This is a genomic window from Nocardioides sp. NPDC023903, from assembly GCF_040639295.1.
Taxonomy (GTDB): domain Bacteria; phylum Actinomycetota; class Actinomycetes; order Propionibacteriales; family Nocardioidaceae; genus Nocardioides.
In genome coordinates this window covers 1-55,399 of sequence record NZ_JBEZZS010000028.1, presented here as the reverse complement: position 1 = coordinate 55,399, position 55,399 = coordinate 1, and the positions used below count along the sequence as shown (strand labels likewise).

57 protein-coding genes (1 of these 57 cut by a window edge) are annotated in these 55,399 nt (G+C 68.2%); 25 read left to right on the top strand and 32 right to left on the bottom strand.

What is annotated here, in order from left to right; all coding sequences use genetic code 11:
* Positions 1–4,969 carry the 3' portion of a hypothetical protein gene (locus tag AB0F44_RS23225; RefSeq protein WP_357359033.1) on the top strand. Its footprint begins 158 nt before the window's first position, so 4,969 of the gene's 5,127 nt are visible here — the last part of the coding sequence; its start codon lies off the left edge, out of view; it ends in the stop codon at positions 4,967–4,969.
* Between the two features lie 218 nt (positions 4,970–5,187).
* On the opposite strand, the gene AB0F44_RS23220 is transcribed toward AB0F44_RS23225, so the two are convergent.
* The 4 genes from AB0F44_RS23220 to AB0F44_RS23205 form a co-directional block, all read right to left on the bottom strand.
* A complete protein-coding gene (locus AB0F44_RS23220) occupies positions 5,188–5,634 on the bottom strand; it encodes a hypothetical protein (RefSeq protein ID WP_357359032.1) in 447 nt (148 codons plus the stop codon).
* A gap of 211 nt (positions 5,635–5,845) precedes the next feature.
* Entirely contained in the window at positions 5,846–6,736 is an 891-nt protein-coding gene (locus AB0F44_RS23215) for a hypothetical protein (protein WP_357359031.1), read from the bottom strand.
* Positions 6,737–6,749: 13 nt separating this feature from the next.
* A complete protein-coding gene (locus AB0F44_RS23210; RefSeq protein ID WP_357359056.1) occupies positions 6,750–8,165 on the bottom strand; it encodes a DEAD/DEAH box helicase family protein in 1,416 nt (471 codons plus the stop codon).
* 247 nt (positions 8,166–8,412) lie between these two features.
* Positions 8,413–8,991, bottom strand: coding sequence for a hypothetical protein (locus tag AB0F44_RS23205; protein ID WP_357359030.1), 579 nt, complete (start codon positions 8,989–8,991; stop codon positions 8,413–8,415).
* Between the two features lie 115 nt (positions 8,992–9,106).
* Here AB0F44_RS23205 and AB0F44_RS23200 point away from each other — a divergent pair, with 115 nt between their 5' ends.
* Positions 9,107–9,769, top strand: a complete 663-nt coding sequence (locus tag AB0F44_RS23200) for a hypothetical protein (RefSeq protein WP_357359029.1) — start codon at positions 9,107–9,109, stop codon at positions 9,767–9,769.
* Positions 9,770–9,773: 4 nt separating this feature from the next.
* Here the strand turns inward: AB0F44_RS23200 and AB0F44_RS23195 are convergent, their stop codons facing one another.
* The gene (locus AB0F44_RS23195; protein WP_357359028.1) at positions 9,774–9,938 is read right to left on the bottom strand and encodes a hypothetical protein; all 165 of its coding nucleotides are present in this window, start codon (positions 9,936–9,938) and stop codon (positions 9,774–9,776) included.
* On the opposite strand from AB0F44_RS23195, the gene AB0F44_RS23190 reads away from it, so the two are divergent.
* The gene (locus tag AB0F44_RS23190) at positions 9,937–11,454 is read left to right on the top strand and encodes a HEAT repeat domain-containing protein (protein ID WP_357359027.1); all 1,518 of its coding nucleotides are present in this window, start codon (positions 9,937–9,939) and stop codon (positions 11,452–11,454) included. The genes AB0F44_RS23195 and AB0F44_RS23190 overlap by 2 nt on opposite strands.
* Positions 11,455–11,505: 51 nt before the next feature.
* The gene (locus AB0F44_RS23185) at positions 11,506–12,045 is read left to right on the top strand and encodes a hypothetical protein (protein WP_357359026.1); all 540 of its coding nucleotides are present in this window, start codon (positions 11,506–11,508) and stop codon (positions 12,043–12,045) included.
* 427 nt (positions 12,046–12,472) lie between these two features.
* On the opposite strand, the gene AB0F44_RS23180 is transcribed toward AB0F44_RS23185, so the two are convergent.
* Entirely contained in the window at positions 12,473–13,690 is a 1,218-nt protein-coding gene (locus AB0F44_RS23180; RefSeq protein WP_357359025.1) for a tachylectin-related carbohydrate-binding protein, read from the bottom strand.
* 333 nt (positions 13,691–14,023) lie between these two features.
* Here AB0F44_RS23180 and AB0F44_RS23175 point away from each other — a divergent pair, with 333 nt between their 5' ends.
* Complete coding sequence (locus AB0F44_RS23175) at positions 14,024–14,884, top strand: alpha/beta hydrolase (protein ID WP_357359024.1); 861 nt, start codon at positions 14,024–14,026, stop codon at positions 14,882–14,884.
* 48 nt (positions 14,885–14,932) lie between these two features.
* On the opposite strand, the gene AB0F44_RS23170 is transcribed toward AB0F44_RS23175, so the two are convergent.
* The gene (locus AB0F44_RS23170; protein ID WP_357359023.1) at positions 14,933–15,823 is read right to left on the bottom strand and encodes an NAD(P)-binding domain-containing protein; all 891 of its coding nucleotides are present in this window, start codon (positions 15,821–15,823) and stop codon (positions 14,933–14,935) included.
* A gap of 87 nt (positions 15,824–15,910) precedes the next feature.
* On the opposite strand from AB0F44_RS23170, the gene AB0F44_RS23165 reads away from it, so the two are divergent.
* Positions 15,911–16,288 (top strand): helix-turn-helix domain-containing protein, encoded by a 378-nt coding sequence (locus AB0F44_RS23165; RefSeq protein ID WP_357359022.1) that lies wholly within the window; start codon positions 15,911–15,913, stop codon positions 16,286–16,288.
* Positions 16,289–16,293: 5 nt separating this feature from the next.
* Here AB0F44_RS23165 and AB0F44_RS23160 read toward each other — a convergent pair whose 3' ends face one another.
* A complete protein-coding gene (locus tag AB0F44_RS23160) occupies positions 16,294–17,148 on the bottom strand; it encodes a helix-turn-helix transcriptional regulator (RefSeq protein ID WP_357359021.1) in 855 nt (284 codons plus the stop codon).
* A 156-nt stretch (positions 17,149–17,304) separates the two neighbouring features.
* Here AB0F44_RS23160 and AB0F44_RS23155 point away from each other — a divergent pair, with 156 nt between their 5' ends.
* Positions 17,305–18,000, top strand: coding sequence for an SDR family NAD(P)-dependent oxidoreductase (locus AB0F44_RS23155; protein WP_357359020.1), 696 nt, complete (start codon positions 17,305–17,307; stop codon positions 17,998–18,000).
* A 70-nt stretch (positions 18,001–18,070) separates the two neighbouring features.
* Positions 18,071–19,537 carry an oligopeptide:H+ symporter gene (locus AB0F44_RS23150; protein ID WP_357359019.1) on the top strand — a complete coding sequence of 489 codons (1,467 nt, stop codon included), beginning with the start codon at positions 18,071–18,073 and terminating at the stop codon, positions 19,535–19,537.
* A gap of 69 nt (positions 19,538–19,606) precedes the next feature.
* On the opposite strand, the gene AB0F44_RS23145 is transcribed toward AB0F44_RS23150, so the two are convergent.
* Entirely contained in the window at positions 19,607–20,878 is a 1,272-nt protein-coding gene (locus AB0F44_RS23145; protein WP_357359018.1) for an LPXTG cell wall anchor domain-containing protein, read from the bottom strand.
* Between the two features lie 330 nt (positions 20,879–21,208).
* Between AB0F44_RS23145 and AB0F44_RS23140 the strand changes: the two genes are divergently transcribed.
* Positions 21,209–21,463 (top strand): hypothetical protein, encoded by a 255-nt coding sequence (locus AB0F44_RS23140; RefSeq protein ID WP_357359017.1) that lies wholly within the window; start codon positions 21,209–21,211, stop codon positions 21,461–21,463.
* A 24-nt stretch (positions 21,464–21,487) separates the two neighbouring features.
* On the opposite strand, the gene AB0F44_RS23135 is transcribed toward AB0F44_RS23140, so the two are convergent.
* Positions 21,488–22,486: a serine protease gene (locus AB0F44_RS23135; RefSeq protein WP_357359016.1), complete on the bottom strand. Its 999-nt coding sequence runs from the start codon at positions 22,484–22,486 to the stop codon at positions 21,488–21,490.
* Between the two features lie 120 nt (positions 22,487–22,606).
* The gene (locus tag AB0F44_RS23130; RefSeq protein WP_357359015.1) at positions 22,607–24,199 is read right to left on the bottom strand and encodes an FAD-binding oxidoreductase; all 1,593 of its coding nucleotides are present in this window, start codon (positions 24,197–24,199) and stop codon (positions 22,607–22,609) included.
* A gap of 93 nt (positions 24,200–24,292) precedes the next feature.
* Between AB0F44_RS23130 and AB0F44_RS23125 the strand changes: the two genes are divergently transcribed.
* On the top strand, positions 24,293–24,904 hold the full coding sequence (locus tag AB0F44_RS23125; protein WP_357359014.1) for a TetR/AcrR family transcriptional regulator: 612 nt from the start codon (positions 24,293–24,295) through the stop codon (positions 24,902–24,904).
* Between the two features lie 12 nt (positions 24,905–24,916).
* On the opposite strand, the gene AB0F44_RS23120 is transcribed toward AB0F44_RS23125, so the two are convergent.
* Positions 24,917–25,390 carry a hypothetical protein gene (locus AB0F44_RS23120; RefSeq protein WP_357359013.1) on the bottom strand — a complete coding sequence of 158 codons (474 nt, stop codon included), beginning with the start codon at positions 25,388–25,390 and terminating at the stop codon, positions 24,917–24,919.
* Entirely contained in the window at positions 25,381–25,950 is a 570-nt protein-coding gene (locus AB0F44_RS23115) for an RNA polymerase sigma factor (RefSeq protein ID WP_350666371.1), read from the bottom strand. Before AB0F44_RS23115 ends, AB0F44_RS23120 begins: the two co-directional genes overlap by 10 nt.
* 177 nt (positions 25,951–26,127) lie before the next feature.
* On the opposite strand from AB0F44_RS23115, the gene AB0F44_RS23110 reads away from it, so the two are divergent.
* From AB0F44_RS23110 to AB0F44_RS23080, 7 genes are read left to right on the top strand one after another with little or no spacing between them, the layout of a single operon-like run.
* The gene (locus tag AB0F44_RS23110; RefSeq protein WP_357359012.1) at positions 26,128–26,607 is read left to right on the top strand and encodes an Asp23/Gls24 family envelope stress response protein; all 480 of its coding nucleotides are present in this window, start codon (positions 26,128–26,130) and stop codon (positions 26,605–26,607) included.
* 2 nt (positions 26,608–26,609) lie between these two features.
* Positions 26,610–26,936 (top strand): hypothetical protein, encoded by a 327-nt coding sequence (locus AB0F44_RS23105; RefSeq protein WP_357359011.1) that lies wholly within the window; start codon positions 26,610–26,612, stop codon positions 26,934–26,936.
* A gap of 31 nt (positions 26,937–26,967) precedes the next feature.
* Positions 26,968–27,144 carry a DUF2273 domain-containing protein gene (locus tag AB0F44_RS23100; protein WP_357359010.1) on the top strand — a complete coding sequence of 59 codons (177 nt, stop codon included), beginning with the start codon at positions 26,968–26,970 and terminating at the stop codon, positions 27,142–27,144.
* Positions 27,137–27,547, top strand: coding sequence for an Asp23/Gls24 family envelope stress response protein (locus AB0F44_RS23095; RefSeq protein WP_357359009.1), 411 nt, complete (start codon positions 27,137–27,139; stop codon positions 27,545–27,547). Before AB0F44_RS23100 ends, AB0F44_RS23095 begins: the two co-directional genes overlap by 8 nt.
* Complete coding sequence (locus tag AB0F44_RS23090) at positions 27,544–28,080, top strand: DUF6286 domain-containing protein (protein WP_357359008.1); 537 nt, start codon at positions 27,544–27,546, stop codon at positions 28,078–28,080. The genes AB0F44_RS23095 and AB0F44_RS23090 overlap by 4 nt, the downstream gene beginning before the upstream one ends.
* Entirely contained in the window at positions 28,077–28,661 is a 585-nt protein-coding gene (locus AB0F44_RS23085) for a hypothetical protein (protein WP_357359007.1), read from the top strand. Before AB0F44_RS23090 ends, AB0F44_RS23085 begins: the two co-directional genes overlap by 4 nt.
* A gap of 54 nt (positions 28,662–28,715) precedes the next feature.
* Positions 28,716–28,889 carry a CsbD family protein gene (locus AB0F44_RS23080; protein ID WP_357359006.1) on the top strand — a complete coding sequence of 58 codons (174 nt, stop codon included), beginning with the start codon at positions 28,716–28,718 and terminating at the stop codon, positions 28,887–28,889.
* Between the two features lie 84 nt (positions 28,890–28,973).
* Here AB0F44_RS23080 and AB0F44_RS23075 read toward each other — a convergent pair whose 3' ends face one another.
* The 3 genes from AB0F44_RS23075 to AB0F44_RS23065 are packed head-to-tail and all read right to left on the bottom strand — an operon-like array spanning position 28,974 to position 32,788.
* A complete protein-coding gene (locus tag AB0F44_RS23075; protein ID WP_357359005.1) occupies positions 28,974–30,038 on the bottom strand; it encodes a lysylphosphatidylglycerol synthase domain-containing protein in 1,065 nt (354 codons plus the stop codon).
* An 18-nt stretch (positions 30,039–30,056) separates the two neighbouring features.
* On the bottom strand, positions 30,057–31,307 hold the full coding sequence (locus AB0F44_RS23070) for an arginine deiminase (RefSeq protein WP_357359004.1): 1,251 nt from the start codon (positions 31,305–31,307) through the stop codon (positions 30,057–30,059).
* Between the two features lie 26 nt (positions 31,308–31,333).
* A complete protein-coding gene (locus tag AB0F44_RS23065; protein WP_357359003.1) occupies positions 31,334–32,788 on the bottom strand; it encodes a basic amino acid/polyamine antiporter in 1,455 nt (484 codons plus the stop codon).
* 188 nt (positions 32,789–32,976) lie between these two features.
* Here AB0F44_RS23065 and AB0F44_RS23060 point away from each other — a divergent pair, with 188 nt between their 5' ends.
* Both AB0F44_RS23060 and AB0F44_RS23055 read left to right on the top strand, forming a co-directional pair.
* Entirely contained in the window at positions 32,977–33,450 is a 474-nt protein-coding gene (locus AB0F44_RS23060; protein ID WP_357359002.1) for an LURP-one-related family protein, read from the top strand.
* Complete coding sequence (locus AB0F44_RS23055; RefSeq protein WP_357359001.1) at positions 33,425–35,098, top strand: alpha/beta-hydrolase family protein; 1,674 nt, start codon at positions 33,425–33,427, stop codon at positions 35,096–35,098. The genes AB0F44_RS23060 and AB0F44_RS23055 overlap by 26 nt, the downstream gene beginning before the upstream one ends.
* Positions 35,099–35,123: 25 nt before the next feature.
* Here the strand turns inward: AB0F44_RS23055 and AB0F44_RS23050 are convergent, their stop codons facing one another.
* Complete coding sequence (locus AB0F44_RS23050; RefSeq protein WP_357359000.1) at positions 35,124–35,987, bottom strand: LysR family transcriptional regulator; 864 nt, start codon at positions 35,985–35,987, stop codon at positions 35,124–35,126.
* Between the two features lie 85 nt (positions 35,988–36,072).
* Here AB0F44_RS23050 and AB0F44_RS23045 point away from each other — a divergent pair, with 85 nt between their 5' ends.
* Entirely contained in the window at positions 36,073–36,981 is a 909-nt protein-coding gene (locus tag AB0F44_RS23045; protein WP_357358999.1) for an EamA family transporter, read from the top strand.
* 14 nt (positions 36,982–36,995) lie between these two features.
* Here AB0F44_RS23045 and AB0F44_RS23040 read toward each other — a convergent pair whose 3' ends face one another.
* The 4 genes from AB0F44_RS23040 to AB0F44_RS23025 are packed head-to-tail and all read right to left on the bottom strand — an operon-like array spanning position 36,996 to position 41,117.
* Positions 36,996–38,051 (bottom strand): trypsin-like peptidase domain-containing protein, encoded by a 1,056-nt coding sequence (locus tag AB0F44_RS23040; RefSeq protein ID WP_357358998.1) that lies wholly within the window; start codon positions 38,049–38,051, stop codon positions 36,996–36,998.
* Positions 38,052–38,084: 33 nt separating this feature from the next.
* Positions 38,085–39,083 carry a VWA domain-containing protein gene (locus tag AB0F44_RS23035; RefSeq protein ID WP_357358997.1) on the bottom strand — a complete coding sequence of 333 codons (999 nt, stop codon included), beginning with the start codon at positions 39,081–39,083 and terminating at the stop codon, positions 38,085–38,087.
* 16 nt (positions 39,084–39,099) lie between these two features.
* Positions 39,100–40,053, bottom strand: coding sequence for a DUF58 domain-containing protein (locus AB0F44_RS23030; protein ID WP_357358996.1), 954 nt, complete (start codon positions 40,051–40,053; stop codon positions 39,100–39,102).
* The gene (locus tag AB0F44_RS23025; protein WP_357358995.1) at positions 40,050–41,117 is read right to left on the bottom strand and encodes an AAA family ATPase; all 1,068 of its coding nucleotides are present in this window, start codon (positions 41,115–41,117) and stop codon (positions 40,050–40,052) included. Before AB0F44_RS23025 ends, AB0F44_RS23030 begins: the two co-directional genes overlap by 4 nt.
* A 181-nt stretch (positions 41,118–41,298) precedes the next feature.
* Here AB0F44_RS23025 and AB0F44_RS23020 point away from each other — a divergent pair, with 181 nt between their 5' ends.
* Genes AB0F44_RS23020 through AB0F44_RS23010 form a run of 3 tightly spaced genes read left to right on the top strand, consistent with a single transcriptional unit; the run spans position 41,299 to position 43,543 of the window.
* Positions 41,299–42,015 carry a response regulator transcription factor gene (locus AB0F44_RS23020; RefSeq protein ID WP_357358994.1) on the top strand — a complete coding sequence of 239 codons (717 nt, stop codon included), beginning with the start codon at positions 41,299–41,301 and terminating at the stop codon, positions 42,013–42,015.
* On the top strand, positions 42,012–43,289 hold the full coding sequence (locus AB0F44_RS23015; RefSeq protein WP_357358993.1) for a HAMP domain-containing sensor histidine kinase: 1,278 nt from the start codon (positions 42,012–42,014) through the stop codon (positions 43,287–43,289). The genes AB0F44_RS23020 and AB0F44_RS23015 overlap by 4 nt, the downstream gene beginning before the upstream one ends.
* 2 nt (positions 43,290–43,291) lie before the next feature.
* Positions 43,292–43,543: a hypothetical protein gene (locus AB0F44_RS23010; RefSeq protein WP_357358992.1), complete on the top strand. Its 252-nt coding sequence runs from the start codon at positions 43,292–43,294 to the stop codon at positions 43,541–43,543.
* 21 nt (positions 43,544–43,564) lie between these two features.
* Here AB0F44_RS23010 and AB0F44_RS23005 read toward each other — a convergent pair whose 3' ends face one another.
* Together AB0F44_RS23005 and AB0F44_RS23000 are read right to left on the bottom strand one after the other, a co-directional pair.
* On the bottom strand, positions 43,565–44,728 hold the full coding sequence (locus AB0F44_RS23005) for an acyl-CoA dehydrogenase family protein (RefSeq protein WP_357358991.1): 1,164 nt from the start codon (positions 44,726–44,728) through the stop codon (positions 43,565–43,567).
* A 31-nt stretch (positions 44,729–44,759) separates the two neighbouring features.
* Positions 44,760–45,611: a 3-hydroxybutyryl-CoA dehydrogenase gene (locus AB0F44_RS23000; protein WP_357358990.1), complete on the bottom strand. Its 852-nt coding sequence runs from the start codon at positions 45,609–45,611 to the stop codon at positions 44,760–44,762.
* Positions 45,612–45,679: 68 nt separating this feature from the next.
* Between AB0F44_RS23000 and AB0F44_RS22995 the strand changes: the two genes are divergently transcribed.
* Complete coding sequence (locus tag AB0F44_RS22995) at positions 45,680–46,357, top strand: TetR family transcriptional regulator (protein WP_357358989.1); 678 nt, start codon at positions 45,680–45,682, stop codon at positions 46,355–46,357.
* Between the two features lie 18 nt (positions 46,358–46,375).
* Here AB0F44_RS22995 and AB0F44_RS22990 read toward each other — a convergent pair whose 3' ends face one another.
* Genes AB0F44_RS22990 through egtB form a run of 5 tightly spaced genes read right to left on the bottom strand, consistent with a single transcriptional unit; the run spans position 46,376 to position 49,897 of the window.
* Positions 46,376–46,786 (bottom strand): MerR family transcriptional regulator, encoded by a 411-nt coding sequence (locus tag AB0F44_RS22990; RefSeq protein ID WP_357358988.1) that lies wholly within the window; start codon positions 46,784–46,786, stop codon positions 46,376–46,378.
* Entirely contained in the window at positions 46,783–47,109 is a 327-nt protein-coding gene (locus AB0F44_RS22985; protein ID WP_357358987.1) for a hypothetical protein, read from the bottom strand. The genes AB0F44_RS22990 and AB0F44_RS22985 overlap by 4 nt, the downstream gene beginning before the upstream one ends.
* A 60-nt stretch (positions 47,110–47,169) precedes the next feature.
* A complete protein-coding gene (gene egtD / locus AB0F44_RS22980) occupies positions 47,170–48,177 on the bottom strand; it encodes an L-histidine N(alpha)-methyltransferase (RefSeq protein ID WP_357358986.1) in 1,008 nt (335 codons plus the stop codon).
* Positions 48,174–48,644, bottom strand: coding sequence for a hypothetical protein (locus AB0F44_RS22975; RefSeq protein WP_357358985.1), 471 nt, complete (start codon positions 48,642–48,644; stop codon positions 48,174–48,176). Before AB0F44_RS22975 ends, egtD begins: the two co-directional genes overlap by 4 nt.
* Complete coding sequence (egtB, locus tag AB0F44_RS22970) at positions 48,641–49,897, bottom strand: ergothioneine biosynthesis protein EgtB (RefSeq protein WP_357358984.1); 1,257 nt, start codon at positions 49,895–49,897, stop codon at positions 48,641–48,643. The genes AB0F44_RS22975 and egtB overlap by 4 nt, the downstream gene beginning before the upstream one ends.
* Before the next feature lie 308 nt (positions 49,898–50,205).
* Between egtB and AB0F44_RS22965 the strand changes: the two genes are divergently transcribed.
* A complete protein-coding gene (locus tag AB0F44_RS22965; protein WP_357358983.1) occupies positions 50,206–50,925 on the top strand; it encodes a DUF3152 domain-containing protein in 720 nt (239 codons plus the stop codon).
* Between the two features lie 30 nt (positions 50,926–50,955).
* Here the strand turns inward: AB0F44_RS22965 and AB0F44_RS22960 are convergent, their stop codons facing one another.
* The 4 genes from AB0F44_RS22960 to AB0F44_RS22945 form a co-directional block, all read right to left on the bottom strand.
* Positions 50,956–51,537, bottom strand: a complete 582-nt coding sequence (locus AB0F44_RS22960; RefSeq protein WP_357358982.1) for an adenylate kinase — start codon at positions 51,535–51,537, stop codon at positions 50,956–50,958.
* Between the two features lie 299 nt (positions 51,538–51,836).
* On the bottom strand, positions 51,837–53,594 hold the full coding sequence (locus AB0F44_RS22955) for a biotin carboxylase N-terminal domain-containing protein (RefSeq protein WP_357358981.1): 1,758 nt from the start codon (positions 53,592–53,594) through the stop codon (positions 51,837–51,839).
* Between the two features lie 22 nt (positions 53,595–53,616).
* Positions 53,617–53,829 carry an acyl-CoA carboxylase subunit epsilon gene (locus AB0F44_RS22950; RefSeq protein WP_357358980.1) on the bottom strand — a complete coding sequence of 71 codons (213 nt, stop codon included), beginning with the start codon at positions 53,827–53,829 and terminating at the stop codon, positions 53,617–53,619.
* Positions 53,830–53,995: 166 nt separating this feature from the next.
* The coding region (locus AB0F44_RS22945; RefSeq protein ID WP_357358979.1) for an acyl-CoA carboxylase subunit beta at positions 53,996–55,399 on the bottom strand (1,404 nt) is incomplete at its 5' end.

Genomic DNA, 55,399 nt, shown 5'->3' with positions numbered 1-55,399 from the left:
CGCCTTCCAACAGGCACCCGCTGCAAACGCGGACGACCTCGTCGTCACAGCGGGGGCTCCGGACGGCGTTTCATCGGTCCGCCTCGAGATCGCCGTCCGTCGCAAGCCAGACTTCGTCCGGAGCGACACCAAGACTGCCAAGCTGGTCGAGGGTTTGGTCCGAGCCGATCTAGCGGCCGAGAGGAGCGCTGATCCTCTAGTCGACCATCGCATTGGGCTCGCCGTCTCAGGTCGACAAACGCACGCGCAAGAGATCGCGGAGCTTGCCGTCGTCGCGCGCGGTCAGTCGAGCGCCGAAGAGTTCGTCGCGCTCGTGCGCACCCCCCGAAAGTTCAAGACCCGAAGTCGGCTCGACCACCTTATTGACATGGTCGCCAACGCGCTCGGGAGCATCGCAGAGGAGGACGCGGGGACGCCGGAGCACCGTACTTGGCGCCTTCTGCAGCGGCTTTGGGTCATGCAGGTCGATCTGGAAACCGGCCACGAAGAAGACTGGACTCGACTTGTCGAGGACCTCAAGAGCGTAGCGTTGGGAAACACGCAAGAGAATGCGATCGCTCTTCGAGACCGGCTCGAACAGTTGGCGGGCGAGCTAGCGCGCAACGCTGGCGTCCTCAACGCCCCGGCGCTGCGGAGGCGCCTTCATGGCGCACTCGCGCCTGCTTCACACAGCGCGCCGCAAGGATGGGCGCGGCTGCTGGTCTTAGACGAACAAGCCCGAACGACAGTCGCCCGCTCCCTCGCCTCGGGCCCCTCCGGCGAACTGACTCTTCCGCGCTCTGAGATCCGGAACGCCATCGCGACAGCCTTAGCAGGCGACGGCGAACTCATCGTCGTCGGCGACTCCGGGGTCGGAAAGAGCGCGCTCGTGATGGATGCCATCGCGCCCAACCAGCTCGGCGCCGACTGCCAGGCGGTCGCGCTCAACTTGCGGTACCTGCCGACTACGCAACTCGAACTGCTCGCACTGCTCACTAACTCTCTGGAAGTCCTGCTCGGCGAGCTGACGGCGCCTGAGCGGCTACTCGTCATCGACTCCGCAGAGGCGGCGACAGAGGAGCACGCCGACGTCCTCTCGTACTGCGTACGTGCTGCCCGGCAAGCGGGAGTCCGCGTAGCTGCCATCACGACCACAGAGTGCGCCACCGTAGTAAAGCAACTGCTCAGATCTGGCGCCGAGGACCCGCGCGAGTACACGGTGGCGGGGCTCACCGACGACGATCTCGAGGCTGTCGCCACGCACTTCTCTGCCCTGCGGCGACTCATCGACAACGCCCGCGCACGCGAACTGCTGCGCCGCCCAATCGTCATTGACCTTCTCGGCCGGGCCGGCGACCCCGGTCTGCCACTGAGCGAGTCGCAAGCGCTCGATCATGTCTGGCAGCACCTCGTGCGCGACTCCGAGCGCCGAGACCAGGGAGCTCCTGACGCCCGAGAGAACGTGATGCTGAGTCTGGCCGGCCACGCCCTCCGAGGAGGCGATATCGACGACCTACTCGCACGGCTGGACCACGACGCGCTTGATGGGCTACGCAGGGCCGGCCTATTGCAGCCAGCCAGTCGCTTGCCCTGGGAGCGTATCCCCGCCTTCCGCCACGACCTCCTCCGTGCCTACTCCGTCGCCCGGCTGCTGCTGGCGGATAGAGACCCGGCAACGTCGCTAGCGGACGCGGGTGCCCCACGCTGGACTTTGCCGTCGGCTCGGCTTGCCTGCGAGATGGTGCTGTCCGCACCAGAGGCACGTCTGCACCCCCGGGCGGGTCGCTTTGCCGCGCTCCAAGAGGGCTTTGACGCCGTCGTGACAGCCGGAGCGGGTGAGCGTTGGGCGGACGTCCCGACGGAAGCGTTGCTCGTGGCGCCAAACCTCCTAGATCTGCTGCGCGACGCATGGCCCATGCTCGTGAGGGGCGGAGCAAACGGCGCCATCCGCATGATCCGCATCCTGAACGCGCGCCATCAAAATGGAGGCACGCTTGATCCCATCGTCACCGAGCCCGTCATCGCACAGCTGCTCGACGCCGGCATACCGCCCAACATCCATCGAGAGGCGTCGGAGCTAATCCGCGATTGGCTGCGGGCACTAGTGCTGAACGGGACGCCTGCCGGACATCCGCTCCGGACCAAACTCCGCGACGCCATCGCCGACCAGTGCCGTGAGAGAGAACGCGCCCTCGACGAGGAGCAAGCGGCCCGCCTCGCCGAGCTTGCTGCACGAACCCCCGAGCAGGTCGCCGAGGATGAGGCACGCCTCAAGAGCTTCAATATCTTCGATACCTTCGGAGGGTCCAAGCCTCGTCGACGCGCAGCGCCGACGAGGCACCGCCCGTACCTCTGGATCGACGACTCGCAGGTGGAGCACCTCGCTCTACTCGGCCCCGACATAGGAGACCCCGGCGAAGCCATCCTCCGGCGCATAGCGGAAGACGAGCCGCACTCGCTAGACCACGCAGTGGAGCCACTGCTAGCCGGCAACAGCCTCGCCAGTTACAGCACAGAACTGCTTGTGGCCCTCGCCGCCGCGTACTACATCGAGCAGCCGGACGAAGACGACGACGGCTTCGAGTCGGATAGCGGACTCAACGAGGAGGGGATTCGCGACCACAACTTTGGTGGACTGGGCTTACCCCTGGCGCACTTCGCGAAGGGACCGTTCCTAGCGCTCTTCAGGGCCGACTACCTGGGGGGCGTGTCGCTGCTCAACCAAATGCTTGACCACGCGGCATTGCACCGCATCCGCATCCTTTCCGGCCTCCGTCGCGGACTCTTCGTCCAAGACGAGCAGGAAGACAAGGGGCAGACCCTGTCACTCGGCGGAGTGCCGCGAGAGTACGTCGGCGACGGCCACGTCTGGCTCTGGTACCGCGGAACCGGAGTTGGCCCCTATCCGTGCATGAGCGCCCTGCAAGCCCTCGAGTACGTCACAGAGGAGCACATCCGAGCGGGTGCACTGCCGCAGACACTCACCTCAGTCATGCTCAAGGACGCTCACAGCCTGGCGATGCCCGCGCTCGCACTCGCTGTGCTGGTCCGGCACCTAGAGACCGTCGGCGACGCCCTGGATCCATTCCTCGTCGAGCCCGCGGTTTGGCAGCTCGAGTTCTCGCGCGCCGTAGCCGACCGACCAAGCGGTCTCGCCGCGCACATCCCGAATCTGCCGAACCTGGAACGCCGGCAATGGACCCTGCGCGAAGTGAGCATGGCCCTCACCCTGTCCGCGGACGCCGACCGCGTCGTGCAACTGAAGGCACTCGGCGAGCAGCTGCAGATCAACGCCCGCGCGCAGGTGGGCGACGACACCTCGGACGCGGCACTCCAGCACCTGGCTGCGGTCCGAAGCTGGGCCGCCGCCCTAGACCGAGACGCCTACGAGATCACCGCTCACGATGAAGGCGTGATGATCCAGCAGGCCTCCGACCCTGAGGTCGAAGAGGTCCTTGGAACCACGAATGCGGCCCTGCGACGCACCAACGACGCCATCGGCCTCACAGTTCGCCACGCGCACGTTCGCGACAAGGGTGCCCGTGCCCCGGACATGGACGAGCACGCGCTCGCGGCGGACCTTGAGCTCGCCATGTCACTATGGGAGGACCTTCCCGAGCCGCGGGCCCTGTCTTTGGACGGTCCTGTTGCCGTCGCGGCCTCGGCCCTTGAGCTGCATCTCACATCGAGCGTGCACGTGTCCGACGACCACCTGCTATGGAGCGCCGAGGTCCTGTTGCATGTGGCCGCCGCTATCGCTAACCGCGAGTCCAAGGGCTTCGACGACACGCTGTTCGCTCAGGGGGCCGACCGATCGGCGGCACAGGCCCTTCCCCTTCTCCTTATACCGACGGCGAGCGAGGTCCGAGCTGCGCTGTCAGTGCTCGACACCGCCGGCGTCGCGGAGTTGATTGCACTCAGCCGCGCCGTCGCCGTCGACGGTGCAAACGAGGCGCGGCTTGTCTACGCCCGCGGTCTCGACGCTGTCTGGGCGGTGCCGTGCGACACCGCACACTTGTTCGGCCGGTGCCACCATCGCGCTGCGTTCGACCTGGTCACTGAGACGTTTCTTCGCTCCCGCCTAGGTCCCTGGAGCCAGGAAGCGCAACGACGCACAGTCATTGCGCTTGATCCGCCAGGCGCCGCGTCACTCGACGCGGTCGCCGGTTCCGACATCCTTACCAGGCAACTCACGGCCGCCTTGCGTGCTACGGGTGCCGCAGCGATCAGTTCGGCGTGCTGCTCGGAAGACGCACAGCACGCCCTACGGTCACTCCTCGCGGCACATCAGCGGGCAATGCTGGAGCACAAGCGCGGCTATCACCACAGTCAGAGCGACGCCCTCGTCGCAGCACGCGCGGCGCTGTGGCAGGCCATTCAGGGCCGCGACGAGCCCGTACTTGATTACCTCCGGGGCTATTTCGGTCATACGCGAGCGTTAGGGGAAGCGCTCCAGGCCGTGGCTGTGGCGGCGGAGGAACGGCCTGACGCTGGCCAGCAAGCCCAGCGGCTGTGGCCCGCGATAATGGATATGGTCCTTGACGAGGCTGAGGCAAACGCCAACCTCCTTTCCGAACGGACTTGGGGCGACTACGCTGAAGCCGCGCTGATACCCAACAGTGCCGCGGAGTGGGGATATCTGACGATAGAACTCGCAGGCGAGCCCAACCGCTGGCGGAGTCTGCTGACTTGGGAACCGCAGGTCGAACGCTGGCTCACAGCGGCGCCCCACTCGCGCATGGGTATCGACCATCTCGTGATCGCGATCCGCGAACTCGATGTTGTCGACCAGGTCGAGAAGGGTCTTCGTTGGATTGAATCTGTCGTGACCGGAGCCAGCGTGAACTGTGCTTCGACCTACACCCTGCCCGAGTGGCTCCGTGAACGGCGCCCCGATCTCGTCAGTCCCGATCACATCGCTCAGTGGCAGCGAGTCGTCGACCTGCTCGTCGTCGCGGGCGACACGCGGGTCTCAGATCTTGTCGACTAGCGCACCATGTCGTCGTCATCGTCCCCCGACGAGGATCCCCGGTCGCGCGAGCACTGGTCAGCGGATGGTGTGCACCACTGCCCGAGAGATCTGGGCCCTGCTGATGCCGTGTGTGCGGCCTTCGATGGCCGCGACATTGGGACGTGCTCGTTGTGGCCGCTGGGTGCGATCCCCTGGAACGGCCAGACACAAAGAGGATTGTTGGTGTGACCATGTGCTCATGGTGAGCAGACGATGTGACTCTCGCCGAGGGAGCCGAGCGCGTCATCGAAGACGGCTAGGAGATCTCTAATCTGTGTCGCCGACTGCCCTGAGGCGGCGAGGTCCTGTGTCAAGTCAGACCATGACACGCCGGGCTGAGCGATGACGACTTGGCCACGGAGCAATGAGGGCTGATGCATCAGGCCAAGATGCTCGCGACCTGGTGCAAGCCCCAGGGCTATGCGAAGAAGCCGTTCACTGCCGTCGCGGACGATGAGCTTGGGGCTTCGCTTGCCGATCAGTCGGTCCCGCATCTCAGCCCAGATATCGCGGTCAGTCAGCCAGCGACGACTCTTGATCGCTTGCGCTGTGACCACCTGCATGTCGCCCACCCTCGCGGCCGCCTTGGTCGTGCCGGACGGCTTCGCGTGCCACAACTCCAAACTAATCTCACGGCCGTCCATGAGTTCTAGTACGAGGAGGTCGGCGAGCTCTCCAGCCCCGTCGTTCTCAAGGATCCAACGGCGCCGCCCGCGAAGCGGTTGCGCGGCGAGGTGTTCACGAAGGGTCTTGTGGACGGATTGACCCTTGCCTGCCTTAGTTGCACTCCGGTCAGTTTCGCGCGTTATGTCCGTCCTCGACCAGTCCAAATACTGTGGTTCCCACCGCAAAAGATCACGTTGCACCTCGCGCGGCGAGTAGACAACCGTGCCTTGCACCGTCTGGCCGTCCAGAAAGTAGATAGCGGGGGGGGTAAGTAGTCAGGAGGTCGGCCAACGAGCGAATACTGGACTGGCCGCGCGTTACCGACACAGGAGTACCGGAGTCAGTGATCGTCCCGAGCACGTCTTGTTGACCGGTCCAGACGACATGTCCGTTGCGGGGGTCGAGCGCTTCCATGGCGACGCTATTGGCTGTCAATGCGAGATTGCCTGGTCGAATGTCTAGCCGATCGATCTCGAGTCCGTTTGCGAGCCTCCATGGTGCGCCGATCAGGTCGTGACTGAGTTCGATCAGCACTGCATCGGAAGCAGGGAAATTCGTCAGCCGAGAGCCTCGCGAAACGGCGGGTAGGAGCGGGTTCTGAGGCTTGGTCGCATTCCAGTAGCGAGCCGCAAACGCCGTAAAGGCACTCTCGTACGCGCGCAGGGGCACGTAACGGGACTCCCAGATCTTCGACTTCTCCACCGCGAAGCCCGTTGTAAAGCTGGCCCTGCCTTCGCCCATGCTCACTTGTGCCATCGCGTGACCGATCGCGCCCTGGGCTGTGTCGCCCTCGCGCATCCCGTTGTCGACGTTGCTTCCCGCGAACATCTTGTAGCTCGGGCGGCCGCGCCCCCCGGCGTAGGTGTTTCGAACACCGACGTTTGACACGCTCACCCTGGGAAGACCGTCGAAGGCATCCTGGAGGCGCTGAGGGTCTGCGGCGCGAAGGACGGATGTGTCCGCGCCGAGAGCGTCCATCATCGCCCTTCTGACGCCCCCATCTCCGGAGTTCACCAAGAGCAGTATCTGGCCCGCGCCAGAGTTGATGTACGTAACGAGGTGCAGGTCGTACGTCGGCATGTCCAACCCCGCGTCAGCGGTCCACCGGGGCGACTCGACGGCCTGAGTGACCAGCAGCAGCGTTTGAGCGCTGGGGGTCACCGTGGAGTAGAACACCTGCTGACCTCGCAGTTGACTCCCGCGCTCGAGGCCGGGGGGGGACTGCGCCGTCAGTGAACTCTGGCTTCCAATCGGGATCGCGGACCTCGAAGACGGTTGCCCTGACAACCGGGCGAATACTCTCTAGAGATAGTTGAGTCGGCGCCTTCTCCAATGCCTCCGAGAAGGCTCTGTCGTCGAGGTGATCCTGCACCTCGTCGTCTATGATTCCGGGCAGAAGATTCGACCAGTCCGCGTCCTCTTGATAGAGGTCCCAGAGAGCATCCTTCAAACTAGGGTAGACGTCCTTGTCTTGGACGGTTACCAGTTCTGATGGTTGAGGAAAGTCCGGGTGTGCTCGGACAAGTCGGCCGATGAGTTGGATAGTCGCCGCCACCGACTTGTGCTTATCGTGGTAGGCGGCAAGGCGCAATCTTGGGAGGTCGAATCCTTCCGACAGCATGCCCACGACGGCAACTGCTCGGAGGGTTCCGTCCCCGAGGCCAGCTAAGATTTGCTGGCGGCGCGCCTCTCCCAAGTCGGAGGTGAGCCCGACGACGTCGATGCCAACCTGAGCGTACATTGCGATCAGCGGAGCGATTCGTTTGCGTTCGTTGACCCGGATCAGCAATGTACTTGTCGAATGCTCGGGCAGAAAAAACAGGCGGGCTACTTCGGCGCAGATGGCCTTGTCGCATTCCTCCTTGGATTCAGGCTTTGGCACGCTCAGGATTGTGGGACTGACAGCTTTGTAAAACCCATCCGAAATCGCGGCGCGTAACGGAAAGTGGTACACGAGCTCGCCGGGGACCCGCTGCCCATCCCGTCTCCTCGGCGTCGCAGTGAGCAATGCCTTACGCGCGTCGGAGAAGTGGTCAAGCACAGCTCGCCACGTTGGCGCTGGCGTGTGGTGAGCCTCGTCAATGATCACCAGGTCGAAGAGGTCAGCGGGAGGCTTTGACTCGTCATCGTAGTGCGACGGACTCACGGAGTCCGGCAGGCCAACAACGACGTCGTAGCCGCGAAGTTCTGCCCAGTCCGTAACCCGTCCAGTGACCTCGAAAACGCGCGGGTCGAAGGCGTCGGTCACCGCTTCGATTCGGCGCAGGTCGTGCTGAGTACGGAAGGCGTCCGCGATCTGCGACCTCAATTGCTTGCTCGGCACCAGAACCAACACCCGCGACGCTTGCGCCAGGTATGGAAGGGCTGTAGCGATGGCCGTCTTGCCGGAGCCAGTCGGTATGGCAAGAAGCGCGGGACGACGTCTGTGGACTGACCAGTGACCGAGTACCGCACCTAGCGCGCCCCGCTGAGGAGTTCGCCACGCTGGGCGATCGGGCGACTCGAACATCGTAAAGTCGCGTGCGGCGGCGCGATAGTGCGAAGGCATGCTTCATTGTCTTTATCATTGCGGCGGGCGTCAGGAGAATGCGTCAGCGCTGGCATGAGTCTTTGACCTTATGGGCCGCTGAGCCGGCAGAGCAGGCCATCCAACGCCATCGGTGTGCCGGGCGTTGTAGTCCAACGATTGGTTGCGGGTGCTGCTATCTGGGCGGAGTGAGGCGGGCCGATTCCGTGGCGTGGCTGGATCATCAGCATCAGCCGGGCGTACGTCCCCATGTGATGGCAGCCCGTACGGCGGGGTCGAGGTTCTCCGCCATAGCGATGTCAGGGCGGGCGCCGAGAGCGCCGTTGATGCTGGAAAAGGCCGTGCGTAGGCCAGCGAAGATGGTCAGGGCAACGATCTGCGGCTCCTTGAACCCCGCGTCGCGCAGACGCTGGACGTCTTGTGGCGTGCTGCTGCCGGGGGATCGTGCGACGGCTCGCGCCCAGGCGGCCAGCGCCTGCTCCCGTTCGCTGAATGGTTCGCCGTCAGCGGTGAGTGCGGCGATCGCGGTTTGCGGGTCCGCCCAGGCGGTCAGGCGCTGTCCCCACGCGACGGCACAGTAGGAGTCACCGACGGCGGCTGCTTGCGCGATAACAATCACGGCTCTTTCTCGCGGCGTCAGTCCCGCCGCCTCGGCCGTGGACGCGAACAGCCCCATGAGTTGGTCCTTCGCTTCCGGCTGATGTGCCCACACCCGGGTGAGGTCCCAGACGTAGCCGTGGTCAGCGACGTCCGCCGCGTACAGCCTCTCCTGCCCGGCGCTCGGCGCAGGTTCCTCCAAGAAGGTCACGCGTTCAGCACATCGGCGGGCCGTCTTCCTCGTGCGGGATGAACGCCGTACGTCCCCTGTGTTGGGGATGGAAACCCGCGCGTCGGGGCGGCGGCGCGACCACTACTCTGACGCCGTGAAGATCAGGGTGGAAGAGGGTCGCTTCGTCGCGTTTGAGAACGAGCACGGGACGGATCGCCGGGTGTTCGGGGAGTTCATCGGCCCACATGGCGAGTTGGCGTCGTACGCCTTCGGCTGGTCTTCGGACGCCGACAGCGGACGCATCTCCATCGGCATTGGCGCCGGCAACGAAGGCGGCGGAACGTTCCACGCGGCGGTCTTCGAGAACGACGGCGATATCGCGTACGCGCTGATCGACGAGCCGTTCGAGGATGTTCCTCAGGGCGGGCAGGATCTCCTGGCCGCCGAAGCCCGTGCACACCATGACCTTCCGTTCGTGTGGGCGGTGGTCGATACGGCGATGGCGCGGGACGCCAGGGCGGCCTGGCTACGGCACTGGTTGCTGCGTACGAACAGCATCACGACGGCGCCGGTCATGGCCGGCGCCGAGCCGATCCTGTACGTCTCCCACGATGCTGATGACGGCATGTGGCAGGCCATCGGCACGTCGGACGGCACCGTGGAGAACGGGCGAGTTGGTCATCTCTTCCACCTCGTGGACGCTGACCCCACAATCGTTGACGTTCTTGATCTTGAACCGGGGGCGAGCGCGACGAGGGATCGCATCGGTGGGCCTTGGACTCGGCACGGTGCCGATGACCGGTCGATCCTCAGGTAGGCCGTCAGGTGGTGGGCACGGCAAGAGGCATCCCGAGTGCCCAGTCGGGATTGGCCGCGGTGAACATCTCGGGCGTGACGTGTTCGATCTTGTCTCGGTGGGCGTCGATGGTTGCGTGGGCGAAACTGGATGGCACGCGCAGTCCATGATCGGAGAAGATCAGCGACATGTCTCTGACTCCGATCGAAGCCTACGATCTCGCGGTTGCTGCGTCGCGTACCGTCGTGGACGATGTCGGAGACCGTGACGAACTGCAGAGAACTCTGACGGCCCTGTCCGGCAGGGAGTGGGTCGTGCTGGACCAGGCGGCGCGTACGTATCGCTATCAGTATGAGAGGCCGGTCTCTGGCGTCCGAGGCTGGCTCGATGAGCGCCTGAATGAACCCGACGGGTTCGTCGCTGCGGTGACGAGCATGCATACAGACGGACGGTTCAGGGAGCGGGCGGCGCGAGCGCTGCGTGGGGTCGGTGGACCACTGGCGGCCACGGCGCTCGCCATACGCCTTGTCGATCATGTCCCCCAGGTTCGCCAAGCTGCGGCGGAATCTCTGCAGCACGCCGACGTGGCAGGGCATCTGGAGCGCGTGATGGACGTCGTCCTCGCCGGACGCGACCGGCGCTTTGGACCCGACGCGGTCGAGATCGTCGAGTCAAAGTTGCGTGCCGAGGTCGGGCGGGAGGCGTTGATCGAGGCGCTGCTGACGTCGACTCTGCGACGGGTCAGGCGGCGGGGTGTTGAGTTGGCGCATCGAGGCGGCCTGTTGTCGGTTGAGCGGCTGCATGAGATCGCACGCACCGAGACGGATCAGCTGATCCTGGCCTGGTGCGCCGACTGGTTGCTGGTGTCCCGGGATGCCACAGGTCTCGCCGATCTGCTGGATTCGCGTTCCGCGATGATCCGGCAGGTAGTCGTGCTGGCCGTCGAGGACGATGCACTGTCTGATGAACGTTTGCTGGCGCTGGCCGTGGACCGGGTTCCGCGCGTACGCGAGTCTGCTCGTTTCCGCGCTCGTAAGCGGGGCCTCGACGTCGCCGGCTGGTATCGAGCACAACTTCAGCAAGACCTTCCAGGCAGGATCCAGGCCGCCGTCTTGGACGGGCTGCTTGCGGTCGGCGGCGCGACCGACCTGCAGAGTTTCATCGAAGCCCTGGGCAGCTCGAGTCCCCGCGTCCGCGAGGTTGCCATCCGAGGGGTCGTCACCTGGGCTGGCCGAGACGATGCCCATGGCCTCTTGCCTGCGTTTCTCACGGATCCCAGTGGTCGGGTGTCCTCAGCCGCCGCGCGTGCCCTTGGTCGGCTCGGCGTTCCGGCGTCCGTGGCGTCGGAGGCCTGGTCATCGGAGCGTCGATCGAACCGTCGTGCCGCCTGGCTCTTGGCCCGCTCGTGCGGCGGATGGGATCAGGTCGAGGCCGATCTCCGGCTCGCTGGAGACGAAGACGCTGAGTTGGCTGGCCTTGGACGTGCGCAGGTCTCGAACTGGCTGGAGGTACGCGCGGCGACCACGTGGCAGCCCATGAACGCGGAGCAGCGTGACCGGATCGCCGTACTGCTAGAGACGTGGGACGGGCGACCAGGCGCGAAGCGCGCCATCGCGTTTCACGCTGGGATCAAGTCGGCCCCACCTGAGCGCACAGCAGACAACGCTGACGTCGCGCCACCACGAAAGTGGTGGCGTCGTCGTTGATGTGTCGATGTGGGTATCCGGTCGATCTGCCATTCTGCGGAGGTGTCTGAGATGTACGTCGAGGTCGCCGTCGAGGGTGAGGGGATCGAGGAGTTTCAGCGAGCTCTTGCCGCCACGCACGTAAACGGCGGCGTTCATGTGCGCCGGTTTCGATGGGAGGGCGACAAAGGCGACTGGTTCAACGTGAACACCAATCTGACGATGCACGAAACCCTCCGGAATCTTCTCGAGAGCAACGCCGCTCAGCAAGCGCTCCCCGACGTTCTCGTGCCCTCGCCATTCCCAAACGGCAGCCCGCCTGACTTCTGGCCAGTCGCCGGTGGAGCCCTACGCCTCGAGGGCGATCTGGCTGCGGCCCTCGCCCATGGCGGTGCTTACAAACGTCACCCAGGGACAGACCGCGATGCGAAGGATCTCGCCCGCCGCGCGGAGCGGGACCTTATCGGCGACCGCTACGAAGACTTCAGGCTCTTTGCCAGCGATGCACCGTGGTCTCCCTGGTTCTTCGACGTCGCCTGGGACCAGACGTGGATCTTGGTGGACCGGGCACGAGCCGAGGTGACGATCATCTGCGCAACGGACACCGACTAGCGGATTGCGTTGCACTCGTGAACGTCGCGCCACGCGGGCCGCGAGCGTCGGTTGTCCGTCCTCGTCTGCGACCCAGAAGATCCCGGACCCTATCTCGTTGATGACTACTGGGCCGCGGTCCATGACGTAGTCGGTCGCTGGCGTCCATCCGCGGTCGGCACCGTTCGTAGCGAAGCGTCCGCCGTACGGGCCAAAGGCATCGATGAACTCACCGGCGAGCCAGTCGGCGCGGTGGAACGGCATGAGCTCAGCCCGATAGGCGAGGCTCCGATGGAGGTGCCCGGCGAGAAGCGCCCGCGCCTTCCGATCTCAATCCACGCTTTCTCGGGCGGCTCGAGAGCCGCGACCCCACTCAGGCAGCTCGGCGAGCGACGGGGCGCCTGGCGCAGCACGAGTGGGGTCGACGCGAGGGCTCAAGCCCTCGGGTTCACTCGACGGGTCCGGGACAAGCGATGCGGACGAACTCGTCGTACTCGTGGGCGAGTTCGGAGGCGACCTTCGCGAGTTGATCGAACCCGGCTTGGCTGGCGCTGCTGGCCTCGGCGTGCATGATCAAGGCTGAGTCCCTGTATTGCGCGCACAGGACTGCCATTGGCCCCGGGGCAGGTAGCGACTCGGGCTGTTGCCGTTCTCCCTCGGGCAACGCCTTCCATTCCTGGTTGGCGGACTCGATGGCTGATCCCAGTCGCTCCACCGGGTCTTGCGGGAGGTTGGTCGTGTCGATCGCGCTGGCGGAGAAGCCGCGGCCGATCTGGTTGCCCTGATTGGGACCGTCGAATCCCATCGACCCGGTTGGATCCAGTTCGCCGTTGCCGCCGTAGCGGAGCCAGCGCAAGTCGCCATTCGCGTCGACGAAGTAGAAGATGCGCGCAGGCGCTGCCTGTCCCTCGAGGCCGGGGCGGTCGGTCACCCCGCCGAAGAAGTGACGCACCGTGTCGAAACCGCGGCCGATCTGATTGCCTGAGTTGTTCTCCACGAAACCGCTTGCCCCGGTCGGATCGTGTTCACCGTTACCTGTGTACCGGAACCAGAGCAGGTCGCCGTTGTCCTGGACCGCGAGGAATGCGCCGTCGCCGACGCCAACGATGCGGCGGAAGTTGAGGAACCCGTTGCCGATCTGGTTGCCCTGATTGGGGCCGGCGAATCCGCGAACTCCGGTGGGGTCGTGCTCGCCGTGGCCGTCGTACTGGAACCAGAGCAGATCACCGTTCTGGGCGACAGCGAAGATGGTCGTCGCCGTCGTCTGCCCTTCGCGGGGGGAGACGAACAAGTGGCGGAAATTGTGGAAGCCGTTGCCGATCACGTTGCCGGGGTTGTTCTCCACGAATCCGCTGATTCCGGTGGGGTCGTGCTCGCCCGCCCCGGTGTACCTGAACCAGGTGAGGTCCCCGTTCGGTGCAACGGCGAGGATGATGCCGTTGCCGCCGCCCAGGACATGAAGGAAGTGTCCGAAGCCGTTGCCGATCTGGTTGCCCGAATTGTTTCCCACGAAGCCGTTCGCACCCGTCGGGTCCTGCTCGCCGAATGCGTCGTATCGGAAGTAGCGCAGTGCGCCATCGTCTTCGATCGTGAAGAAGCGGCCGATGTGGGGACGGGGGACGCCCGGAGGTGCGGTGCCGTTACCGGTGTACAGGATGTGCCGCATGCGTTGTCCTTCGATCTGGATCGAGCCACCGGGGCGCCTCGCTCGGCGGCAGAACCGGTCCGTTGCCACGCGCGACGGCAACGGAACCCAAGGCTTCGCTGAGGTCGAAGCGTGTGGATCTGAGAGCAAGTGCAGCCACGCGTTCCCCGTTGAAGCGACCTTCTTCTTTCATTCCTTTGCCAGCGTGACAGTGGTGGCGCTCGTCTCCATCGCCCAGATGGAGGATCTGTGGCTCTTCCGAGTTCCGACGGGGCACCCGGCGCCTGGAGCCTGATGACCTGCCGGGATCGCCGTAGGAATGGCAGCATGAGCACCCCGTCACCAGGAGGCCCCATGCCCACCACAGCCACATTCGTCTCGCCGACCGACGGCACCGCGCTCGCAATCCGGACGTGGGGGGAGGAGCTGTCCGCGCCGCGGGGCGTCGTTCAGATCGCCCACGGCATCGCCGAGCACGGACAGCGTTACGACCGGCTCGCTCGGGCTCTCGTCGGGGCTGGGTACGTCGTGCGGGCGGTCGACCACCGCGGTCACGGCGGGTCCGTCGCGTCGGCCGACCAGCTCGGTCACTTCGACTTCGAGGCGCTGGTGGCAGACGTCGCGGCCATGGGTGCCGCGCTGCGCGATGACTTCTCCGGGATCCCGGTGTTCCTGGTTGCGCACTCGATGGGGTCCTTTGCGGCGCAGACGGTGCTCTTGGACCGGTCCGACCTGTACGACGGTGTGGTGCTGTCAGGCTCGACCGCCCTCGACGTACTCGCTGGTGCGCTCTCGAGCGCCGAGGGTCCGGTCGGGCTGGAGGCGTTCAACGCCGGGTTCGAGCACCGGACCGGGTACGAGTGGCTCTCGCGCGATGAGGCCGAGGTCGATGCGTACGTCGCAGACCCGCTATCCGGGTTCGATCTGCCCGACACCGCCGTGCCTCAGCTGTTCGCCGGCGCCGAGCGTCTGGCCGACCCGGCAGTCATCGGTCGGATCCGCTCCGATCTGCCGATTCTCGTCGTCTCCGGCGACGCCGACCCGCTTGCCGGGGGCGGCGCCCTGGTCGAGCTGCTGGGGGAGCGTTATCGCGAGGCCGGATTGAAGGATGTGACGGTGACGCTCTACCCCGAGGCGCGCCACGAGATCTTCAACGAGACCAACCGCGATGCGATCACCGCCGACGTGATCGACTGGCTCACGGCGCATTCCTGACTGCCGCGAGGGGCGGCCTCCTCGCGGGAGGCCGCCCCTCGCGGCAGCTCACCCTCGGGCGTACGGTCGGATGGCGTCGATGATGCGGGACCAGTTCTCCCCGCCGTGGCCGCGGGAGCGGGCCCAGGTGTAGTGGGCCTGGACGGCGCGGGGGAGGTCGACGTCGATGCCGGCAGCCTCGCTGGCCTCGACGAGGTGGTCGGCGGTGGCGCCCATCATCGTGACGGTGCTCAGGTGGCCGGGGTGCTTGCCGGCCTCGAGCTGGGCGCCGAGGTCCTCGCCGGCGGCGAGCATCGGCGGGATGCCGGCGAGGGTCTGCATCAGCTCCGGGATGGCCGCGGACGGCTTGATGCCGCCCGTCTCGAGCAGCGCCACGGCGTGGAGCAGCGAAGAGAGGGAGGTCAGGAAGATGTCCAGGTTGGCCTGGTACATCAGCTGCGCCAGCCCCGGATCCTCGCCCAGGTAGCGGACGGAGCCGATGCGACCCAGCGCATCCTCGTGCTGCGACAGAACATCGGCAGGACCGCTGACATAGACGTACGCATCGGGTGTCCCGACCATCGGGGCCGGGACCATCACGCCACCGGTGAGGAAGTCGGCGCCGTGCTCGGCGGCCCACGCCGCACCGCGACGCGTCCCGTCAGGGGACTCCGAGCTGAGGTTGACGACCGTACGGCCCGTCAGCTCGTCGGTGGCTGAGCCGAGCACGTCGTACATCGCCTGGTAGTCGGTCAGGCTGAGGATGACCAGGTCGCTCGCCGCGACGGCCTTCGCCGGCGAGTCGGCCAGCTGAGCGCCCGCGGCGACGACCTCGTCGGCTCGCGATGCGGTGCGGTTCCATACGGTCACCGGATGTCCGGCCGCGAGCAGGCTGTGGACCATCGCCTGGCCCATGGGGCCGAGGCCGATGACGGTGACGGCGTTGAGAGATTGATTCATGAGGACAATCCTCGGCCTTTACGTACGATGGCGGGAGTACCCACTATTTACTGGGGTACTTACCAAAAGGTTCGTGAGGAGCAACCCGTGACGAAGCCGGCCCGAAGCGGTCCCTACATCTGCGGCATCGATGCCGCGCTCGACGTGGTCAGCGGCAAGTGGAAGGGGCTGATCCTGTGGGAGCTCGACAACTATGGCGTACGCCGCTTCGCCGAGCTGCGCCGCGGCCTGCCCGGGGTCAGCGAGAAGATGCTGACCCAGCACCTGCGTGAGATGGAGCAAGACGGGCTGGTGCACCGGGAGGTCTATGCCGAGGTGCCACCGCGGGTGGAGTACTCGCTGACCGAGCACGGGCGCACCCTCAATGCCGCGCTCGGGCCGCTCGGCCGCTGGGGGATGGACCGCATCGCTCGCGAGCGGACGGAGCTAGTCGAGCATCGCGACGCCGACCTTCTACCCCGGTAGCCGCGTCAGGCGAGTCGAGCCTCTGACTCGGCCTGATGCGTGGGCAGCCCCGCGGACGCCAGCAGCGCCAGCTTGTCCGCGTCGGATGAACCGGCGTCGGGGTGGTAGACGACGAGCACCAGGTCGTCGGTGCCGTTGATGGCCAGCCGCTCCCGGTTGAGGGTGATCTCGCCGACCTGAGGATGGTTCATCCGGACCGGGGTGCCGATCTGGCCGCGTACGTCGTGGCGTGCCCACAGCTGTCGGAAACGGGCGCTGCCCAGGGAGAGCTCGCCGATGAGCTCGATGAAACGCGGGTCGTCGATGTCGGTGCCCACCGCCTGGCGCAGGTTGCCGACGAAGCACTCCGTCATCGGCTCCCAATCCGGGTGGAACGACTGCTGGTCCGGATCGAGGAACTGGTCCCTCAGCTGGTTGCCGCCGGCGGCGAGCCGCGGCGAGAGCGCGCGGGCGAGGCTGTTGGAGGCCAGGATGTCGAAGTAGCGCCCCTCGATGAACGCGGGCTGCACCATCGAGTCGAGCAGCTTCAGCGCCCCGGGCGGGGCGGTCTCCTTGCGCCGGCGCCGACGCTGGCGCCGGGGAGCCTCCGCGACCAACGACATCATGTGGGCGGTGTGGTCGTCGTCCAGCTGGAGCACGCGCGCGATCGACCCGAGCACCTGCGCCGACGGGTTGCGGTCGCGGCCGCGCTCCAGGCGCAGGTAGTAGTCCGCGCTGATCCCGGCCAGCATCGCGACCTCCTCGCGGCGTAGCCCGGGGACGCGACGTACGCCTGCGGCTGGGATGCCTGCCGCCTCCGGTGTCACCAGTGCCCGCCTGGCCTGCAGGAAAGCGCCCAGCGGGTTCGTCACCTCACTCATGTGTGCAGCCTCATGTCTCCAGCCTAGGTCGGCTCCGAGCGGGCAGCGGGGGTCCTGTCAGACCCTGGTCTGACCAGGACTCTGGGCGGCGGTCACCGGCTTGCCTAGCGTCGAAGACGGCCCGATCGGGTCGTTTTTACGAAAGGAACAACGCCAATGACCGTCGCACTCATCACCGGCGCCAACAAGGGCATCGGATTCGAGACCGCCCGCCAGCTCACCGACGCCGGCTATGACGTCTACGTCGGAGCACGAGACGCCGAGCGAGGCGAGAAGGCGGCCGCAGAGATCGGCGCGCGCTTCGTACAGCTCGATGTCACCGACGACGCGTCGGTCACCGCCGCGCTGGCGGCCATCGAGGCGGCCGAGGGTCGCCTCGACGTACTCGTGAACAACGCCGGCGTCCTCGTCGCCGACCCGCTCGACGGCCCGACCGCACTGCGGGTCTTCGACGTCAACGCGGTCGGGATCGTCCGCGTCACCGAAGCCGCCCTGCCGCTGCTGCGCCGCTCGGAGAACCCCCGGGTGGTCAACGTGTCCAGCAGCCTCGGCTCGTTCTGGGTCAACACCAACCCCGACCGGGTCGAGCACGGGATGTTCCTGCCGCTGTACGCCGCGTCCAAGGCTGCCGCGACCATGCTGACCGTGCAGTACGCCAAGGCGAACCCCGGCATCAGGTTCAACGCGGTCGAGCCCGGTCCCACGGCCACCGACATGACCGCCGGCTTCGGCATCGAGGACATCGCCATGTCACCCGCGGAGAGCGCCAAGACCGTCGTACGCCTCGCCACCCTGGATCTCGACGTCCCCACCGGGACGCTCCAGGACAAGGACGGGCAGCTCGCGTGGTAGTGGTCACATCCGGCGGTTATCGGCCGTTCGCGATTTGGGCGAGGAAGCGGAGACTTGTGAACCTGAAGTAATGAGTCAAGTTAAAAGTGAGACCACCGCCGATCCCGGCGACCGGTCTTTCCTGGGGCAGCCGCGCGTACTGGCCAACCTGTTCGGCGTCGAGCTGTGGGAGCGGTTCAGCTTCTACGGCATGCAGGGCATCCTGGCGATCTACCTCTACTACTCCGCCGCCCAGGGCGGCCTCGGGATCAGCGAGACGGTCGCGCTCGGGATCGTCGGTGCGTACGGCGGCGCGGTCTACCTGTCGACGATCATCGCGGCCTGGATCGCCGACCGCCTGCTCGGCGCGGAACGTACGCTCTTCTTCTCTGCCTGCCTCGTCGTCCTCGGCCACCTCGGGCTCGCCCTGATCCCCGGGATCGCCGGAGTCGGTGTCGGGCTCGTGCTGATCGCGCTCGGCTCGGGCGGCGTGAAGGCGAACGCCTCGTCCCTGGTCGGCACCTTGTACGCCGCCGATGACGAGCGCCGCGACGCCGGGTTCTCCCTCTTCTACCTGGGCATCAACCTGGGCGCCCTGGTCGGTCCGCTGCTGACCGGGCTGCTGCAGAAGCAGTGGGGCTTCCACTTCGGGTTCGGGCTGGCCGCGGTCGGCATGATCCTCGGTCTGGTGCAGTACTCGCTGGGCCGGGGCCGGCTTCCTGCCTCGAGCCGCGTCGTACCCAACCCGCTACCCGCCTCGGAGCGTGGCCGCTGGATCGCCATCGCCGTCACCGCTGTGGCGGCGATCGTGGTGCTCTGCCTGACCGGTGTCATCACCGCACCTCGACTGCCCAACATCGTGATCGGGATCAGCGCGGTCGCCGCGGTCGCGCTCTTCGCCGTCATCCTGCTCAGCAGCCAGGTCACTGCCATCGAGCGGAGCCGGGTGTGGGCGATGGTGCCGTTGTTCGTCGCCTCGGCGGTCTTCTGGTCGCTCTATCAGCAGCAGTTCACCGTCATGGTGGTCTACTCAGACCAGCGCCTGGACCGAGACATCTTCGGCTGGGAGATGCCGGTCTCGTGGGTCAACTCGATCAACCCGGTCTTCATCATCCTGCTCTCCGGCGTCTTCGCGGCTCTGTGGACCAAGCTCGGCTCCCGACAGCCGTCGACGCCGGTGAAGTTCGCGATCGGCACGATCCTGATGGGCATCGCGTTCTGGGTCTTCCTGCTGATGCCGAGCGGTGAGCACACGGTGCCGCTGATTGGCCTCGCATTCATCCTGCTGCTCTTCACCCTCGCCGAGCTGCTGCTCTCCCCGGTCGGCCTCTCCTTGGCCACCAAGCTCGCCCCGGCGCGGTTCCAGACCCAGATGATGGCGCTCTTCTTCCTCTCGGTCGCCCTCGGCACCGCCATGTCCGGCCGGCTCGCCGAGTTCTACGACGTCAGCGACGACAGCGGCTTCTTCTGGTGGGTCGGCCTCGCCTCGGTCGTCGTCGGTGTCCTGCTGCTCATCGGCAACCGGCCCATCCGCCGGCTGATGGCCGGCGTGCACTGATCGCTGCGGCGTACGCGTCCGAAGGGCTTTCCCGGGCGAACGAAAATTCGTTCGCCCGGGAAGTGTGGGTCAGGCGTTCTTCCTGCGACGGGTGAGGAAGGCCCCGATGCCCCCGATGCCGGCGAGCAGCCCGCCGACGGCGAGGAGCACTCCATCCGGGCCACCCGTGTTCGGCAGGTTCCCAGCCAGACCGGCATCGATCCGGTTCGGGACCTCGGAGTCGGCCTTGGTGCTGGCGGATTCGGCCTTGGTGCTGGCGTCCTTGACGACCGCCGCGCACTTCTCCGACTTGTTGGTCTTGGTCTCGTAGACAGCCGGGATGACGACCGTGACCGAAGAGGCAGGCGAGTCCACCACGGTGACGTCCGATGCCGGGCTGTCCTCCACCGTGCGGGTGTCGACCAGGTCCCAACCCTCAGGCTCGTCGGCGGTCCAGGATGCGTCGGCCAGGTTCGTGGTCGGCTCACCGTCCTCGACGAAGTAGACCGTGACGTCGGGGTCGGTGTAGGCCTCCTTCGTGATCAAGGTCTGCTCGTACTGCTCGCCGATCTGGGACAGGTTCAACGGGTTGTCATCGCCGTCCTGACCGTCCTCATCGGCCGGGGTGCCTGACGTGGTGGTCCAGGTGGTGAAGTGGTCCCACTGCCACGAGCCGAAGGCGGCAGGTGTGGCCTCTTCGACAACGATGGTCTCGGTCCAGGCCTCCTTGTCCACTACGGTCTCGGTCCAGGCCTCCTTGTCCACGACCGTCTCGTCCCACGCCTCCTCGTCCACGACGGTGACGGTCTCGGTCAGGTCGCCCTCGGCGAAGCGGACCCAGCCCAGGTCGCCGTGCTCGTCCTCGCCGTTCCAGTTCGGCGTGTTCAGGTAGCGGACCTTGCCGGTCTCCTTCTGCCTGTAGGCGTAGCCACGGCCCGTGACGCGAGTCTCCTCGTGGGTGACCGCCTCGTGGTGGACGACGTGCGTCTCGGCCGGGTGCTCGACCGTGTGGGTCTCAGCCGGGTGCTCGATGGTGTCGGTCACTGCGTCGGTGCCGGGCGTGTACGTCCGGGTGTAGACCGAGTTGCGGAACTGATCCTCGGTGACAGCCTCGTGGCTCTCACCCTTGACCACCTTCGAGAAGCGGGACTCCTCGTGGGACACCGCGTCGGTGTGCTCCACGTGCGTGACCGCAGGCGTGACCTCGGTGGTCTTCTTCTCGTCGGCGACCTTGACCTGAGAGGTCACGGTGGTCGTCTCGCAGTCCTGTGCCGCCTGAGCCCCAGGGGCTGCCACGACCGTGGCGACTCCGGCAACGGCTACAGCCGCGAGGCCGATCTTGGTGGAGCTGTGCACGTTCATGGGTTGGTTCCTTCATGGGTGTTGTGGTCCGTGCCTGTGGTGAGCAGGCAGGGCTGAGGTACCCGAGACCGGGCGGGCGGACAGGGATGCCCGTCGCGGTCGGCCTGGGCCGATCTCGGGTGGATGGTGGGGACCTCTTGAAACCGAGGAGCAAGTGCGGCGCGTGGGCCGCCTCGGCGAGGCCTGTGAGAGGAGGGTCTCCCGGCCCTGTCTCAGCGGGTTGCGGGAGTCATCTTCACCTACCCAATATTGGGGTGGGGTGGACGGGACTTTCGACCCTTGCGTCGCCCGCCCCGGCTTGGGGCCGGGTAGCGGGCGTAGCCTGGAGGCATGAGCGCGGACGACGATCTGTACGCCGAGATCCCAGCCCTCGATGAGCGGTCACGGCGAGCGCTCACGGTTGCCGAGAAGTGGATCGGGGAGGGCATCGAGGGGGTCGCGATCGGTGCCGCCGAGGGTGGGGGACCGGCGGTGGTGGTCTACGCCCTCGACCCGGCCTCGGCGGCGGTGCGGTCGTTGCCGCAGGAGTGCGAGGGGCTGCCTGTTCGAGTCGAGACCGGAGACGCCTTCAGAACGGAAGACTGAGGGCATCTCCGGGCCCTCAGCCGATCACGGCCAGACGCGCACCTGAAGGGCGAGCTGGACCAGCGCGATCGGGTTGAGGATCGTCGCCACGCTCGATCCCGCGAAGAGCAGCCCGACCGGGTTGTTCTGCAGGTCGAGCACCATCGAGCCGGAGTCGCCGCCGGCTGACATGTTGGTCGTGATGATCTGGTTGCAGAACTTCGCGACCTTGCCGCCGCCGTAGTTGACGTTCACCGTCGCCGCGATCGCGGTGACCCGGCCGGTGGTGAAGTTCGTGGTGCGGCCGGTCTTCTTGAGGAGCATCCCGACGGTTGCGGCCTTGGCGGCGGTGGCCGGGTAGCCGTTCCAGTAGATGTCGCGGTCGATCACATGGAACGGCACCTCCGCGACCGCGGCGTCCACGTGGTTGCACGTGCCGTCGAACCGGATCGGCACGAACCGGGCCAGCCGGCCGATCACGTCCGCCGGCGCCGTTCCACCGTCGAACGGGCCGGGCTGCAGGATCGGGTCGCCGATGCTGGCGTCGTTGGAGTTCGCGAGCACGTGGTTGTTGCTCAGGATGTAGTAGCGCGGCGGGATCCCCGGGAAGGTGCGCAGGTCGTACGCGCCCGCGCCGATCGTCCCCGCGGTGATCTTGTAGTGCCCGACGCTGAAACCCGGTCGAGCCGGACGGATCCGGGTCGCCAGGGTCTGGGCGTCGACCTCCTGGGTCTCCATGAGCTGCTGGCTGCCGCCGGCGAAGAGGTGCCCGACCTCGACGACGTCGGTCGGCGTGCCGTCGATCGTGTCCGGGACGGTGTCCGCGCTGCTGACCAGCTCGGCCGGCATCTTCTGGCTGACCAGCACCATCACGCTCGGCGTATCTGTCTGCTCGCCGCCCGTGATCTTGAAGCCGACCCCGACGCCGACCACGTTCTCCCTGCCGAGCAAGTCCTCCTCGGCCGACGACTTCGAGTCGGCCACGGCCGTGAGCTCATCGGGCACGGCGCCCGACTGTGCCATGAACAGATCTTCGTTGTTCATGATCATTCCCCCTGTGGGCGCCGGGTTCCGGACCTTCCAGAACGACAACCGAAGCCTCACTCTCGAGGAGTGGAAACGGCAGGCTCTGATACTCAGCAGCCCGGTCTCATGTGATCGTGGTCACACGATGATTCCGGGATTGAGGATCCCGGCCGGGTCGAGGGTGCCCTTGGCGGCGAGCAGTGCGGAGGCGAAGAGGTCCGGGCGCTGTCGGTCGTACCAGGGACGGTGGTCACGCCCGACGGCGTGGTGGTGGGTGATCGTGGCGCCGTGGGCGGTGAGTACCTCCGAGACCGCTGCCTTGATCTCGTCCCACTGGGCCACGCTGTCTCCCCAGCTCCCGGCGGCGTAGATGCCGTAGTAGGGCGCCGGTCCGTCCGGATAGACGTGGGTGAACCGGCAGGTGAGGATCCCGTTGCCGCCGCAGATGTCGGCGATCGCCTCCTGCGCCGTGGCCATGACAGCGGCGTGCAGTGCCTCGAACCGGTCCCAGGTGCAGGCCGTCTCGAAGGTCTCCAGGATCATCGAGCGCCGGGCGAGCGCGTCGCGCTGGTACGGCATCCGGATGAAGGTCGACTTCCATGCGCCTGCCGCGCCGCCGTCGGAGGCTCGGGCGGCACCCGCATCGGTGTTCTCGACCTTGCCCACGACGGTCCCGCCGTGGCCGGCCGCGATCTCGAGGGCTCGTGCGAGCCACGCGTCCACAGGATGGTCGGCAGACTCGAAGGCGAGGACGAGTAGACCGCCGGCGACCGCGGTGCCAGCGCTGAGGAAGGCCTCGCCGGAGTCGAGGAGGCGGCAGTTGGTCGGATACAGACCGGCCTGGGCGATGGCGCGGGTCCCGGCCACCGCCTTGCCGAAGTCGTCGAACGCGACCGAGACCGTCGACTTCCAGCGAGGGCGGTCCTGCAGCCTCATCCACGCCTCGGTGATCACGCCGAGCGCGCCTTCCGAGCCGAGGAACATCCGGTCCGGGGAGGGGCCGGCACCCGAGCCGGGAAGGCGCAGCGACTCGCTGACGCCGGCGGGCGTGACGACCCGGAGGCTCTCGGTGAGGTCGTCGATGTGGGTGTAGAGGGTCGCGAAGTGGCCGCCGGCGCGGGTCGCGAGCCACCCGCCGAGCGTGGAGAACTCGAACGACTGCGGAAAGTGGCGCAGCGTCAGCGAGTGCGGCCGCAGCTGGTCCTCGAGAGCCGGCCCGTAGACCCCGGCCTGGATCCGGGCCGCGCGGCTGGTCGTGTCGATCTCGAGCACCTGGTCGAGGCGCTCCATGTCGAGCGTGATGACCGGGCCGTCGAAGCGGGGCTCGACCCCTGCGACCACGGTGCTGCCACCGCCGTACGGCACCACGGCGATCGCGTCGCGGGTGCACCAGTCGAGCACATCGACGACGTCCTGCTCGGACCTCGGTCGTACGACGAGGTCCGGCACGTGGCCGACATCGCCGGCCAGGTTGCGGGCGACATCGCGGAACGACTTGCCCCGCGCATGGCCGAGCCGGTCAACGACGTCGTCCGAGGCCAGGCCCGCGAGCGCGGCCGGAGGGGAGACCCGGGACGCCGAGACCGGCAGGCTGCGCGGGTCCGGTGGCTCATGATCGGTGAGGTCGTGGCCGGGAACGAGTGACGCGACCCGGTCGACGAGCGCCTCGGCCTCTGCGCCGACGACGGCAGCCGCATTCGTACCCCAACCCCACCATGACCGGTCACTCATCCTGCGTCTCCTTCTCCAGCTTGCGTCAACGACGCTCTGACCGTATGGTCAATTGACCGATCGGTCAACACTCTCGAGGGGTAGGGGAACGGCATGGACCTTGCGGCGCGGGCGGCCGGTACGCCGAAGATTCCGAGGGGCGTCAGGGAGCAGCAGGTCCTCGACGCTGCGTCGTACGAATTCGGGAACCTCGGGTATGCCGGCGCCTCCCTCGCCGCGGTCGCGTCCAGGGTCGGGGTCAGCAAAGCGCTCGTGCTGAGCTACTTCGGCTCCAAGGAAAACCTCTACGTCTCATGCGTGCAGCGGGCGGGCGAGGGACTGATCGCAGCGATCGAAGAGGTCATCACCCAACCCCTGCCGCCCCAGCAGATGGCGGAGCAGACGCTCGCGGCGATGTTCGAAACCCTCGAGGCGAGGCCGCACGACTGGAACGTCATCAACGACCGGTCGCTCCCTCCCGGCAGCGCCGGCGCTGAGGCCGGTGCGGCCGTCCGGCGGACCATCGCCGAGCAGGCTCGCCGCGGGATCGACCGGCTCGGGGACCTGGACCTGCACGACCCCGACGACCTCGCCGTGCTCACCGAGGTGTGGATGAGCACCGTCACCGCCATCGTGAACTGGTGGCTCCGCCACCCCGATCGCAGCGCCGACGAGATGGCAGCCCGCAGCGCGAGGGTCATCGCCGCGGCGACCGGCAACCGCTGACCGCCGGGTCGGTCAGGTCCGGTTCGGGTCGCCTCGGGTGACGTCGACGTACTCGATCTGGATCGTCGAGAGATCGAGGCCGGGAGCCGGCCCGAGGAGGCCCTCGACGATCTCGAGGATCTGTGGGCGCAGGGTGTCGGCGAGCGGGTGGAGCTCGACGCCGTACCTGGCGACGAGGCGGATCTCGATGCCGGTCAGGCGGCTGTCGTCGAGGTGCAGGTCGATGGTGTCCGGCGCGTGGGTGGGGTGCTCCTGGAGCAGTCGGCGTAGCGCCGCGGTGACGACGTGTGCGGAGACGTACGTCTCGGAGCCCTGCTCATCGCGCGCCGGCGTGCCCTGCTCGGTGAAGGTGAGGATCGGCTCGGACGGGACGACGATCGCGCGTACGCGCGACATGATCGAGCCGGCCAGGTCGACCCAACCGGGGGGCTGCTCGGCACGGGCGGCGCGGATGGCGCGGCCGAGGGGGCTGGGATCTAGCGCCATCGGGCCATCCTCTCCGCGAGTGTGCGTCGTCCGCGGTACAGGTGTCCGCGGACGGCGCCGATCGGCATGGCCAGGGCGATGGAGATCTCCTCGTAACTCATCTCTTCGACCTCCCGCAACAGCCAGGTCGCCCTTTGATGCCACGGCAGTTCATTCAATGCTAGCTGCAACGCTTCCAGAAGCTCGGCGTCCAGAACAGACTGCAGCGGGTTGTCCGGAGCGGCCGGAGTCAGCCGCGACATCAGCCCGTCGTCGATGGGTGTCGCGCGTCGGTTGCGCTGGAGGTCGGCCGCGCGACGGTGCACGAGACGGATCAACCAGGTACGCAGGGAGGACCGCCCCGCGAAGCTCGACAGGCTCCGCCATGCCGAGACGAACGCCTCCTGGGTCGCCTCGGCAGCGTCGCTGGCGTCGCCGACCATGTGCAGGGCGTAGCGATACATGGCCGGGCCGTGACGATCCACGATCTCCCGGAACGCCTCGTGGTCGCCCAGGCGGGCGGCGCGCACCAGTGCCTCATCCGTCGCCAATGGCTCAGATGACGCCTGCGATTTCGACATTGCCCCCGAGTTCCTCGTCTGCTGCCACGCGAGGGGCAGAGTCTGGATAGGAGAGTTCTACCATCCCCAAGCAAAGAGATGTGATCCAGAACACACCGAAATTCCTGTGACACATCGGTCCGAGGCGGCGACTAACCAGCGTTAGAACGACCGAACACGATCAGGAAGGTGCCTCTCATGGCGCAGACGAAGTCGGAGACCACGAGCTTGTCGACCACGGGGACCGACGGTCAGCTGGACCGGACGGACTCGGGTGCTCTGGTGAGTGAGTACGGGCGTACCTCGATCGCCGACACGGTGGTCTCGAAGATCGCGGGGATCGCTGCTCGAGAGATCAGCGGCGTCCACGACCTCGGTGGCGGCGCGGCGCGTGCGGCCGGGGCGATCCGCGAGCGGATCCCGGGCTCGCGTACCAACATGGGCCAGGGCGTGGCGGTCGAGGTGGGGGAGCGGCAGGCAGCCGCCGACCTCGACATCGTCGCCGAGTACGGCACCTCGATCCCCGACCTCGCGACCGCGATCCGCCGCAACGTGAAGGCCTCGGTGGAGCGCATGACCGGCCTCGAGGTCACCGAGGTCAACATCACCGTGCACGACGTCTTCCTCGAGGACGAGGCCCGCGACTCGGACCCGGACGCCGGCCGGCGGGTGGAGTGACCGTGCAGGCCGACCCCGATCCACACGACGGCGCCGAGCCGGAAGTGGTGGACGTGGTGGCGGCGGCCGTGCTCGCGGTGCCCGGTGTCCATGACCTGCATGCCGGCGTCGCCGGGGAGGTGGCCACCTATCTCCCCGGCCGCCGGGTCAATGGGATCCGGATGCGTGAGCCCGGTTGCTCGGTCCACGTGGTCCTGCACTGGGGAGCACCCGTCATCGGCACGACCGACGCGGTGCGTGACGCGGTCCGGCCGTACGTCCCGGGCCCGGTGGACATCACGGTGGAGGACATCCTCCCGCCCGGCGGCACAGGCTCGGCTACGGCCTGACCGCTTCGACCTCTGAAGGAGAGAACACGTCATGACCAACTCGACACTAGGCCTGGTCGCCGGACTGTTGCTCACGATCGCGATCGTCACCGGGGGCCTCATCGGCCTGCTGCTGGCCATCGTGCTCGGCGGTGCCGGCTACCTCATCGGTGGCCACGTCGACGGCGAGCTCGACCTGGGCAGTCTGCTGCGAGGACGCCGTGATTGAGACCCCGACGCGTCCGATGCCGACCAGCGATGACGGCGCTCACGACCCCGACCCCGTCGAGGACCGGGGCACCCTGGATGTGCGCAACAAGGCACTCCAGCGGATCGTCGAGCACATCGTGCTGCACGTCCCGGGGACGGTGACCCACCGCAGCACGCTCGGCCGGATCACCGGTATGGCGCTGCCGAAGGCCGACATCACGGCCGAGGGCCGCGCCGTCCGGGTGAAGGTCGACATCGCGATGGCATGGCCCGGCAACATCTCCCAGGTCGCCACGGCAGTGCGGGACACCGTACGTCAGGAGGCGTTCCGCCTCTCGGGCATCCAGATCCGGAGCGTCGACGTCACTGTGCACGCGGTCGACCCGTCGGCCTCCGACGACACCAGCAGGAGGGTGGAATGAGCACGCCCACCGCCCCACGCGCCCAACCACGCCGCGCGCCGATCGCGGTCGCGACCGCCACCGCGCTGGCCCTCGTGCTGATCGCGGTCGCCGTGGTCGCGGTCCGGGACCTCGCGCTCAGCCAGGGGTGGGCGGCCGGCACGCCGCTGGTCCCCGACCTGGTCGAGGGCCTCGACGGCGCACGCGCGTCCGTCGGGCTGGCGATCGCCGGCGGGGTCGTCGCGCTCGTCGGGCTGGTGCTGCTCTGGCTCGGGCTCCGGCCCGGCCGGCGTACGCACCTGCGCGTCGCCGGCGATGCAGACCTGTGGCTCTCGCCCGGCGCGGTCGCGGCGATCGCCCAGGAGACCGCCGACCGGCTTCCCGGCGTGGTCTCGGCCGAGTCATCGCTCAGGTCACGGCGTCGCATCGTCGTCGACATCGTCGCGCAGGACGCGGCTGCTGTGGCCGAGCACGCGAGTGCCGTACTCGACGACCACGTCGGCCGACTGACCGGAGCCAGCATCAAGGTACGAGCCACGGAGGTTCCCCGATGACACCCCGCATGATCAGGATCGCCCGTGCCCTGACCCTGCTCGTGGCGATCCTTCTGGTCGCCCTGGGCCTGCTGATGGTCGACTGGCACTACCGCTGGGTCTTCGGCACCTACCCGACCGAGCTCTCCACGGGGCCTGCGCGGGATGTCGTGACAGCTGGCTGGTTCCCCTGGGCGCTCGCCGCGGCGGGCATCGTCCTGGGGCTCCTCGGCCTGATGTGGCTGCTGGCACACCTGCGCCGGCGCGGCCCCTCGACGCTGCGCCTCCGGACGAGCGACGAGACCGGTCGCGTCCAGGCCGATCTCCGCTCGGTCGCCGATACCTCCGGGGGTAGGCTCGAGAACATGGCCGCCCTCACCGGCGTCACCGGAACGGTCGTCACCATCCGGTCACGACCGGTGATCCTGCTGCGTGGACGGGTCGACCCCGTCGCCTCGACCGCGTCGATCACCGACGCCGCCGAGATCTGCACCCGCGACCTGGCAGCGGCGTTCCCCGACCAGGCGATCACCTGCCGGATCCTGGTCGACTCGCCGCGGCGCGGCAAGGCGCGGCAACAGTCCAACGTGCGCGTGCGCTGACCGCGCCCCTGAACCCCTCACCATCCATCACGACACAACCGAAGGAGACCGACGATGAGCATGATCAACAAGGCCAAGAACGCCGCCAAGGGGGCTCTCGGCAAGGCCAAGGTGGTTGCTGGGAAGACGACGAACGACCACTCCCTCAAGGCCGAGGGGAAGATGGATCGGACCAAGGCCTCGGCCAAGAACACCGTCGAGGACGTCAAGGACAAGTTCAAGAAGTAGTCCTCTCGATGCTCCTGATGACGGCGTGACCCGAGCGGGGGCGGGGTCACGCCGTCTCCAGGAGCATCGAGCAGTCCGTCCACCTCACCCGGAAGGTGTGGCTCCGCCCCGAGAGGCATCCGCTACAGCGACCTCACGCCGCCACACCGCGACGGCGACGGCGCCGAGCAGCACCGGCAGGCCCACGGTGAACACTCGCCACACGATCAGGCCGGCGACCGCCGCCGCCTCGACCTCGAGCCCGCCGGCCTCGACCAGCGCGGCGAGCACCAGTGCGTCGACGATGCCGATCCCCCAGAGGGGGAACACGGTGAACGGGAAGGCGAACAGGAAGGCGATCGCGATCCACACGAGGCCGACCTCGTCCGCTGAGATGCCGACGAAGCGAAGGCACAGCGTGAGCGCGGCGAGGTCGACGACGATCATGCCGACCTGGGAGAGCACGGCCAGGGGGAACCCGCTGTGGAACCGCTCGGCGATGTCGGCACGGAAGTTCTGGCAGGCGTCGGCCCAGCGATCCGGGTCGACCGTCCTTCGGAACCGGCGCACGATCAGCCCGGCCCGGGTTCCGACCGTGCGCGCGAGCCGGTCGCTGCGTACGACCATCAGAACGGTCACGAGGATGGCGACCGCGATCGCGATGCTGAGCAGCTCGATCCACCGGAGCGACGGGGACTCGCCGACGACGAGCAGCAGGATGAACCCGATGAGCGGGGCGGAGAATCTCGCTATGAAGAACGTAAGTGTGTTCATCACCGTGCCGGCGAGGCCTTTGGCCGGACTGACCCCCCACGACTTGAACATCGCGACCCGGAGCGCGACGTCGCTCGGCGGTGGCGCGATGAGCGACATCAGCGTCGCGCCGAGGTCGTTGATGGTGGCCCGGTAGAACGTCACGCCGCGGATGAAGAACCTCAGTGGCATCGCCAGCAGGATCTGACGAACCAGCACGACGACGAGCAGCACGATGGAATGCCACCAGCTGAGATGCGTCAGCGCGTCCCAGGCCGCGTCCCAGTCGACCCGCCCGACCAGGCGTACGACGGTGACGGCGCTGAGCACCGCCACGACCAGCAGGACGAAGCGCGTGATCCACGCGCGGCGTCCGGGGCGGGCGGTGCTGACGTCGGGGGTCTCCTGTGTGCTCACCGCACGGCCGCGATCGGCTCAGAACTCCACGGGATCACGGACGATCGGGCAGGTCATACAGTGTCCGCCACCGCGGCCCCGGCCGAGCTCGGCGCCCACGATGGTGACGACCTCGACCCCCGCCTTGCGCAGCAGCGTGTTGGTGAGGGTGTTGCGGTCGTACGTGAACACCACGCCGGGCTCGAGTGCGACCGCGTTGTTGCCGCTGTCCCACTGCTGCCGCTCGGACTGGTAGACGTCCCCGCCGGTGTCGATCACCTGGATCTCGGGCAACCCGAGCGCCTTGGCCACGACGTCGACGAAGGCCGCGTCGCCGTGGTCGATCACCTCGACCCCGGGCGACTTGTCGGAGGGCACCAGCGTGAACGTGTGCACCGCGTCCATGATCGTCGGATACAGCGTGACGATGTCGCGGTCGACGAAGGTGAAGACCGTGTCCAGGTGCATGGCAGCCCGCAGCTTCGGCATCCCGGCGACGATGACCTTCTCCGCGGCGCCCTGCTCGAAGAGCGCCTTGGCGACCTGGGTGATCGCCTGGCGAGAGGTGCGCTCGCTCATGCCGACGAGCACGACCCCGTTGCCGACCGGCATCACGTCGCCGCCCTCGAAGCTGGCTTGCCCCCAGTCCTGCTCGGGGTCGCCCCACCACACGGTCGAGCCGACGTAGTCGGGGTGGTGCTGGTAGATCGCCTTGTAGAGGAGCGTCTCGTCCTTGCGGGCCGGCCAGTAGAGCGGGTTCATGGTCAGCCCGCCGTACAGCCAGCAGGTCGTGTCCCGGGTGTAGAGCGTGTTCGGCAGTGGCGGCATCAGATACTCCCGGGCACCGGTTGACTCCCGCGCGAGGCTGACGTAGTCGGAGCGGAAGTCGCCGGGCAGGTCGTTGGTCGCGAGGCCGCCGATGAGGAACTCCGCCAGCTGTCGGTCCGAGACCGACTCGAGGTAGGTGCGGGTGTCGTCGACCAGCCCCAGGCCGACCTGGTTCGGCACGATCTTGCGGTCGAGGATCCAATCCTTGGCGCCGGCGACCGCGAGCGTCTGCGCCAGCAGGTCGTGCAGCTCGACGACCTCGACACCACGCTGGGTCAGCTTGTTCACGAAGTCGGCGTGGTCGCGTTGGGCGTTCTCGACCCACATCACGTCGTCGAAGAGCAGTTCGTCGTTGTTGCTGGGGGTGAGCCGGCGGTGGGCCAGGCCGGGTGCGCAGACGAGCACCTTCCTGAGCCTGCCGACCTCGGAGTGGACGCCGTACGCGGACTCCTGCTCGGACATGGGATGCCTTTCTGTTGAGGACGAGGTCAGAGGGAGATCCGGCCGGACAGCAGGCCGAGGACGGCGATCGCCGCTCCGATGAGGATCGCGCCGAACAGGGCGATCTCGGTGGGACTGAAGATCCGCCGGCCATGCTCGCTGCGGGCCTTGATGTACAGCAGCGACGCCGGCGCGAGGATCAGCGTCATCAGCAGCACGAACTTCAGCCCTGCAGCGTCGAAGAGGAAGATCGTGTACGCCGTCGCGATGCCGGCCACGATCGTCTCCTTGCGACGCACTCGGGCCGGCACCCCTTCGTACGCCTCGCCTGTCAGGCCGAGCTTGAGGGCGTACGCGGCGGCCAGCAGGTAGGGCAGGATCGCCAGGCTCGTGGCGAGATCCAGCATGAAGTTGAGCGCGTCGTTGACGAACAGCGTGAGGGCGAGGAGCGCCTGGACGCCCAGCGAGGTCACCACGAGCGCGGTGATCGGGGTGCCGTTGCGGTTCTCCTGGCCCAGGAAGGTGGGCATGTCGTCGGAGCGGGCCGGGATGTACATGACCTCCGCGGCCATCAGGGTCCAGGCGAGGTAGGCGCCCAGGACCGAGACGATCACCGCGACGCTGATGAACACCTCGCCCCAGTCGCCGACCACCGACTCGAAGACTCCGACCATCGACGGCTGCCGGGTGGCGGCCAGCTCCGGCTGCGGGACGACGGAGTAGCTGGACAGGGTGACGAGCGCGAAGATCGACAGCACGCTGAGGAAGCCCAGCACGGTCGCCTTCCCGACGTCCTCGCGCTTCTTGGCGTAGCGGGAGTAGACGCTGGCTCCTTCGATGCCGATGAAGACGAAGGTCGTGATCAGCATCGTGTTGCGGATCTGCTCGTCGAGGTTGCCGAGATCGCCGTAGCCGGTGGCGACCCAGTTGTCGGCGAAGACGCCGGCGTCGAAGGAGATGAAGAGCACCACGATGAACACCAGGATCGGCAGGACCTTGAAGATCGTGACGATCCGGTTGATCACCGCGGCGTCCCGGACGCCGCGCGCGATCAGATAGTGGAAGAGCCACACCCCCAGCGTCGAGAGCGCGACCGCGAGCACGGTGTCGCCGTCACCGAACCCCTCGAAGAACGCGCCGATGGTGGCGCCGATGAAGACCCAGTAGAAGGTGTTGCCGGCGATGGAACTGGCCCAGAAGCCGATCGCGGAGTTGAAGCCCGCGTAGTCGCCGAAGCCGGCCTTGGCGTAGATGAAGACCCCGGAGTCGAGCTCGGGCTTGCGGATCGCGAGGCTCTGGAAGACGAACGCCAGCATGAGCATCCCGGCGCCCGCGATCGCCCAGGCGATCAGCGAGCCGAGGATGCCGGTGGCGACCCCGAACCGGGCCGGCAGGGAGAAGACGCCGGCGCCGACCATCCCACCCACGACCATCGCGGTCAGGGTGGGGAGACTCATCTTCGCTGCAGCGGGGGCCTCGGTGGTGGCAGCGTCAGAACTCATGCCCTTGATCTGATGTCCGATCCGATCCGTCCACCTCACCCGGAACGTGTGATCCGCCCCGCCCCGTCTGCGACGACCCTGGGATGGTCCTGTGAAGGGAGACAACGATGGGCTTTCGTGACCGACGCGAGAAACGCCAAGAGGAACGTGAGGCTTTCGGGCGCGGCGGGAGCGCCAGCCGCTTCCAGATGCGCCAGAAGATGATTTCGATCGGTGACGACTACTGGATCGAGAACGAGGACGGCGACCGGGTCTTCCACGTCGATGGCAAGGCGTTGCGGCTGCGCGACACGTTCGATCTCGAGGACGCCAACGGCAACAAGATCTGCCGTATCCAGACCAGGGTCCTGCACATCCGGGACTCGATGGCGATCGAGGACGCCGACGGCGAGAAGCTAGCCCTCGTGCACAAGGCCCTCATCTCGCCGCTGCGTGAACGCTGGAAGGTCGACCGCGAGCAGGGTGAGGACTGGACGGTCCAGGGCAACATCGTCGACCACGAATACGACATCGAGGCCGACGGCCGCAAGATCGCCGAGGTGTCCAAGAAGTGGTTCCGCGTCCGGGACACCTACGGTGTCGAGGTCGCACCCGGCGAAGAACCAGCGCTCATCCTGGCCGTGACCGTAGCGGTCGATGCGATGGTCCATCCTGCGAAGTGACGCGGTCGACGTGCTGCGAGGGCAGCTGCGAGCGCCGTTCGCAGCGACGGCCGGCACGGTGGTGCTTCTCTGGGCGTCGCTGACCCCTTCACTGATGCCGCGGACGGCGCTCTTCCAGGCGCTGCTCACCGCGCTGTGCATGCTGGCGGGGTACGGCGCGGGCGCGTTGGCCGGGTGGCTGGTCCGCAGCTGCGGTGGCCGTTTGGCGGGCCGGGCGAGGGTGGTCTCGTGGCGGATTCTCGCCGGCGTTGCCGGCGTCGGCACCCTGATCGTGCTGGGGCTGTCGTTGCGGTGGGAGAACGAGGTACGCGACCTGGTCGGGGTCGAGCGGGTGGGCTTCTGGCACCTCGTGCTGACCGTGCTGTTCACCGCGGTCCTGTTCGCGCTGCTGCTCGGGCTGTCGCGGGGGATCAGGGCGCTGGGCGGCTCGATCGGCCGGTTCGTCGGCCGCTTCCTTCCCGCTGCCGCGTCGACCGTGATCGGCGGCCTGATCGCTGCGGTCCTGATCTATGAGCTGGCGATCGGGGTGGGCGGCAACCGGCTGCTGGGAGCACTCGACTCGAGCTTCGCCACGATCAACGAGGAGTTCACCACCGGCGTACCCGCGCCCACGACGCCCGAGCTCACGGCCGGCCCGGCCTCGTCCCAGGAATGGGAGGACCTGGGTCGCCAGGGACGGGTCTTCATCGCGAGCGCGCCGACAGCGGAGGACATCGGCGAGTTCACCCAGGAGCCTGCCGAGCAGCCGGTGCGGGCCTACATCGGGGCCGGCGAGGAAGGCGTCCACATCCGCGACGAGGCGCAGGCCGCGGTGGCCGAGCTCGACGCGCTCGGCGGGTTCGACCGCGCGGTGATCAACGTGGTCACCGGCACGGGCAGAGGCTGGATCAACGAGAACCAGGCCCAGGCGCTGGAGTTCATGTGGGGTGGCGACGCGGCGACGGTCAGCCTGCAGTACTCCTACCTCCCGAGCTGGATGTCCTTCGTCCTGGACCGCCAGCGCGCGCAGGACGCCGGCCTGGCGCTCTTCGACGCCGTCTACGGACGCTGGCTGGAGATCCCAGAGGCCGAGCGCCCGCTGCTGGTGGTGAGCGGGGAGAGCCTGGGCAGCTTCGGTGGTGAGGCCGCCTTCAGCGGGGCCCAGGATCTCGCGACCCGCACCGACGGCGCCCTGTTCGTGGGCCCGACCGCCGACAACCGGCTCTGGAACCGGTTCACCGAGGAACGCGAGCCGGGCACCCCGCAGGTGCTGCCCATCCTGGACGACGGCGAGATCGTACGCTTCGCCGACCGGCCCGAGCAGTGGGAGCTGCCCGGCGCCTGGGACGGCACCCGGATCGGCTATCTCCAGCACGCGAACGACCCGATCACCTGGTGGTCGCCGTCGCTGGCCCTGGAGCGCCCCGACTGGCTGGAGGAGGAACGCGGCCGCGGCGTCTCCCCGAACGTACGTTGGATCCCCGGGGTGACGATGCTGCAGCTGGGTGTCGACCAGCTCTCCGCCAACTCGGTGCCCCGCGGGCAGGGCCACGAGTTCGGCACCGCACCGGTGTACGCCTGGGCCGCGATCCTGCCGCCCCCGGGATGGACCGATCAGCGCACGGACGAGCTCGCCGCGGTGATCGGCGACCGGGTGTGGCTGAGGTGAGCCGTGGCGTTGCCAGGTCTCCTGGTCAGACCTGAGGAAGTCGGTTCAGGACTGCACGTAGTGGCGCCCATCGGTCGCGACCTCGGCGAGTCACGGCATAAGCGCGCAGTCGCACTCTGGGGTCGGTCAAGGGCCGCACCGTGACGCCACGGCGGGAGGTGCGTCCTCGCGGCAACAACGCGAGTCCGTGACCGGCGAGGATGAGGTCGTCCACGAGTTCCAGGGCGTCGACTCGGTGGACGACTCGGGGCGTGAATCCCGCCATCGACGCCAGCGTGCGCAGCACCTCCTCGTCGGCGGTGTGACGCGAGTTCACGATCCAGTCTCGGTCGGCATAGGTCGCGAGCGGAGCACGCGGCTCGTGCGACCGCACTCCGAGGCCCCATTCGACCTCCCACAGCGCCACGGTGTCGTGGTCGCTGCGCCAGGAGGCGGGGGCGACGTTGTAGTCATAGACAAGAGCAAGATCGATGTCGTCGCGCGCCAGCAGGGCCAGAGCCTCTGGCGGCTCGTGCTCGTGCACCCGCACCTCGAGCCCGGGGTGAGCGTGCCGGAGACCGTCGATCGCGGGCATGAGGGAGCGCCGGATCGCGGTCGCGAACCCGGCCACCCTGAGCACGCCGACCGGCTCCGCGTCCGGGTCGAGGTCGAGACGAGCGGCATCGACCGCCGCCAGGATGGTGACGGCGTGTTCGGCAAGACGGTGGCCCGCCGGAGTGAGGCGTACGCGCCGACCATCCGGCTCGATGAGGTCTGTGCCGACGTCCCGCGCGAGCGCCGCGATGGCCTGGGACACGCTGGACGTACTGGTGCCGATCTCGGCGGCGACCTCGTGCATCGAGCCGAGACGAGAGAGTTCCAGCAACATCCGGAGCCGACGTACGTCCACGGGATTCATTGTTTCGGATTTGCGAACGTAATGTCCAGAAATGTCACGTGGACACGAACGGATCTCATCGGGTCGACTGGATGGCATGACCACCACAGCTCCCCACTCCGCCCGTGCCGGCGCCTCCATGGCAATGGCGGCCATGCTCTGCGTACAACTGGGTCTCGCGGCGTCGGTGGGCCTGATCGACCAGCTCGGTGCGGCGGGTGTCGCCTGGCTGCGCCTGTTCTGGGCGGCTCTGCTGCTTCTCGTCCTCGTCCGGCCGCGTCCCTCGGCGTTCGGGCGCGAGACGCTGCTGGCCGGCGTCGCTCTCGGCGTGGTCACCTCCGGCCTGACCCTGCTCTTCATGGCGGCTCTGACCCGGCTTCCGCTCGGCACGGCCGCCGCGCTGGAGTTCCTCGGGCCACTCGGGGTGGCCGTCGTTCGCAGTCGCGGCATCGCCCGGGCGTGGGCGCTCGTGGCGGCCGGTGGGGTGATGTGCCTGACCCAACCGTGGGATGGCACCGTCGACGTGGTGGGGGTGGCCTTCGCCCTGGGCGCGGCCGCGTGCTGGGCGTGCTACATCTTGCTGACCCAGCGGGTCGGCGACGCGGTCAGCGGCATCGGCGGCCTCGCGATCTCCATGCCGGTCGCGGCGGTCGTCGCCAGCATCGTGGTCGGCCCCGGCATCGTGGGACGACTCACGCCGGAGCTGGTGCTCGCCGGCCTGGGGTTGGCCCTTCTGGTGCCGGTGGTGCCGTTCGCCCTGGAGATGCTGGCGCTACGTCGCCTCACCGCCGGCGCCTTCGGGACGTTCATGGCGCTCGAGCCGGCGCTCGCGCTGGTGATCGGGTTCGTCGCTCTCCATCAGGTGCCCAACCTCATCGCTGTGCTCGGGATCGGTCTCGTGGTCGCGGCCGGCGTCGGAGCAGAGCGTGCCGGAGGCCGCAGTCCGTCTGGCCCGGCTGACGAGACTCCGCACAGCGCCGCGGAGACGACGCTCCTGTGCGGCTAGTCCCGCCTTCGCGCTCAGCCCTGGCTGATCAGGCTCTGGGCGACGGTGCGTACGCGGTCGATGGGGACGGCGAAGCCGATGCCGATGTTACCGCTGGGCCCGCCGAGGGTGGCGATGGAGGTGTTGATCCCGACGACGCGGCCTTGGAGGTCGACCAGCGGGCCGCCGGAGTTGCCGGGATTGATGGCGGCGTCGGTCTGGATCATCTCGGGCCTCGATCCGGAGGAGCGGTGGGGCGAGCTGACGATGCCGGAGGTGACGGTGCCGTTGAGGCCGAGGGGCGAACCGACGGCGATCACGGGCTGTCCGATCCGGAGGTTGCCGCTCTGACCGATGGTGGCGGCGCGTACGGCATTGGGGTTGGTGGCGATCACCGCGATGTCGTTGCGCTCGTCGCTGCCGATGACGCGGCCCGAGGTGGTGCTGCCGTCGGCCAGCACCAGGCTCACCGAGTCGGAGCCCTGGACGACGTGGGCGTTGGTGACCACGTGGCCGACACCGTCGATGGCGACCCCGGAACCGGTGCCGCGGCCGGCACGGACCTGCACCACGCTGGGCAGGATGCGCTGGGCGGCGGCCTCGGTGGCGTTGGTCGGCGCGCCTCCCTGGGCGTCTGGGGCTGGCGCCGCGATGGTGCCGGCGGTGGGCTGTCGGTCGGGGGAAATGAGGGCGATCGCGCCGCTGGTCGCCGCTCCCGCGACGACGGCCGCCGCAAGGGTGAGCGTGACGGTGCGCGTACGTCGTGGGCGCCTGGCCAGCGCGGCGGGCGGCTCCGAGGGAGTGCCGGTCGGCCGGCCCTGTGGAGAGCCCGCCCCGGGGGATCCGGGTTGGGCGACCAGCCGCACCCTGCCGTAGCGGTCACGCACCACACGTCGTGCCGGAGGGGGTGCCGACAGGGGGGTCGGGCTCGGCGCGGACAGTGGCGTCGGCGGGGGTGCGACTGGTCGGATCGGGGGTGGTGGTGCGGGCTGGAGCGGGCGGAGGGCGCGGGCGGGCGGCGCCGAGATGGTCCACTGCTGCGGGCCGGTGGGTCGGCCGAGGCCGGGCCCGGGCGATGCGGTGTCGTTCACGAGAGTGCCTTCCTGTCCTGGATCTCGGGGTGGCTAGATGAGCCGGGCGAACCAGCGCAGGGAGAGCGCGGCGGCGACGAAGGCGAGGACCATGGCGCCGATGACGACCCAGACGGTGATCTCGCGGTACTCGACGTGGTAGCCGACGAGGGTGCCGATGTCGTCGTAGACCTCGCGCAGCTCGTCGGCGCTGGAGGCGCGGTAGAACTGGCCGCCGGTGGTGTCGGCGAGCTCCCGCAGCGTGTCTTCGCGGACCTCGACCGACTGTCCGCCGGGCAGGGCGGCGCTGGAGCCCTCGGTGCCGTACGCGATCGTCGAGACCGGCAGTCCCGCCTCACGGGCGGCCTCGGCCGCGGCTGCCGGGTGGCGACCGGCGGAGTTGCCACCGTCGGAGAGGAGTACGAGGTGGGCCGGCGACCCCTCCTCGTCGGTGTCGTCCTCGGAGTCGGGCGAGGGTGAGGCGGACGGACCACCCGCCCCGGCCTCGTCCAGGATCTGCCGCAGGTCGTTGACCGAGGAGTAGACGGCCTCACCGATGGCGGTGCCGCCGTCGGGCGGGCCGAGACCCTCGATGCTGCGGGCGACCAGGGCGTGATCGGTGGTCGGGCTGGAGACGACGCGAGCGTTGCTGGAGAAGGTGACGAGCCCGACGTTGTAGCGCGCCGGGAGCTGGTCGACGAAGCTGACGGCGGCGGCCTTCGCGGCCTCGAGACGGTTGGGTGGCATGTCCTCGGCCGTCATCGAAGCGGAGGTGTCGATGGCGACCAGGATCGTGGCGCGTTCGTATGGCACCTGTGCCCGGACCTGGGGCTGGGTGGTGGCGACGGCCAGCAGGGCCAAGGCACCGACGACCAGCCCGGCCGCCAGGTGGCGGCGCCAGCGGGGGCGGTGCGGGACGAGGCGCTCGAGCATGGGCGCGGTGGCGAACCGGAGGGCGTACCTGATCCGGTGGCGCTGCATCACCAGGTAGCCGATGGCGAGCAGGGCGATCGGGATCAGCGCGAGCAGGAACAGGGGCTGGGTGAGTCTCATCGAGGGCTCCTTCCGGTCAGTGGGTGGCCGTGGCCGAGCGTGAGCGGGCCGGCCGGGGGTGCCGTGCCCGACGGCGCAGCAGGCGGATGAGCAGGCGTGCCCAGTCGTCGTCGGTCGAGACCCGGAGGTGGTCAGCACCGGCGGCCCGGACGGCCTCCGCGTTGTGCTCGCGCAGCGACGTCATCGCCTCGGCGTACGCCGCCCGCAGCCGCGGGTCGGAGGTGTCGGCCTCGTGCTGACGGCCGGTCTCCGGGTCGAGGATCGTGACGTGGCCGACGGCGGGCAGGTCCACCTCGCGAGGGTCCACGATCTCGACGACGATCACGTCGTGGCGCGCGGTGAGCCGCCGCAGCGCGGGCTCCCAGTCGAAGGGCCGCTCCCAGGTCCCGTCCGTGGGCAGCAGGTCGGAGACGATCACCCGCAGCCCCGGGATCCGGGCGCGCCGGCCGAGCTCGACCAGTGCCGTCGCGAAAGTGGCGCCGGATGTTTCCGCGCCGCCGCTACGCGGCGAAGGTGGCTCCGAGGTCAGCAGCCGACGAGCGACCCGGCGACCCGTGGTGGGCGGGCGCCAACGTACGCCGCCTGCATCCAGGATTCCGAGCCCGACCCGGTTGCCGGGGCCGTCGGCCACGATGCCGATCGCGGAGACGGTCGCCTCGGCGACCTCCACCTTCTCGGCGAGCGCGGTCCCGAAGGCCATGCTGGGTGTGCGGTCGACCAGGACCCACGTCTCGAGCTCGTGCTCGGCCTGGGTGAGCCAGACGTGCGGGTCGCCCAGGCGGGCGGTGGCGTTCCAGTCGATGCGGCGTACGTCGTGGCCGGGGGAGTAGGGCACCAGCTCCTCGGCGTCGCTGCCCGGCCCGAGCCGCAGCCCGGCCGTCTCGCCCTGGAGCAGCCCGCTCACCCGGCGCTGGACGGTCAGATCCAGCCTCCGGAAGGCGCCGTCGGGCGAGCGCCGTGCCGGGTTCACGAGGCCAGCTCCGCATCGGGCGTCGGCTCGGCGGTCTCGGAGTCGTCGTCGCTCGGCGTCGCCCGCGGTTGCGGGACGACGGCGAGGACGGCGTCCACGACGGCGCGGGGGTCGACCCCGTCGGCCTCGGCGTCGAAGGTGAGCACCAGCCGGTGGGCCAGGATGTCGCCGGCCAGATCGGCGACATCGGCGGGCAGCACGTAATCGCGTCCGCGCAGCAGTGCCAGGGCACGGCCTGCGGTGATGAGACCGAGGCTGCCGCGGGCGCTGACGCCGTAGGCCAGCAGGCCCTCGAGGTGGCGGAGCCCGTAGGCGTGCGGTGTACGCGTCGCCATGACGAGCTTGACGGCGTACTGCGCGACGGTGTGATGGACGAAGACCTGGTCGGCTCGTGACTGCAGCTGCCGCAGCGCGGTGGCGTCGAGAATCTGCTCGGCGTGCGGCGGCTGGGTGCCCATCCGCTGGATGATGGTCATCTCCTCGAGCTCGTCGACGTGGCCGACGTCGACCTTCAGCAGGAACCGGTCGCGCTGGGCCTCGGGCAGCCGGTAGACGCCGTCGTTCTCGATCGGGTTCTGGGTGGCGAGGACGAGGAACGGGTCGGGCAGGCGATGGCTGGTGCCGCCGATGCTGACCTGGCGCTCCGCCATCGCCTCCAGCAGCGCCGACTGCACCTTGGCCGGGGCCCGGTTGATCTCGTCGGCGAGGACGAGATTGGCGAAGACCGGACCCAGCTCGGTGTCGAACTGCTCCGCCGACGGGCGCCAGACCCGGGTGCCGACGATGTCGGAGGGCATCAGGTCCGGGGTGAACTGGAGCCGGGCGAACGAGCCGCCGACGACGTCGGCCAGGGTGCGTACGGCAAGGGTCTTGGCGACGCCCGGCACACCCTCGAGCAACACATGGCCGCGGGCGAGCAGCCCGACCAGCATCCGCTCGATCATCAGGTCCTGGCCGACGACGACGCGCTTGACCTCGAACAGCACGCGCTCGAGGACGGCAGTGGTCCCGATGTCGGACCGGACCGGCTGTGTGATCGGCTGCTTGTGCTCTGGCTCCCACATGGGGACCTCCCTGGCTGGCTGTGTCCTGGATGGGTCTGCTGAGCACCGATCACATCGAAGAAAGGCGAAAACCAGCGGAAACGGCACCGAAAGCGATCCGAAAGAGCTGGGCGGAACCGATACAGAGCGATTACGTCCTACGCATGGGCGCCGGCCTGGCCACGCGCTACCGTTCTTGAGCGTGAGGGTCTTGATCGTCGAGGACCAGGCGGGCCTGGTCAGCGCCCTGCGGGTCGCGCTGCAGCGGGAGGGGTACGCCGTCGACGGGGCCGGATCCGTCGCGGATGCCCTGGAGAAGCTCGGCGTGAACGCCTACGACCTCGTCGTCCTGGACATCAATCTGCCCGACGGGAGCGGCTTCGAGGTCGCCGCGGCGCTGCGTACGGGTGATGTGGAGATCCCCGGCGAGGAGGCCCCGCGGATCCTGATGCTCACCGCCCGCAACCGCCTCGACGACCGGGTCCGCGGCCTCGACGTCGGCGCCGACGATTACCTGACCAAGCCGTTCGAGCTGGCCGAGCTGACCGCGCGGCTGCGCGCGCTGCTGCGCCGGCCGAGCAGCGATGGCACCGCGGTGCTGTCGCACGGACCGATCCGGCTCGATACCGCCCGGCAGCTGGCCCGGCGCGGCGACCGGGAGCTCGGGCTGACGCTCAAGGAGTTCTCGGTCCTGCGCTATCTGATGACCCGGCCCGCCTACATCGTCTCGGCCGAGGAGCTCCTCGAGCACGTGTGGGACGAGAACGCCGACCCGTTCACCCAGACCGTGCGGGTCACCGTCGGCACCCTGCGTCGCAAGCTCACCGTCGGCGAGGAGACTCCGGCCCTGGAGACCGTCGTCGGCCGCGGCTACCGGCTCCGTGACCTGCCCGAGCTGGATCAGGGCGCGACCGCATGAGCGAGGGTCCGGGTCGGCTGGTGCCGCGGTGGCTCCGTACGGTGCGGGTGCGGCTGACCCTGACGTACTCCTCGCTCCTGTTCGGGGTGACCGCGCTGCTGCTCGCCGGGGTCTATCTCGCGCTCTCCAGCAGCATCAGCGCCGCGCCGCTGGACCCGGTGACGGTCAAGAAGTTCGAGACCGAGGACGGCCACATCGTCTACAAACCGGGGCAGGAGTTCCAGGCCGCGGACTTCGCCGACGTGCAGGAGGCGGTCAACTACGCCTCGCTCCAGACACTGCGCAACTACTCGATCATCGCGCTGATCGTGATGTTCGTGCTCAGCCTGGCCATCGGCTGGTGGGTGGCGGGGCGCGCGCTGCGGCCGGTCGGCGCGATCACCCGCACCGCCCAGGAGATCAACGCCTCCGACCTCACCCGGCGCATCGGCGCGACCGGACCGCACGACGAGCTGCGTACGCTCGCCGACACCATCGACTCCATGCTCGCCCGCCTCGACCGGGCGTTCTCCGACGAGCGCCGGTTCGTCGAGGACGTCTCCCACGAGCTGCGCAACCCGGTCTCGCTCATCCACACCAACGTCGAGGCCGTCCTCGCCAACGATCGCTCCACCATCCCCGAACGCCGCGAGGCCAGCCTGGTCGTGCTCCAGGCCACCCGCCGGATGCGCCGCCTCCTCGAGGACCTGCTGGCCATCGCCCGCAGCCGCTCGGAGGCCTTCACCGACCGTCAGGTCGACCTGGCCGCGGCTGTCACCGCGGCGGTTCGGGAGTATCGGCTGCCGGCAGAGGCGCGCGGCCTGAGCGTGGTCGAGCGCAGCCATGGTGGGCCGGTCGTCGTCGGCGATCCCGACGCGCTGCAGCGCGTCATGGCCAACCTGCTGTCCAACGCGGTCAGACTCGCCCCGGCCGACTCCACCCTCACGGTCGGCATGGGCAGCCAAGACGGCTGGGCCTGGGCCGCGGTCGCCGACGAGGGTCCGGGGATCGACGAGGCGAACCAGGAACGCGTCTTCGACCGGTTCTACCGGGGCAACGGTACGTCCGGGGATGACGCGGTCACCGACGGATCCGGCCTCGGCCTCTCCATCGCCCGCCAGATCGCCGAGAGTCACGAGGGCCGGCTCGTGCTGGTCAGCCACGGCTCGGCCGGGAGCACCTTCGTGCTCTGGCTCCCCGACCACGCCATGAACCGTTCGGCCGGGCGCACCGACGCGCCACCAGAAGGTGACCCGCTGCTCGGGCGGCGTACGGACCTACCCTTTGAGGAGTGAGCATGAGAACAGCATCGACGTGGCTCGGCGTACGAGCTCTCGCCCCCGTGGTTCTGCTCGGAGCCGTCACCAGCGCCTGCATGAACGTCACCGTCCAGGTGGACCCAGCCCCCACGCCTCCCACCAAGCCGACGACCTACTACGGCACCGTCGAGAAGGTCGAGAAGGTCGAGACGGTCGAGGAAGCCCGCTGGTCGACGACGTACGCCGACGACCCGACGTACGAGACGTGGGAAGACTGCTGGGAGAGCTGAGCCGTCACCGCCAGTGCGCGGCTACCGCGTCCCGAGCAGCTGGCGTGCCATCACCAGGCGCTGGATCTGATTAGTGCCCTCGTAGATCTGGGTGATCTTCGCGTCGCGCATCATGCGTTCGAGCGGGAAGTCCTGGGTGTAGCCGGCTCCGCCGAGGAGTTGGACGGCGTCGACGGTGATCTCCATGGCGGTGTCGCTGGCGAAGCACTTGGCGGCCGCTCCGAAGAAGGGCAGGTCGCTGGCGTCCCGCTGGGACTTGGCGGCGGCGATGTAGACGAGCTGGCGGGCGGCCTCGAGCTTCATGGCCATGTCGGCGAGCATGAACTGGATCCCCTGGAAGTCGGCGATGTGCTTGCCGAACTGCTGGCGTTCCTGGACGTAGGCCAGCGCCTGGTCGAGGGCGCCCTGGGCGATGCCGACGGCTTGGGCGGCGATGGTGATGCGGGTGTGGTCCAGGGTGCGGAGGGCGAGCTGGAGGCCGGTGCCGGGTTCGCCGATGATGCGGTCGCCGGGCAGGTAGACGGCGTCGAACATCAGCTCGCAGGTGGGGGAGCCCTTGATGCCCAGCTTCTTCTCGGGTGCACCGATGGTGAACCCCTCGTCGCTCTTCTCCACGACGAAGGCGCTGACGTTACGGCCTCGCTGGCCGTCGGGGTCGGTGACCGCGAGGACGGTGTAGTAGTCGGAGATCCCGGCGTTGCTGATCCACGACTTCTGGCCACTCAGCACCCAGTGGTCGCCGTCGAGGACGGCGCGGGTCTTCATGGAGGCGGTGTCGGAGCCGGCCTCGCGCTCGGAGAGGGCGTACGAGAACGCCGAGGTGCCTGCGGCGAGCGGCGGGAGGTATCGCTGGTTGAGGCTCTCGGAGCCGGCGAGGATGAGCGGGAGGCTGCCGAGCTTGTTGACCGCGGGGATCAGCGAGGAGGAGGCGCACACGCGCGCGATCTCCTCGATGATGATGCAGGTCGCCAGCGCATCGGCGCCCTCGCCGCCGTACTCCTCCGGCACGTGCGCCGCGTGGAACCCGGAGGCGACGAGCGCGTCGTACGCCTCGGTCGGGAACCTGGCGGCGGTGTCGACCTCCGCGGCGTACGGAGCGATCTTGTTCGCCGCGATCGCGCGCACCGCCTCGCGCAGGTCGAGGTGGTGGTCGGCGAGCTCGAGGTAGGGAAAGTCGTCGGTCATGGTGTCTCCTTGGTCGATGGCTGAGTCGATCTCAGTAGTGGTAGAAGCCGCGGCCGGTCTTGCGGCCCAGCAGGCCGGCGTCGACCATCCGCGCGAGGAGCGGCGGCGGGGCGTAGAGCGGCTCCTTGAACTCCTCGTAGAGCGACTCGGCCACGGCCTTGGTCGTGTCCAGCCCGATGAGGTCCGCGAGCGCCAGCGGTCCCTGGGGGTGGGCGGCGCCGCGGACGAGGCCCTGGTCGATGTCCTCGGCGGTCGCGAACCCGGACTCCAGCATCCGGATCGCGGAGAGCACGAACGGGATCAGCAGCGCGTTGACCACGAAGCCCGCCCGGTCCTGGGAGTCGATGGGGTGCTTGCCGAGGTCCTGCTCGACGAACGTACGCACCCGGTCGGCGGTCTCCTGCCCGGTCAGCAGGCTGGGCACGAGCTCCACGAGGGAGAGCACGGGGACCGGGTTGAAGAAGTGCAGCCCGATCACCTGCGCGGGTCGCTCGGTGGCGACCGCGAGCTTCATGATCGGGATGGAGGAGGTGTTGGAGGCCAGTACGGCCTCGGGGTCGGTGACGATGGCGTCGAGCCGGGTGAACAGCGTCGTCTTGGCGGCTTCGTCCTCGACGATCGCCTCGATGACCAGGTCGCGGTCGGCGAGTGCTTCGAGGTCGCTGCTGACGGTGATGCGCTTCAGCACCTCGGCGGCGTCTGTGATCTTCCCGCGCTGCTCTGCCCGTTCGAGGGAGGCCCGGAGGCGGTCGTGACCGGCCTCGGCGGCAGCCGGATTGGCGTCGATGAGGACGACGTCCTTGCCGGCGCGCGCGGCGACCTCGGCGATGCCGGCGCCCATCAGTCCCGCGCCGACGACGCCGATGTGGTTGAACCCGTTCATGTGCAGCCTCCTTGTTGGTACTCCGTACCTTATAGACGGAACGGCGTACCAACAAGTAGGTTCAGATCATGAGCGAGAAGCCTCGACCAGCGACGACGAAGGACCGTCTGGTCGCAGCAGCGTTCGAACTGTTCGAGGAACGCGGGTTCGAGGCGACGACCGCCGAGGACATCGCGCGTCGCGCCGGCGTCGGGCGTACGACCTTCTTCCGTGCGTTCGGGTCCAAGGACGACGTGATCTTCCCCGAGCACGACCTGCTGCTCGGTCGCATCGACGAGCGTCTGGCCGCCGCGACCCCGGCCACGCGTGCGCTTGCGCTGAGCGAGGCCACTCGCGTCGTGCTGCGTCACTACATCGACGAGGGGGAGCTGGCGCGAGCTCGCTACCGCCTGGTCGGTTCGGTGCCGGCCCTTCGTGCCCGGGAGACGGGTGGGATCCAGCAGTACCAGCGGCTGTTCGCGCGCTGGCTCCGCGAGTGGATGTCCGATCTGCCCGACGGGCAGCTTCGGGCCCATCTCCTGGCAGCTGACCTGGTGGCCGCGCACAACTACGTGCTCCGGCGCTGGCTCCGGGACCAGACCTCCGACCCCGAGACCGAGCTCGACCAGGCGATGCGGGTCGCCCTCGAGCGCTATCAGCCCTCAGGCCTCGAGCCGTCCTCCGCCGTGGTCGTCCTACGCACCTCGGCCACGCCCGCCGCCATCCAGGCGCAGCTCCAGCCCTTGCTCGACAACGAAACGCCCTGAGCCGAGTGGCGCGTCGGTCTATCTGGTGGTGATCTCCGCGAACGGCAGTGGGCAGCAGTCGCTGCTCGCGCACTCGTGCAGATCGTCGCAGCCAGCGTCGAGGGCGGCGCGGAGGTTGTCTCGGATCGCGATGAGGTCAGCCATCCGGGCCTCGACCTCGACCAGCTTGGCTCGAGCGCGCACCTGGAGCCCGGAGTCTCGCCCACGACGTCGGCCGACCTCGATCAGGTCGGCCACCTCGTCGAGGGTGAACCCGAGCCGTTGGGCTGCCTTGATGATCCGCAGGGTCTGTACGGCCCGCTCGTCATAGAGCCGATGCCCGCCCGGACTTCGGTCCGGCTGCTCGATCAGCCCGCGGCGCTCGTAGTAACGCAGCGTCTCCTTGTTGACGCCCGCAGCCTGAGCGACGTCGTTGATCCGCAGGCTCACGAGGAGAGCTCCTGGGCTCGTTCGGCCAGGGCGTCAAGGATCTCCTGGCGCGCGGGCGGCACCGAGATGTCGAGGGTGAGGTCCTCGTCGGTGCCATCGATGGTGAAGGTGAAGAATGAGCAGCACGCGGTCTCGCGTGCGGTCAGGTCGCGGACCCGCTCGAGGAGACCCTCCGTGCCGACGAGGTGCATGCGTCGTACGTCGTTGCCGCGCCGTCGAACGCGGCGGACCGATGTCGCGAACAGGGCATCGAACTCCGCCAGCCGTAGCGGGCGCTCAGCGGTCGGCATCGTGCACGCGTCGGTGGTCAGCAAGCTCTCCATATCGACAACGGTAAACCCGGACCTGGGTACAGGTTGCAAGTCCGGGCACCGTTGTCGTCGTCAGCGCTTGGCCAGGACGAGCGCGTACGCCTTCTCCGGATCGGTCCACCAGCGAAGGTCGCGGAAGCCCGCCGCAGTGAGCTCGAGAGCGGCGGTGCTTCGGCGGAACTTGCAGGACAGCTCGGTGAGGAGCTCTTCACCCTCGTCGAACTTGATATCGAGGTCGAGCTCGCGCAGCTCCACGCGGGTGGACTCCTGCGCGACGAGCCGCATCTCGATACGTTCCTCCTCGGTGTTCCAGAGCGCCAGGTGCCGGAAACCGTCGAGGTCGAAGTCGGCGCCCAGGCTCTGGTTGAGAACGCGCAGCGCGTTGAGGTTGAACTCGGCGGTCACACCGGCGGAATCGTCGTAGGCGGCGACCAGCTGCCCGGGGTCCTTGACCAGGTCCAGCCCGAGCAGCAGACCTTCCCCGGGCTGCATGGCGGCGGCGACCGAACCCAGGAACCGTTCTCGCCCGGGACGGTCGTAGTTGCCCAGGGTGCTGCCGAGCAGTGCGATCAGCCGGCGTCCCGGGGTCGGCAGCTGCCCGAGATGCTGGTCGAAGTCGGCGACGACGCCCTCCAGCACCAGCCCCGGCCTCTCGTCGGCGAGTGCATCCATCGCCTGGGTGAGCGCGCTGGCGCTGACATCGACCGGGACGTACGTCGTCAGCCGGCCGGTCTGGGTCAGCGCGTCCAGCAGGAGCCGGGTCTTCTCCGAGGAGCCAGACCCGAGCTCGAGAAGCACCTCGGCGTCGGAGGCCTCGGCGATCTCCCGCGCGTGCTCGGTCAGCAGCGCCCGTTCGGTGCGGGTCGGGTAGTACTCGGGCAGCCGGGTGATCTCCTCGAACAGCTCCGAACCACGCTTGTCATAGAAGTACTTCGGTGGAAGCCACTTCGGAGCCGCGCTCAAGCCGGTGCGCGCGTCCTCCGCGAGGCTCTGACGCAGGTCCTCGGCGGTCAACAGGGTGGTGAGCCTGCCCCGGGCTGGTGTGCTGGTGCTGGTCTGGCCGTTGCTGTCGAGGGTCACGCGGAGTTCTCCTTCGAGTTGTGTTGAGGTGTGTCGAGTCGCCACCAGGTGGGCCCGCACGGGCTGAGGACCCCGATGGTGCGCGGCGGGATCGAGGTGGACGGAGCGCCTCCGAGCGGACGGTTGCTGACGACGTACTCCCAGGACGCCGGCTCCACAAGGTTGCTGCCCTCGTCGCCGGTCAGCAGGGCGAGGTCCTCCCCGTCACTGAGGAGAACCGAGAAGCCGCCCACCGCCAGCTCGATGGCGAGCTGGACCACGGCAGAGCCGACCGGCAGGCGCTCCTGCTGCGCCTGGTCGAGGATGAGGCGCCACGAGGCGTCCACGGTGCCGCTGATTGCGACGGTCCATGAACCCAGCTGCAGCGGAGCGGGGCAGTCCTGGTGATCACAGGCCCACTCGACGTGGGTCTTGCGCGGTCCGAGGATGCCGCGATGGGCGCACGTGACGGCAGCCGACCAGGTCACGCACGACGCCCGTCGTCGGCGAGCCGGAGCCCCGTGACGGGCCAGCGTGCGCCGGGCGGGAAGAAGTTCCGGTACGAGGCACGGGTGTGTCCCGGCGGGGTGAGCGCGCAGCCGCCGCGGAGGACCATCTGGCTCGACATGAACTTTCCGTTGTACTCGCCGATCGCGCCGGCGGCGGGGTGGAAGCCCGGGTAGGGCAGGTACGCCGACGAGGTCCACTCCCAGCAGTCGCCGAAGAGCTGCCGCAGGCCGCCGGTCGAGGGGCCTGCCGCGCGTGGGTGGAAGCTGTCCCGGTCGGCGAGGTTGCCGGCCACCTCGTAGGTCCGGGCAGCGTGCTCCCACTCGGCCTCGGTCGGGAGGCGCTTGCCGGCCCAGGTGGCGTACGCGTCGGCCTCGTAGTGGCTCAGATGGCAGACCGGCAGCCCCGGGTCGAGCGGCGATGTGCCGTGCAGGGTGTGCTCGAACCACTCACCGTCGAGCTCGCGCCAGTAGAAGGGCGCCTCCCAGCCCTCGGCGTTGACCCGCGCCCATCCGTCCGAGAGCCACAGCTCGGGGCGCCGGTAGCCGCCGTCGGCCATGAACTCCAGCCATTCACCGTTGGTGATCAACCGGTCGGCCAGCCGGTACGGCTCCAGCCACTGCTGATGCCGTGGCAGCTCGTTGTCGAAGCAGAACCCACCACCCTCGGACCCGATCTCGACCAGGCCGCCGTCGAGATCGACCCATCCGAGCCGGTCGACCCCGTCGCCAGCGACCGGACGCCCGGCGTACGTCGGCTGCAGCGGATTGAGCGACAGCACGTGCTTGATGTCCATCAGCAGCAGCTCCTGGTGCTGCTGCTCGTGGTGGAAGCCGAGCTCGATGGTCGGGGCGAGCTTGGCGAAGGTGCCCTCGTCCACGCGGTCGAGCAGGTCCCTGACCCGGTCGTCGACGTTGCGCCGGTAGTCGCCGACCTCGTACGCCCCGGGGCGGCTGATCACGCCACGCAGCGGCCGCGAGTACCTCGGTCCGACCTGCTCGTAGTAGCTGTTGAAGAGGAACCAGTATTTGTCCTGGAATGGTGTGAAGTCGGGCTCGTTCTCCGCCAGCACGAAGGTCTCGAAGAACCAGGTCACGTGCGCGCGATGCCACTTGGTGGGCGAGACATCCGGCATCGACTGGACCGTCTGGTCCTCGGGGGAGAGGGGTGCTGCGAGGCGTTCGGTGTCGGCCCGGACTTCGTCGAAGCGGGCGATCGCGGTGGTCGTGTCCATCTCACGTCTCCTGACGGTGGAAGGTCGAGTACGCCAAGTGCTACGAACCACTCTGCCTGGTCGCCCAACCCACGCCACGTGTTTTTAGCGGCGGCCACGACCGGGTCGATACCGGCCCCGGTGTGCAGTCGGGGCACCTAGAATCTGAGTCGTGCAGGAGCTTCGGACGGCGGCGTGGACGCGCGGCGCGCGCTTTGCCTCGTCGCGGCGAGCCGATGAGTAGGCACCGAGCCGCACCTCGCCGCAGAGGTCGAAGACGTACGGCAGGCGGCTTCGCCGTTCTCGCCGTCCTCCTCACGGGAACGGCCGTGGCCGTCCCGCTGGTCCCGATGGCGCGGGACGGCGACCCCAACGAGAGCACCGAGCGGGTCGCGGTCGTATTGGATGCCACCTCGCCCACTGTGTCTCCGACGCCAAGGACCAAGGAGCTCAACGGCGAGGTCGCCGCAGTCGAGGGTCGCGTACCCCGACCGAGCGGACCACCCGCATCGTCCGTGTCCATACCCGAGCGCGGGCCGGGCAGATTCGACGTCGCCGCCGCCCCATCCAGCCCGATCGAGAACGCGACGACGTACCGGGTCGAGGTGGAAGAGGGAGTGCCCTACGCGACCGACGAGGTCGCACGCTTCATCCAGACCACACTCGCCGACAAGCGCGGCTGGGCGGTCAAGCACCGGCTCGTACGCGTCGACGGTGACGCCGACCTGCGGATCGTTCTCGCCACACCCGAGACCACCGACGCATTGTGTGCGCCGCTCGACACCGATGGCCGGCTGTCCTGCCGCAACGGCAGCGATGTCGTACTCAATGCCTGGCGGTGGCACTTCGGCGCCGAGGGCTACGCCGACAACCTGACCGACTACCGGCGGTACGTGGTCAACCATGAGACCGGTCACGCCCTCGGCTACCCGCACGTGGAGTGCCCGGGCGACGCCGCGCCCGCCCCGGTGATGCTGCAACAGACCAAGGGGCTGGACGGCTGCGCCGCCAATCCGTGGCCGGCCCGCGCGGATCTCGCGGGGCACTGAGCCGGACGAGTTCCCGGCACAGTTGGCGTCTCAGCAGACGGCGTCGGCGGATGAATCGCAGGCGCTGAGGATCCGCTTGGTGACCTCGTCGACCTCGCCGAGGCCGTCGACCTCGACGATGAGGCCTCGGCTGCGATAGGCGTCGATGAGTGGCGCAGTCTGCTCGAGGTAGATCTCCTGGCGGCGTCGGATGATGTCCTCGGTGTCGTCGGCGCGGCCTTCGATCTGGGCACGCTGCAGCAGCCGCTCGACGACCTCGCGCTCGTCGACGACGAGGCTGATGACGACGTCGAGCTCGTGGCCGGTGGGCTTGATCATCCCGTCGAGCTCCTCGACCTGTGCAAGCGTGCGGGGATAGCCGTCGAGAAGGAAGCCGTTGGCCGCGTCGGGCTCGGCGACCCGGTCGCGGACCATGTTGTTGGTGACCTCGTCCGGCACGTACTCGCCGGCGTCCAGGTAGCGCTTGGCTTCCAGGCCCAGGGGAGTGGCCAGCGATACGTTGCTGCGGAAGATGTCGCCGGTGGAGATGGCCGGGATGCCGAAGTGCTGGGCAAGGTACTTGGCCTGGGTGCCCTTACCGGCACCGGGTGGGCCCATGATGATGATCCGCATCAGCGACCCGCCATGCTCGCGTGATCGCCCGCGGCACGTTGTGCGCACGACCGGCACATCTCGGGAGACGTCATGTCGACGGGGAGCTCCCAGAAGGTGTACCAGAGCGCCGTCGGTTCTCCGCAGGCCGTTCGCTGGGAGCCGTTCCTTCGGATGTGGACGGTGCCCCAGGGCAGTCGGTGGCGAGAGTGCCGCGGCTGTGTCTGAGGCGCCGTCGCGAGCCACTGCATGCCGACGTTGCCACGCGACTGAGGCCTTGGGAGAGTTGCAGGCGCTGGTGTCATCACGGGTCCCTTCAGCTACTTGATCTCGGCGATGACGGCGCCGTTGGCGACGGTCTCGCCCACGGTGGCGTTCAGGCCGGTGACGACGCCGGTCTTGTGGGCCTTGAGGGGTTGTTCCATCTTCATGGCCTCGATGACCACGACGACGTCGCCCTCGGTGACCTCTTGGCCTTCTTCGACGGCGATCTTGACGATGGTTCCCTGCATCGGCGAGGTCACCGAGTCACCGGAGGCGGCCGCACCGGCCTTCTTCGCTGACCGCTTGGGCTTCTTCGCCGCGGCGCCGCCGCCGACGGCGAGGCCGCCGAGCCCGGCGGGTAGGGAGACGTTGAGGCGTTTGCCGCCGACCTCGACGACCACGGTCTGCCGCTCGCCGTCCTCGGCGGGTTCACCGGTGGCACCGGCATACGGCGTGATCTGGTTGTCGAAGTCGGTCTCGATCCAGGTCGTGTAGACCTCAAACGACCCGTTCTGGGCGGTGTAGGCCGGGTCGGAGACCACGGCCTGGTGGAAGGGGATCACGGTCGGCATCCCGTCGACCTTGAACTCATCCAACGCACGACGTGAACGCTCGAGGGCTTGGGTGCGGTCGCGGCCGGAGACGATCAGCTTGGCGATCAACGAGTCGAAGGAGCCCGGGATGGTCTCCCCCTTCTCATAACCCCCATCCAGGCGCACCCCGGGTCCGGCGGGTGGTGCCCATTCGGTCAGGGTGCCGGGGGCGGGCATGAAGTTGTTGCCGCCGTCTTCGGCGTTGATGCGGAACTCGATGGAGTGGCCGCGGACCTCCGGGTCCTCATAGCCGAGTTCTTCGCCGGCGGCGATCCGGAACATCTCGCGCACGAGGTCGATGCCGGTGACCTCTTCGGAGACGCAGTGTTCGACCTGGAGGCGGGTGTTGACCTCGAGGAAGGAGATGGTGCCATCGGCGGCGACCAGGAACTCACAGGTCCCGGCGCCGACGTAGCCGGCCTCCCGCAGGATCGCCTTGGAGGACTCATAGAGCCGCTTGTTCTGCTCCTCGGACAGGAACGGCGCCGGCGCCTCCTCCACCAGTTTCTGGTGGCGACGCTGCAGGGAGCAGTCACGCGTGGAGACCACCACGACGTTGCCGTGGGTGTCGGCCAGGCACTGGGTCTCGACGTGACGCGGGCGGTCGAGGAACTTCTCCACCAGACACTCACCACGACCGAACGCCCCCACCGCTTCACGGACGGCGGATTCGTAGAGGTCGGGGATCTCCTCCAGGGTGCGGGCGACCTTCAGACCGCGGCCGCCGCCACCGAAGACGGCCTTGATGGCGACCGGGAGGCCGTACTCCTTGGCGAAGGAGACGATCTCGGTAGCGTCCTTGACCGGGTCCTTGAGACCCGGCGCCAACGGCGCACCGGCCTTGAGCGCGATCTGCTTGGCCTTGGCCTTGTCACCCAGCGCATCGATGGCCTCGGGGGAGGGACCGATCCAGGTCAGACCGGCCTCGATCACGGCGGTGGCGAAGTCGGCGTTCTCGGCCAAGAACCCATAGCCCGGATGCACGGAGTCCGCGCCGGACTGGCGGGCGACGTCGATGATCTTCTCGATGGAGAGGTACGACTCCGCGGGGGTGGCTCCACCCAACGAGTAGGACTCATCGGCCAGCCGCACGAAGAGCGCGTCACGGTCGGGGTCCGCATAGATCGCGACCGAGCCGATCCCGGCGTCCTTGCACGCACGGATCACTCGAACGGCGATCTCACCGCGGTTGGCGATCAAAACCTTTGTCAGTTCAGGCACGGTGTTCTGCTTTCTACGACGGTCAGTTCGGCAGCGCGCTGGCGCGCCATGCGTTGGGGCCGGGGTGGATCGGGGTACGCAGCTTGGGGGTGGCCCACAGGGAGCGCTGCTTCTTCTTCGGGGGCTCGGCTGAGCCCAGGGCCGAGAAGACGGCCACGATCGCGGCTATCTCTTCGGGGGTGGCGTTGTGGTCGATGACCTTGAGCAACGGCTTCTGCTCATCAGGGCTGGTCATGTCCGTGACCACCTTTCGTTCTTGGTTCGGGTTGCGTCTGGTTTGGGTTGGGAGCCCGCCGAGTCGGCGCAATCCGGTCCTCGCTCGCTTCGCTTCGCTGCGGTCCGGTTGCGCCGACTCGGCTTTATCCGCTCTTCGCCGACCCTCGCTTCGCTTCGGGGCCGACTCAGAGCGGGATGTTGCCGTGCTTCTTCGCCGGGAGCGTCTCGCGCTTGGTGCGCAGCAGTCGCAGGGCGCGGGTGACTTCGGCGCGGGTCTCGTGGGGTGGGATGACGGCGTCGATGTAGCCGCGTTCGGCGGCGATGTAGGGGTTGGCCAGGGTGGTCTCGTACTCATCGATCAGCTGGGCGCGCTTGGCCTCGACCTCGTCGGTGCTGGCGCCGGAGGCTTCCAGGTCGGCCAGGGTGCGGCGGTGGATGATGTTGGCCGCGCCTTGGGCGCCCATGACCGCGATCTGGGCGGTGGGCCAGGCCAGGTTGATGTCGGCGCCGAGGTGTTTGGAGCCCATCACGTCATAGGCGCCGCCGTAGGCCTTGCGGGTGATGATGGTGACCAGGGGGACGGTGGCCTCGGCGTAGGCATAGATCAGCTTCGCGCCGCGGCGGATGATGCCGTTGTGTTCTTGGTCGGTGCCGGGGAGGAACCCGGGGACGTCGACGAAGGTGATCACGGGGACGTTGAAGGCGTCGCAGGTGCGTACGAAGCGGGCGGCCTTCTCGGAGGCGTCGATGTCGAGGCAGCCGGCGAACTGCATCGGCTGGTTGGCCACGATCCCGACCGGGCGGCCCTCGACACGGGCATAGCCGATGATGATGTTGGGCGCCCACAGCGGCTGGACCTCGAGGAACTCCTCATCATCGACGATGTGGGAGATCACCTCGTGCATGTCGTAGGGCTGGTTCCCGCCGTCGGGGATGAAGGTGTCCAGCTCCCGGTCCAGCTCCGAGATCTCCAGGTCGGCGGTCTCATCAAACGCGGGCGGCTCCTCCATGTTGTTCGACGGCAGGTAGGACAACAGCGCCTTGACATACTCGATCGCGTCGGCCTCATCGGCACCCATGTAGTGGGCCACCCCGGACTTGGAGTTGTGGGCCAGGGCGCCGCCGAGCTCTTCCATGGTGATGTCCTCACCGGTGACGGTCTTGATGACATCGGGGCCGGTGATGAACATGCCGGAGGTCTTGTCGACCATGATGGTGAAGTCGGTGACCGCGGGGGAGTAGACATGCCCGCCGGCGCAGTTGCCCATGATCAGGCTGATCTGCGGGATCACCCCGGAGGCGTGGACGTTGCGTTTGAAGATCTCGCCGTAGAGGCCGAGGGAGACGACGCCTTCTTGGATGCGGGCGCCGGCGCCCTCGTTGATCCCGATCAGCGGGGACCCGGTCTTGATGGCCAGGTCCATGATCTTGGTGATCTTCTCGCCATAGACCTCACCCAGCGAGCCGCCGAAGACGGTGAAGTCCTGGGAGAAGACACAGACCTGACGGCCCTCGATGGTGCCGTACCCGGTGACCACCCCGTCGCCGAAGGGACGGTTCTTCTCCAGCCCGAACGCCACCGAACGGTG

Coding starts and splice junctions, on each gene's coding strand:
- AB0F44_RS23140 (WP_357359017.1), top strand. CDS start 21,209: ATGAGCGCGGACGACGATCTGTACGCCGAGATCCCAGCCCTCGATGAG.
- AB0F44_RS23180 (WP_357359025.1), bottom strand. CDS start 13,690: ATGCGGCACATCCTGTACACCGGTAACGGCACCGCACCTCCGGGCGTC.
- AB0F44_RS23025 (WP_357358995.1), bottom strand. CDS start 41,117: ATGTGGGAGCCAGAGCACAAGCAGCCGATCACACAGCCGGTCCGGTCC.
- AB0F44_RS23035 (WP_357358997.1), bottom strand. CDS start 39,083: ATGAGACTCACCCAGCCCCTGTTCCTGCTCGCGCTGATCCCGATCGCC.
- AB0F44_RS23010 (WP_357358992.1), top strand. CDS start 43,292: ATGAGAACAGCATCGACGTGGCTCGGCGTACGAGCTCTCGCCCCCGTG.
- AB0F44_RS23215 (WP_357359031.1), bottom strand. CDS start 6,736: ATGCCGACGTACGACCTGCACCTCGTTACGTACATCAACTCTGGCGCG.
- AB0F44_RS23170 (WP_357359023.1), bottom strand. CDS start 15,823: ATGAATCAATCTCTCAACGCCGTCACCGTCATCGGCCTCGGCCCCATG.
- AB0F44_RS23015 (WP_357358993.1), top strand. CDS start 42,012: ATGAGCGAGGGTCCGGGTCGGCTGGTGCCGCGGTGGCTCCGTACGGTG.
- AB0F44_RS23115 (WP_350666371.1), bottom strand. CDS start 25,950: ATGTCGAAATCGCAGGCGTCATCTGAGCCATTGGCGACGGATGAGGCA.
- AB0F44_RS23070 (WP_357359004.1), bottom strand. CDS start 31,307: ATGTCCGAGCAGGAGTCCGCGTACGGCGTCCACTCCGAGGTCGGCAGG.
- AB0F44_RS23125 (WP_357359014.1), top strand. CDS start 24,293: ATGGACCTTGCGGCGCGGGCGGCCGGTACGCCGAAGATTCCGAGGGGC.
- AB0F44_RS23210 (WP_357359056.1), bottom strand. CDS start 8,165: ATGTTCGAGTCGCCCGATCGCCCAGCGTGGCGAACTCCTCAGCGGGGC.
- AB0F44_RS23130 (WP_357359015.1), bottom strand. CDS start 24,199: ATGAGTGACCGGTCATGGTGGGGTTGGGGTACGAATGCGGCTGCCGTC.
- AB0F44_RS23185 (WP_357359026.1), top strand. CDS start 11,506: ATGTACGTCGAGGTCGCCGTCGAGGGTGAGGGGATCGAGGAGTTTCAG.
- AB0F44_RS23080 (WP_357359006.1), top strand. CDS start 28,716: ATGAGCATGATCAACAAGGCCAAGAACGCCGCCAAGGGGGCTCTCGGC.
- AB0F44_RS22985 (WP_357358987.1), bottom strand. CDS start 47,109: ATGGAGAGCTTGCTGACCACCGACGCGTGCACGATGCCGACCGCTGAG.
- AB0F44_RS23045 (WP_357358999.1), top strand. CDS start 36,073: ATGACCACCACAGCTCCCCACTCCGCCCGTGCCGGCGCCTCCATGGCA.
- AB0F44_RS23150 (WP_357359019.1), top strand. CDS start 18,071: ATGAGTCAAGTTAAAAGTGAGACCACCGCCGATCCCGGCGACCGGTCT.
- AB0F44_RS23190 (WP_357359027.1), top strand. CDS start 9,937: ATGTCTCTGACTCCGATCGAAGCCTACGATCTCGCGGTTGCTGCGTCG.
- AB0F44_RS23220 (WP_357359032.1), bottom strand. CDS start 5,634: ATGGACGGCCGTGAGATTAGTTTGGAGTTGTGGCACGCGAAGCCGTCC.
- AB0F44_RS23160 (WP_357359021.1), bottom strand. CDS start 17,148: ATGAGTGAGGTGACGAACCCGCTGGGCGCTTTCCTGCAGGCCAGGCGG.
- AB0F44_RS23065 (WP_357359003.1), bottom strand. CDS start 32,788: ATGAGTTCTGACGCTGCCACCACCGAGGCCCCCGCTGCAGCGAAGATG.
- AB0F44_RS23000 (WP_357358990.1), bottom strand. CDS start 45,611: ATGAACGGGTTCAACCACATCGGCGTCGTCGGCGCGGGACTGATGGGC.
- AB0F44_RS23145 (WP_357359018.1), bottom strand. CDS start 20,878: ATGAACGTGCACAGCTCCACCAAGATCGGCCTCGCGGCTGTAGCCGTT.
- AB0F44_RS23085 (WP_357359007.1), top strand. CDS start 28,077: ATGACACCCCGCATGATCAGGATCGCCCGTGCCCTGACCCTGCTCGTG.
- AB0F44_RS23195 (WP_357359028.1), bottom strand. CDS start 9,938: ATGTCGCTGATCTTCTCCGATCATGGACTGCGCGTGCCATCCAGTTTC.
- AB0F44_RS23100 (WP_357359010.1), top strand. CDS start 26,968: ATGACCAACTCGACACTAGGCCTGGTCGCCGGACTGTTGCTCACGATC.
- AB0F44_RS22995 (WP_357358989.1), top strand. CDS start 45,680: ATGAGCGAGAAGCCTCGACCAGCGACGACGAAGGACCGTCTGGTCGCA.
- egtB (WP_357358984.1), bottom strand. CDS start 49,897: ATGGACACGACCACCGCGATCGCCCGCTTCGACGAAGTCCGGGCCGAC.
- AB0F44_RS22960 (WP_357358982.1), bottom strand. CDS start 51,537: ATGCGGATCATCATCATGGGCCCACCCGGTGCCGGTAAGGGCACCCAG.
- AB0F44_RS23090 (WP_357359008.1), top strand. CDS start 27,544: ATGAGCACGCCCACCGCCCCACGCGCCCAACCACGCCGCGCGCCGATC.
- AB0F44_RS22950 (WP_357358980.1), bottom strand. CDS start 53,829: ATGACCAGCCCTGATGAGCAGAAGCCGTTGCTCAAGGTCATCGACCAC.
- AB0F44_RS23005 (WP_357358991.1), bottom strand. CDS start 44,728: ATGACCGACGACTTTCCCTACCTCGAGCTCGCCGACCACCACCTCGAC.
- AB0F44_RS23060 (WP_357359002.1), top strand. CDS start 32,977: ATGCGCCAGAAGATGATTTCGATCGGTGACGACTACTGGATCGAGAAC.
- AB0F44_RS23135 (WP_357359016.1), bottom strand. CDS start 22,486: ATGAACAACGAAGATCTGTTCATGGCACAGTCGGGCGCCGTGCCCGAT.
- AB0F44_RS23155 (WP_357359020.1), top strand. CDS start 17,305: ATGACCGTCGCACTCATCACCGGCGCCAACAAGGGCATCGGATTCGAG.
- AB0F44_RS23120 (WP_357359013.1), bottom strand. CDS start 25,390: ATGGCGCTAGATCCCAGCCCCCTCGGCCGCGCCATCCGCGCCGCCCGT.
- AB0F44_RS23055 (WP_357359001.1), top strand. CDS start 33,425: ATGCGATGGTCCATCCTGCGAAGTGACGCGGTCGACGTGCTGCGAGGG.
- AB0F44_RS23175 (WP_357359024.1), top strand. CDS start 14,024: ATGCCCACCACAGCCACATTCGTCTCGCCGACCGACGGCACCGCGCTC.
- AB0F44_RS23110 (WP_357359012.1), top strand. CDS start 26,128: ATGGCGCAGACGAAGTCGGAGACCACGAGCTTGTCGACCACGGGGACC.